The sequence below is a fragment of the Acinetobacter sp. ABJ_C1_1 genome, from assembly GCF_044684115.1.
Taxonomy (GTDB): domain Bacteria; phylum Pseudomonadota; class Gammaproteobacteria; order Pseudomonadales; family Moraxellaceae; genus Acinetobacter; species Acinetobacter nosocomialis_A.
In genome coordinates, this window is the sequence record NZ_JBITPU010000008.1 from 115,213 (window position 1) to 162,449 (window position 47,237).

The window sequence follows — 47,237 nt, forward strand, 5'->3', positions numbered from 1 at the left end:
ATTTTTTAGGAATGCTACGGAAAAAATCTATATTTCCAGCTGCAGGATCTTTTGCAACTTCATCTAAATCAGGATTCATTCTAAAGCGGTCATAATAACCACCTTTTGGAACTTTAACTTTCTGTTGACCAAATTCAACTTCAGTGAACGCTTTATTTGTATTCATAATTGGTTAACCTTTAAATTGATCGACTGAGTAGCTGATAATCTTTAAAAACAAATATCAACTTTCTGCCTGTAGGTTTACTATAAGTTTAAAGTTCACTTGAATGTCAATATGCTATTTTTCTAAGAATTAAAAACTGGTTGTAACGAATTTAAAATAACTTTTGATAAGAATAGATAGAGCCGATTAACTTCTAAATGATCTAAAGAAAATCCTTAGTTTTTAGTATTGTAGAAATTATTTTTTTACACTTTTTAAACGTTGTTTTTACTAAAATCTATTGACCTTCAAGTGAACTTTAACCTTACTATGGTATGACTATCCATGAGGGTAGGATTGAAAATTTTATATGTACTTATTACGAATTAATTAGAGCATATACAGTAAATCGATAGTGTAACTTTTACACAGGAGAAACAAAAATGGGATATGTCACAACAAAAGACGGCGTAGATATTTTTTATAAAGATTGGGGCCCTCGCGATGCTCCTGTAATTTTCTTCCACCATGGTTGGCCGCTCAGTTCAGATGACTGGGATGCGCAGATGCTTTTTTTCCTTAAAGAAGGTTTTCGTGTAGTTGCTCATGACCGCCGTGGTCATGGTCGTTCAACTCAAGTCTGGGATGGTCATGATATGGACCATTATGCAGATGACGTTGCTGCTGTGGTTGAGCATTTAGGTGTACAAGGCGCGGTACATGTGGGGCATTCAACAGGTGGTGGTGAAGTAGCGTATTATGTTGCTCGTTATCCTAATGACCCTGTAGCTAAAGCTGTTTTAATTAGTGCTGTTCCTCCACTCATGGTAAAAACTGAAAGTAATCCAGATGGTTTACCAAAAGAAGTTTTTGATGACCTTCAAAATCAACTTTTTAAAAATCGTTCACAGTTTTATCACGATGTACCAGCAGGTCCATTCTATGGATTTAACCGCCCAGGAGCGAAAGTATCAGAGCCTGTGGTGTTAAATTGGTGGCGTCAGGGCATGATGGGCGGAGCAAAAGCTCATTACGACGGAATTGTTGCCTTCTCTCAAACAGATTTTACTGAAGCACTTAAAAAGATCGAAGTTCCAGTTCTCATCTTACATGGTGAAGATGATCAGGTGGTTCCTTTTGAAATTTCTGGCAAAAAATCTGCGGAACTCGTTAAAAACGGTACTTTGATTAGTTATCCGGGATTCCCTCACGGAATGCCAACTACAGAAGCAGAAACAATTAATAAAGATCTTTTAGCATTTATTAGAAGTTAAGTTTAAAAAGAGGGCGGCCAAAATTGACTGCCCTTTTTTATATTGATTCGATTGATTATTTTTCGGGTGCATATTAATGAATGATGATACTAAAAAATGTCCTTTTTCCCAACTTACTACTGATTTTGGGGCTCCAGTTGTAGACAACCAGAATAGTATGACGGCAGGTGCAAGAGGACCTCTACTTGCTCAAGACCTATGGCTAAATGAGAAACTAGCTAACTTTGTTCGTGAAGTAATTCCAGAACGTCGTATGCATGCAAAAGGTTCAGGTGCATTCGGTACTTTCACTGTGACTCATGATATTACTCAATATACCCGCGCTAAAATATTTAGCGAAATTGGTAAAAAAACAGAAATGTTTGCCAGATTTACCACAGTAGCTGGTGAGCGTGGAGCAGCAGATGCTGAACGTGATATTCGCGGCTTTGCTTTAAAATTTTATACAGAAGAAGGTAACTGGGACATGGTGGGGAACAATACACCAGTGTTCTTCTTACGTGATCCACGTAAATTTCCAGATTTAAATAAAGCAGTAAAACGCGATCCAAAAACTAACTTGCGTAGCGCAACGAATAACTGGGATTTCTGGACTTTATTACCTGAAGCTTTACATCAGGTCACTATTGTCATGTCTGATCGTGGTATTCCTGCCTCTTACCGTCATATGCACGGTTTTAGTAGCCATACCTATAGTTTCATCAATAGTGCGAATGAACGTTTCTGGGTGAAATTTCATTTCCGGACCCAACAGGGAATTAAAAATTTAACAGATGCCGAAGCTGGTGAATTAGTGGGGCATGATCGTGAAAGTCATCAACGTGATTTATTCGATGCGATTGAACGAAAAGATTTCCCTAAGTGGACTTTGTATGTACAGGTAATGCCTGAGCAAGATGCTGAAAAGGTTCCATATCATCCATTTGATTTAACAAAAGTATGGCCTCATGGAGATTATCCATTAATCGAAGTGGGTGAGTTCGAGCTGAATCGAAACCCTGAAAATTTCTTCTTAGATGTTGAGCAATCTGCTTTTGCACCAAGTAATCTGGTTCCTGGCATTAGCGCCTCACCAGACCGCATGTTGCAAGCCCGTTTATTTAACTATGCAGATGCTCAGCGTTATCGTTTAGGTGTGAATTATCAGCAAATACCTGTAAATGCGGCACGTTGCCCAGTTCATAGTAATCACCGTGACGGTCAAGGACGCATCGATGCCAATTATGGTGGTCTTCCACATTACGAACCAAATAGTTTTGGGCAATGGCAAGAGCAGCCTCAGTACAAAGAACCACCGTTAAAAATCAATGGGGATGCTGATTTCTGGAACTATCGTGAAGATGACAACGATTATTTCAGTCAACCTCGTGCTTTGTTTGAACTTATGACTACTGAGCAACAACAGGCTTTATTTGATAATACTGCACGCGCAATGGGTGATGCTCTTGATTTCATTAAATATCGCCACATTCGTAACTGTTACGCATGTCATCCAGCTTATGGCGAAGGTGTGGCTAAGGCGCTTGGTTTGACAGTTGAAAATGCTCAAGCAGCTAGAGAAACTGACCCTGCACGTGGTTTACCAAGTTTTATTTAAATCTTTAAAAACAGTACATAAGGCTATGTCAATAATAGCTTTATGTACTTCACTATTTTATAGCATCGAATGAAAAAATTAATATCTACACTCAGTCTCGGTATTCCATCATTATTCTTCACAAGTAATGTACAAGCAGGGCTGACCATTCCTGTGGGTTTTACTAAATCAGATTCAATACATACATTTCCAGAAACGTTAAGACGAGATTTTTGGGAGCGATTAGGGATTAAAGCTGAGGCCAAAGGTACTGCTACAGCCATTGATGAACCGAATATTGGCGGAAACCCAACAAAATTTAACTATCCTGTGAGCAGTATTGTGATTGGCTCCAAGATGAAAATTGTACTGGGGCGAGCAAAAGGTACAGTGATGGTATATTCACGTATTGCAGAAGATGGAAATTTGAAGAGTTTAACGCTTTCTAATTTTTCAATTGATTATGTTCATCAATATGTTTTAGCAGATGCAACATATGGTAAGGATAAGAGTAACTTACAATTACCAATTTTTACTTTTAATATTGAAAAACCTTTGAAATTTCATTATCAGTTTCCAATTGGTTTTAAAAGCGATGAGAAACTTAATCATTTATATTTAACACCTCAAGCAAAGACCGCTTATAAAGAGGCTTTAGCTTTACCTGAAACAGCAATACCTTTATTAGATTTAGATTTTGGTACATTAACTCAAAATTCATCTTCAAAGATTCGGTTTAACTAATATTATTTGAAAGAGAATATAACTTTATTGTTTTAGAGAATACATATATAAAGTGACTTGATTTTATATTTTATTTAAAAGAATTATTATAAATAAACTGAAATATAAAAAATTATTATATATAGCAGAAATAATCGTAGCCCTTTCTTCTTATAATAAGTAGAAAGGGCTATTTAAAATTATTTTTTAGCTGTCGATTTATCAAGTGATGGATATGGAACAGGCATATTTAATGCCAATTGCGCATCTTTCACTACATCAAAACGTAGAACTTTATTAGCTCCTAGTTCATCAAGTAATTTACTCAGCGGTCCACCACTTTTTACAACTTGAACGTTCTTTGGAAAAAGCTTTTGTCCAAATGCCAAAGTATTAGACTCTACAGAAGTACTGTGCCATTTCCCATCTACCAATTGATACATGGTTTTTGTTTCAATATGAGATTGTGGTTTCACAGTTTTAATTTCTGGCAATGGCGCAGCTACACTTAAATCAGGTTTACCATCAGTATTATAAATATGAGCTTGAACTGATTTATCGCCAATTTTCATATCAATAGGTGTTAACCATTTTGGTAATTGGTAACCATACACACCACGAACACGAGCAATTTCTGTATTTACTGGTAATGCGAGTACATGGCCATAATATTTATGGTTACGCATTGAACTCAATAATTCTGTGGTATTGAAGTGATGAGCACCAGGTTGGCGTACAACCACAGCAACCGAAACTTCATCATATGGGTCGACATCACCGACTGCATAAGAGAAGAATGTTAATGAAACCAAACCATAGCCTGGGATAGGTTGTAATGGTTCAAGTGGAGCAGGGAGTTTTGCTTTTACTTTAGAAATCGGAGCAAGCATCAAGAGTTGGATATTGCTAGTACGGTAATAAAAATTCGGAGACCATACTTTACCCACTCTAGTATCTACAAGTTTTTTGGGGATGGTACGGAAATAATCAATATTTCCAGCTGCAGGATCTTTTGCAACTTCGTCTAGATTCGGGTTCATACGAAAACGATCGTAATAGCCACCTTTTGGAACATTAACTTTATAAGGCCCAAACTCTACAACAGTTGTTTCCTGTGAAGTGCTTGAGTTTGATGGTTGTTGTACAGAACTTGAGTTAGTCTCAACCGCTTGAGCTGAAAAACTCAATAATAAACTTACGGATAACGCAGTAACTGTTTGAGGTAGATTAAGCTTGTTGAACATTGATATGTTCCTCCTATAGACCATGTATTAATGCTAAGATTAAAGTAAGGTTTAAGGTCAAGCATTTTTATAATTATTTTAAATTTTATTAAAAATAAAATTAGAATATTAAAAATAAAAGATATGATTTTTTTATGCATAAAAAAAGAGAACCAGAATATAAAATTCTGGTTCTCTTTTTTCAAACTGTTTTAATAATTACTTAAGAGTACTTAAGCGTTTAACAACAGCTTCGGCAATTTCTTTACTAGATTGAGGGTTTTGTCCAGTAATGATTCTGTCATCCGATACTACATATGAAGTAAATGGAAGAAAGCCTTGTTTATATTTAGCGCCGTGGTTAATTAAGCTATTTTGTAAGGAAAATGGAACTTGAGATTTTATTCCAGATAAAGTTTCTTCTTTATTCGCGAACCCAGTAACAGTTCTACCTGAAATGAGCGGTTTACCATCTTCACCTACCAAAGGTAATAATCCTCCTACGCCATGACAAACCGCTGAAACAATACCACCTTGGCGATAAATGCTTTCACTAATATTTTTTAGTTCTTTATTATCTGGGAAGTCCCACATTGTTCCATGTCCACCCGTATAATAAATTGCTTTATAACGTGTTGGATCGATACTGCTTGGTGCCAAAGTGTGGTTTAAGCGATACATAAACTGACGATCAGCTAAAAGTTTTCGAGCTGATTTATCAACGTAAATAGGCTTCATACTACGTTCATCAAGTGGTACAACTCCACCTTGAGGACTGACAAAATCCATGTCATAGCCAGCAGCTTTAGCGACATCATAAAAATGAGTTAATTCAGTAAGCCATAGGCCAGTTTTATCTGAACGAGTCGGATAGGCTGAATGATTTGTCATGACGACTAAAATTTTACCTTTGCTTTTAGCCGTTTCTTGATTTTGTACTTGATCAGATGCATTTGCATAGCTTACTGATAAAAAAGCCATAAAAATGGCAATGAACCAACGCTGAAAACTCCAAACTTTAGGCATTGTAGGCTCCTCATATTTACCTATTGAGCATCCTATGATTAAAGTAAGGTTTAAGGTCAAGGTTTTTTCAAAAATCGCCGATGAATGGCAAAATGATGAGTTCTAGAATAAGAAATTTCAAATATGAAATAGATTTCATATTTGAAATAATAGTTTATTTTTAAGTTATTGAATTTAAATATAAAAATAGTGGCATGTAATTTGCTCCAGTAGGATTAGCTACAAGGAGTAAATAATGAATGCAAATCATATACTGCAATTGAGTGGAATATTGCAGCAGAATCTAGGGCTAATCCCTCATGAAATTCAGTTAAAAAAAATGAGTGGTGGAGCTATCCAAGAAAATTGGCTAGTTCAATCTGAAGATTTTGCATTAGTACTGCGTAAAAATGCTGAATCTAGTGTAGAGGCTAGTTCAGATCGGGAGCAGGAATTTTTACTTTTAGATCGGTTATATCAGTTTGGCATTAAAGTGCCAGAACCACTTTATTTTGAAAAGTCACCTAACTTTTTAAACAGTGATTTCTTCATTATGAAAAAAATTGATGGTGTTACAGAAGGCCATAAATTAGTTCGAATTACAGAAGAAGAAAAACGTAAAAAGATTATTCAAGACATTGGTAGGCAACTTGCTTTAATTCATGCCATTCAATCAGATGAAGTATTAGAGAAACTACTTCCTAAGCCAGATAAAGATCAATATTTAGAAAAAAAGCTTACAGGTTTTCTAGAACAACTGGATCACTTAAAAAGACAACGTCCAATCCTTGAGTACGCTATTCAATGGATGTTTCACAATCTTCCAAAAGTTGATGATTTGGTCTTAGTCCATGGTGATTACCGCATTGGTAACATCATGGTTAATGACGATCAAATTTCAGGAATCTTAGATTGGGAATTTACTCAATGGGGTGATCGGAGAGAAGACCTAGGCTGGTTTACCTCTAAATGTTGGCGTTTTGGACAAGATGAAAATATAGCGGGGGGAATCGGTTCATATAAGGATTTTGCTAAAGCTTACGCTGAAATTTCCGATATTTATATCCCTGAATTTGAAATGAAGTTTTGGCATGTATTGTCTCATGTTCGATGGGCAATTATTGCGATGCAGCAGTCTGACCGAAACAACAAAATGGATACTCCATCACTCGAATTAGCCCTAACGGAATTTTTAGTTCCCCGACTTGAAAAAAATATCTTGGAAATATTGGGAGAAAAAGAATGAGCGAGCAAAAGATAATTGACCTGATTAAAGCCAGCCAAGCCGTCATTAAGAATGAGCTTTTACCGCAATCGGGCAGTCAGAAATATAACTTGTTAATGCTCATGAGAAGCTTGGAAATTTTGCAGGCTTATATTTTGCAAAAGGATATTTCTACATTGCATCGTTCAGGCATTGTGCAAGATTATTTTTCTTTTCCAATCAAAGATGTTGATGAGGCAATTCAATTGCTTATTAGCGATATCCGTGAAGGTAAACAATCGGATCAAACATTTGAGATATTAAAAGCTCTTAATTCGGAAGACTTAAAAATTACAGAACCAAAGGCAGTTCAACATGGATAAATATCGGCTACGAATTTATTTAGTTCGGCATGGGCACGTTTCATATTTTGATGCAGATAAGAACCCGATTAATCCTAAATTTGCACAGTTATCCGAACGAGGAATAGAGCAAATACAACAACTTGCTCATCAACTACAAGATGTTAGTTTTGAAAAAATTTACTCATCTACCATGCCACGTTCGATTCAGACAGCTGAAATTTTGAAGCGCTATCAAAACGAGCATAAAGACATTCAGTCATTCGATGATATTCGGGAAATAAGAGCGGGACGTTTAAGAGAAATTTCGTTGGATCGTGCTGAACTGGAAATTAAAAAGGCCTATCAGTTCCATAAAAATAATCTTGAATTATTTGTACAAGGCGAAAGTTGGTCGCTCTTTATTACTCGTGTACTGACATGGTTCGAAAACATGATTTTAACAGTAGACAAAGACCAAAATATCCTGATTTCTTCACACGATATTGTAAATCGAATACTCATTAATTGGGTATATGGACATGACTTCAAAGATGTCTATTCGCAGGAACAAGATTATGGCTGCTTAAATATTCTTGATCTAACGATTGAAAATCAAAAGGTAATAAGCAAACGAATCAAGCTTCAAAATTTCACGCCGTACAATCTGATTAAAAATGAGCTATTTAATAGCGCTATGGATGATGTGTATGAAACTTATATCGCGACTCAAGGCTTTAAATTAAAGGAACTCAGCTCATGATTACACTATCTAATGAATTATTAGAACTACAACAGAAAGTTAGAGAATTTATTCAACAAGAGGTGATTCCATTAGAAAGTGATCCTCGTCAAGATAGCCACGGGCCTAGTGAAGCTTTACGCCAAGAGTTAGTGAGTCGCGCGCGTCGTTGGGGGTTGCTAACTCCCCATGCAAGTCAAGAAATGGGAGGGCTTGGATGGTCGCATCTTCAAAAGGCTGTGGCTTTCGAAGAAGCAGGATATTCTGCTTTAGGTCCAATCGCTTTAAATATTCATGCACCAGATGAAGGAAATATTCATCTTTTAGATGCTGTCGCAAACGATGCACAAAAACAAAGATGGCTAAGAAAATTGGTAGCTGGAGAAATTAGATCGTGCTTTGCCATGACGGAACCGGCACCAGGTGCTGGCTCAGATCCATCCATGCTTCAAACAACAGCAATTGAAGATGGTGATGACTATATTATTAATGGCCGTAAATGGTTAATTACAGGAGCCGATGGAGCTAGCGTTGCGATTATTATGGCAAAAGTGGAAGATGGTTCCGCTTCAATGTTTCTAACAGACACCAATGTTGAAGGCTTTATATTAGAAAAAAATATGAATGCTATGGACTCATGCTTTTCAGGTGGCCACGGCATTTTACGCTTTGAGAATTTACGTATACCTAAAGAAAATGTGTTGGGTGAAATTGGTAAAGGCTTTAAATATGCTCAAGTTCGCCTTGCACCAGCACGTTTAACACATTGTATGAGATGGTTGGGGCAAGCAAGGAGAGCACATGATATTGCTACTCAATATGCGCGAGAACGCCAATCTTTTGGCAAGAGATTAGGAGACCACCAAGGTGTTGGTTTTATGCTTGCCGACAATGAAATGGATATTTTAACAACTCGATTAGCCGTTCACTATTGTGCACAGGTTTTAGATTTAGGTGAGAAAGGAAATTATGAGTCGAGCCTAGTTAAAGTGATCAGCTCTGAAGGTATCTGGCGTGTGGTGGACCGATCAGTTCAGATTTTAGGTGGACAGGCCATGACGGATGAATCAGTGGTTTGCAAAATTTTTAAAGATGCACGTGGTTTTAGAATTTATGATGGCGCGAATGAAGTTCACCGCATGAGCATAGCCAAAAAACTATTAGGGAAGCAGTTGTAATAGTAGGGATAAGAGAATGAATATTTTTGATGTAAAAGATAAATATATTTTAATTACGGGTGCTTCAAGTGGTTTGGGGCATCACATAGCTGAATTATTTGCAAAAGAAGGTGCGAATATTGTTATTTGTGCCAGACGGTTAGAGCGATTGAAAGAATTAGAATCGCATATAAAAAATGAATTTGGAGTGAAAGTTTATACCTTTGCGTTAGATGTAAATGATCGTTCCGCTGTGAAAGATATGCTTAGTTCTTTAGAAGCAGAAGGAGTCACATTAGATGTGCTAATTAATAATGCTGGGGTGAGTGATACTAAGCGTTTCTTAGACTATAACGATGAAGATTGGGATAAGATTGTAGATACTAACCTTAAAGCCCCTTGGCAATGTGCACAAGAAGTTGTGCAGCATATGATTAAAGCTGAACGTAAAGGGTCTATTATCAACATTACATCAATTCTGTCTCAGTCTACCAACCTTGGTGTTAGCCCATACTGTGCATCGAAGGCTGGATTACGTCATTTAACAGAAGTTATGGCAGTAGAGTTGGCTAGATTTGGTATAAATGTAAATGCCATCGCGCCAGGCTATATGATTACTGAAATTAATGAAGAATATTTAACTGGCGAATCTGGACAACAGCTTTTAAAGAAAATTCCAACAAGGAAGTTTGTAGAATTTGATGACTTAAATGGACCTTTACTTTTACTTGCTTCGCAAGCAGGTCAAGGTATAACAGGTATCGAAATTAAAGTCGATGGCGGTCATAGCGCTGCGCCTATATAAAACGTTTTTTAATGGAGTAAAAAATGCTTAATCGAAAACCAATTAATATTTTGGTCACCTATATTAAAAAACCTAATATTAATGGTTTTCGATCTTTGGTTGAGCAGGCGATTAGTGAAGTAGAGTCGAACGAAATCGATTTGGTGGAATGCCATATTTCCGATGTGCAAGATGTTGCTCAAAGCTTAGTAGAAAATGGCTGTCAGATTCTTCTATGTACGGGAGCGACCGCGAGTTTTCTACAAAAGAAATTAAACATTGATATTCAGGTCATTCGAACTGGTACTTTTGACGTTATTCAAGCCATATCAAACTTAAAACAATATAAGCGAATTGCTTTGGTGGGTAATACGTCCACAGTCGATCTTGAGAACTACTCAGATATTTTTGCTTTAGATATACAACAGTTTAACTATGACTCATATTTAGATGCTAAAAAAACAATTCATTTAATTAAAAATCAAGGTTTTGATGCCATTATTGGCTCGCCTGTTGCAGTAGAGTTAGCTCTGAATGAAAACCTAGTTGGACATTTGGCGATTAGTGTGCCGTCTTTAAAAGACCTGCTGCAAAACGCCTTACGTACGCTTGAAAAAATTCGCAGAGAACAATATTCAACCTTACGTTTAACCGAGATCTTTAATCACTTAAATGAAGGCATTTGTTTTATTACAAAGCAAAAAAAGATTTCTTTAATAAATAACTCAATGAGTTCGTTACTTGAAAAAGACTCTTCAGACGTTTTAAACAAATCAGCATTAGAAATTTTTGAAGGTTTAAACTTTGATATCGACCAAGAAAACAGTCATCAACTCGTTCAATTTAAAAATTTAAAACTTGCTGTATATATTTCCAAACTAAAAAATGACTATATTGATGGCTATATCTTAAGAGTGCAGGAACTAAACGCATTAGAGCAGTCTAATAGTCAGTTTAGAAAGGTTTCATCAAAGAATTTTAATACACGGTATACCTTTGATCAGATTTTGACGCAGAACACTAATTTTCAACAAATTATCAAGTTATCAAAAGCATACGCAAAAACGGATAGTACGATTCTCATTACTGGTGAAAGTGGTACAGGTAAAGAAGTTTTAGCACAAAGTATTCATAATCATAGCAGCCGTTATAAAGCGCCGTTTGTTGCAATCAACTGTGCTTCTTTTCCCGAAAGTTTGTTAGAAAGCGAATTATTTGGTTATGAAGAAGGAGCCTTTACTGGAGCGAAGAAAAATGGGCGTATTGGCCTCATTGAAGCTGCTCATACGGGTACGCTTTTTTTAGATGAAATTGGAGATATGCCATTACATCTACAAACTAGATTTTTACGAGTCTTACAAGAAAGACAAATTAACCGCTTAGGCTCAGTGGTAAGTCATCATTTAGATATACGTGTGATTGCTGCAACTCATGCGAATTTAGAAGAGTTAGTACGAAATGGAACCTTTCGGGCAGATCTCTACTATCGTTTAAATATTTTAAGAGTGTATACGCCGTCTTTAAAAGAGCGAAAAGAAGATATCTTGTATTTAGCAAATTCCTTTCTAGAGAAATATAGAAAAACACTGGATGATTTGCCGAATATTTTACAGAAGGCTTTTTTACACTATTCTTGGCCGGGCAATATCCGCGAACTTGAAAATATTGTTGAAAGAATCAATGTGCTGTTACAGCTTGATCATGAAATTTTAACTCCCGAATTTTTAAAGCAACAGTTACCTGAGCTATTTCAATCCCAAAATCAGCCCACGGCGCAACCTTTATTAAAAGAGGTAAAGGTTAATCAAGAGTTGAGTTTAATTGAGCAAACACTTGCAGAAGTAGATGGTGATTTAGACCTTGCTGCACAAAAACTCGGGATTAGCCGAACGACTTTATGGCGTAGAATGAAACTCATAAATCACTAATTTCAAAATTGAAATTTTTTCAAAAAAGAAAAACAATAAAACTAATTAACTTATTGAAATTAATAATAAAATAATTTGGCATTATAGTTGCATTGACTCATATAAGCATCTGAATCAGTTGCTAAATTGTGTGAGGAAATAAGAATGACGAATGGATTAATGATGCATTGTAATTTAAACATTACTTCAATAATGCAGCATGCTTTGACAGTTTACGCAGATCAAGAAATTGTGACTTTGAAAGCAGATGGGATAAGTAAACACCGATATACATATAAAGATGCTTTCGAACGTGTAGCTCAGTTTGCCAATGCGCTAGACCGATTAAATATAAGTTCTGATGCTAAAGTCGGAACGATGGCATGGAACTCATATCAGCATTTTGAATTGCACTATGCCATTCCATGTACGGGAAGAATTTACCATACAATTAACCCTAAATTGGCACCTGAACAGCTCATTCAAATTATCAGTTCTGCTCAAGATGAGGTACTCATTATTGAACCAGATTGTTTGGCATTAGTTGATTCTATCTATGACAATATAAAGCAAGTTATAAAACATTTTATTGTGCTCGGTGACCCCAATAAAAATTTAAAAGCACAATTTGATTTTGTCTTTTATGAAGAACTCATTGCTCCAGAGCAGTCTTATTATGATTGGCCAGATATCCCTGAAGAGAGTGCAAGTGGTCTTTGCTATACATCGGGGACAACAGGTGATCCTAAAGGTGTTCTTTACTCACATCGTAGTACCGTATTGCATGCATTAATACTCGCTATGCCAAATGCGATTGGCTTAACGCATGATAGCTGCATTATGCCTTTGGTTCCGCTTTATCATATTAGCGCTTGGGGAATGCCATTTAATGCGGTTTTATCGGGGGCAAAAATCGTTTGGCCTCATTCATTTGCGGGTCAAACCGAGAAAATTTTTAATTTGATCCAATCAGAACACGTCGATATTTCTATGGCTGTTCCGACCATCTGGAATGCTTTTAAAAATTATCTTGAAGACCACCATATTTCGTCAGTCAGTTTAAAACGGGCAATATCTGGTGGTTCAGCTGCGCCATATTCGCTGATTGAGTCTTTGAGCCATTATGGAGTTTCTGTTGAAAATGCTTGGGGAATGACTGAAACCAGTTCAATGGCAGTCTGTAATCGAGTAGATCAAATCAAAAATAATGTCGAAACCCAATCGATTAAATGCGGTAAACCTATCTTCGGCGTTCAAATGAGATTGCGCGATGAGAACCATCAATTGCTTCCTCACGATGGAGTGCATGAAGGCATTTTAGAAGTGCGTGGACATACAATTACCAAGCAATATATTAATCAACCCAAAGCGGTAGAAGAAGACAAATGGTTTGATACAGGAGATATCGCGTGCATAGATGAATATGGATATATGCATATTACAGACCGTGCCAAAGATATGATCAAGTCAGGAGGAGAGTGGGTCAGTAGTGTTGAAGTTGAAAATGCAGCGATGGGATATGAAAAAGTTGCAGAAGCCGCCGTTATTGCCGCCAATCATCCAAAATGGGGAGAACGCCCACTTTTAATTTTGGTGCCAAAGTCTCCACAAGAAAAAATTGAACATTCAGAAATTGTCGTTTTTCTATCATCCAAATTACATAAATGGGCCATTCCGTCAGCAACCATATTGGTTGAAGAAATACCGCATACGCCCACTGGAAAAATCAGTAAAAAAATATTGAGAGAACGTTATCACGACTATTTCACCAATAGTGCTTTTGCTGAATGTAAATAATGATCAACATAAAAAAGGACTTTTTATATGAACTATCCTCAGGAAGCAAATATCGTTTTAGATGCGAAATTTAAAAAGATGGTAAAGCAGAGAAATCGATTCGCCGTTTTCTTAAGCTTAATTGTACTCAGCATTTACTTTATTTTTATAGGAACAGCCACATTTCACCCAGAATTACTTGCAACTCCATTAGAGGCAAGCAAAATCACAATTGGTTTACCGATTGCTGCAATAGTCATTGTATCGAGCTGGGTCATAACGGGCTTATATATATTTATTACAAATCAATATTTTGACAAACAAAAAGAAAAATTAAGAAAGGAATATCGTTATGAATAAATATTTTGCTTTTACTATTTTGACCTTATTTAGCTCCGGTGCTTGGGCTTCACAAAGCGAGCCAAGGAATTGGACCGCTATTATCATGTTTGCATGTGTAGTTGGTATTTCACTACTTATTACTTTTAAAGCTGCAAAGAAAACAGTATCGAAAGAAGATTTTTATACAGCGGGTAATGCTATTTCAGCTAAGCAAAATGGTTTGGCGATTGCGGGAGACTATATGTCTGCCTCAACCTTACTCGGTATTTCTAGTATGGTTTTCTTCAAAGGCTATGATGGTTTTATCTATGTAACGGGCTTTTTTGTTTGCTGGCCGATTTTAACTTTCTTAATGGCTGAAAGACTAAGAAACCTTGGTAAATATACTTTTGCAGATATTGTTTCGTATCGATTAGATCCGCAGCGAACCCGTATTTTGGCAACATGCGGCTCGCTTATTGTTGTGTGTTGCTATTTAATTTTGCAAATGGTGGGTGCTGGTCAGCTCATTAAATTGTTGTTTGGTCTAGATTATAAAATTGCCGTTATGCTAGTCGGTTGTCTAATGCTGGTATATGTCATTTTTGGAGGAATGCTTGCAACCACATGGATACAAATAGTTAAAGCTATTCTTTTGCTATTTGGTGGAACAGTTCTAGTCTTTCTGGCATTTAAAGCGTTTGGTTTTAGTTTAAATAATATGGCTGAGGCTGCCGTAAATGCACATAAACTCGGGCAAAAGGTGTTAGAACCGGGTCCAATGCTATCCAACCCGATTAATACACTCTCTATGTCTATTGGATTGATCTTTGGTTTAGCAGGTTTACCACATATTCTTATGCGCTTTTTTACAGTTCCAAATGCTGCTGAAGCGCGCCGTTCAGTCTTTTATGCTTCTGGTTATATTGGTTACTTCTTTATTGTGGTTTGTATTTTAGGTTTAGCTTCAATCGCTATAGTAGGCACTAATCCTCAATATTTTGTAGATGGGCAACTCGGTGGAGATTTAATTGGCGGCAGTAACATGGTTGCGATGCATCTCGCAAAGGCCCTTGGTGGAAATCTATTACTCGGCTTTTTATCTGCTGTAGCGTTTGCAACGATTTTAGCTGTAGTGGCTGGCTTGGCACTTGCTGGTGCCTCAGCAATTTCCCATGATTTATTTCAAAAAGTCATTAAAAAAGGCAAGGCAACTGAAAAGCAGGAAATGGTTGTATCTCGACTTTCTGTAGTGGTTCTAGGTGTGATTGCCATAGCATGTGGAATCTTATTTGAAAAAATGAACATCGCTTTTTTAATGGGACTTACATTTGGTATTGCTGCTTCCGCTAACTTTCCTGTACTTATTCTTTCTATGTATTGGAAAGATTTAACTACCCGCGGCGCCATATTTGGTGGGTTTGTTGGAATCATTTCGGCAATTACATTTGTGGTTTTATCACCAACAGTTTGGATTGGTGTATTAGGCCATGAAAAAGCAATATTCCCATTTGATAACCCAGCTTTGTTTTCAATGCCACTCGCATTTTTGGTGAGTATCGTTGTTTCTTTGACTGATAAAAGTAAAAGAGCCGAGTTAGACAGACAGGGCTTTGAGTTACAGGTGGTACGTTCCGAGCTTGGTGCTCAACAAGGTTCATTTGAAAAAATGCCTTTGCATTAAGTTTATTAAAGACTTCGAAAAAATAAGAAAGCATGATTAAAAAATCATGCTTTCTTTATTACACTTATATTATTAGTACTGCTTTAAAGCATTATTTCAAATGCTTTTGAAGTTCAGACCCAGCTTGTGATAATGCAGTCTTCACAGATGGTTCGTTGCTTAACGGATTTAACAGACCATAGTCATGAATCAAACCGTTATAACGAGTTACAGTCACTGGTACACCCGCTTTATCTAAGTTACGGCCAAAAGCTTCACCTTCATCACGCAATACATCTAATTCAGCTGTTTGAATTAATGTTGGTGGGAAGTCTTTTAACTGTTCGCTTGTAGCACGAAGTGGTGATGCCAAAATATTGTTGCGATCATTGGCATTGGTTGTGTAGTTGTCCCAGAACCATTTCATCATGTTCTTAGTTAGGAAGTATCCTTTTTCATACTGGTTGTAAGAAGCATCGTCGAAACCAGCATTGGTAACAGGCCACAACATTACGTTGTAACGTACTTTTGGACCACCAGATTGTTTAATCTGAAGAGCAACAGCAGCAACCATGTTGCCACCAACGCTATTACCTACTAAAGCTAGACGGCTACCATCAACACCAATTTCTTTACCATGTTTAGCGACCCATTTGGTTGCTTCATATGACTGATTAATTGCTACAGGGAAGTGAGCTTCTGGAGAAGGCGTATAGTTAACGTATACAGCCGCTGCACCAGACTCGCGAACTAAATCACGAATTAAGCGTTCATGAGTAGCAAAGTCGCCTAACACCCAACCGCCACCATGGAAGAACATAAATACAGGAAGAACGCCTTTAGCATTTTCTGGTTTAACAATTTTTAGTTGAATGCTTTGACCATTTATTTGAATTGTTTTCTCTGAAACTTGTGCTGGCGGAAGTTTTGCTCCTTTTTGTGCGCCGATTAAAACTTGACGAGCTTCGTTTGGAGTCATCAATTCCATTGGTTTACCGTTACCCGAATTGAGTACGTCTAGGAATGCTTGTACACCCGCAGTCGGAGCAGGAGTATTAATAGCTTCAGCTGAAACAGCTGTAGTGAAAAGAGCAGATGTTAATAAAGCTGTTGCGATTTTCATGGTGAAAACTCACTTTAAGTTAGAAATTTTAAATACAACTTTGAACCAAGGCTTTGTGTCCAATATGAAGTTGGTTCTATTGAAAGCTCAGTTCAATATTTATCTTGCGTATATAATACTTGCACACAAGATACTTATGATCAAGAATTATTTATAATAATTTTTAGATAATTTTAATTTTTGGTTTAAATATGAAAGAAAACAAGATATTAGGTGATCAACTCTGTTTTTCGCTTTATTCAGTGGCGAATGCACTTACGCGTCAGTATCGTCCATTACTTAAAGATTTCGATTTAACTTACCCTCAGTTCATCGTTCTTTTAGCTTTGTACGAAGAAGATGACATTTCTCTAAAAGAACTCGGTGAAAAGACTTTATTTGACTCAGGCACCTTAACGCCGTTGGTTCAAAAACTTGAAGCAAAAGAGTTTTTGAAGAGAGTATCAATCAAAGAAGATGAGCGGGTAAAAAAAGTAATATTGACGGACAAAGCTTTAGAGATAAAAGAAAAAGTGATTGATCTACCCAATCAGTTACGATGTTCAATGCATATGAATGATGAGGAGCTGACTATGCTGAGAAAGCTTTCTTTGAAATTATTGGAAGATTTATAAAGTTTTCTTTAACTGAAAATAATTTTTATCTGCAAATAATTTGAAGCTTTAAACTTTAAAAAAAGAGGCATTTTAAGGCCTCTTTTTTATATAAAAAATTAATGAATACAACTGATTAAATATAGAAATGCTAAAAGGTATTGACATTAAAGTTAGCTTTAACCTTAAAGTAAAGCCATACTGAATGAGGTCATTCCAATGAAAGTGTTCGAAAAATTAGTATTCCCAAATGGTTCATATGTTCCGAACCGTATTGCTAAAGCAGCAATGGAAGAAAATATGGCTGATTTGAACCACGCACCATCAGAAGAATTAATGCGTTTATATCAGGCTTGGGCAAATGGTGGTGTCGGTCTAATCATTACCGGAAATGTGATGGTAGATCGCCGAGCGATGACCGGACCGGGCGGCGTAGTGCTTGAAGATGAAAAGCATTTAGATACTTTTAAAAAATGGGCACAAATTGGTCGCTCAAAAGGTGCTCAGATTTGGCTTCAAATTAACCATCCGGGTCGCCAAATGCAGTCAAATTTAGGACAACAAACATGGGCGCCTTCTGCTGTTGCTTTAGATTTAGGAAAAATGTCAAATCGCTTTAACACGCCAATCGAAATGACTGAATCTATGATTGCAGAAGTGATTCAGCGTTTTGCAAATACAGCGCGTTTAGGTGAAAAAGCAGGGTTTACTGGTGTAGAAATTCATGCAGCACATGGTTATTTGTTAAGCCAGTTTCTTTCTCCTCTCAGCAATAAACGCCAAGATCAGTGGGGTGGTTCTTTAGAAAACCGCGCTCGCATTTTAATTGAGATTGTGGAAGCAGTTCGTAAAGTGGTTTCGCCTCAGTTTACCGTGGCAGTAAAACTAAATTCAGCTGACTTCCAACGTGGTGGGTTTAGCGCTGAAGATGCTCAACAAGTGGTTAAAATGTTAAATGAGCATGCAGTTGATTTGGTTGAACTTTCAGGCGGTAGCTATGAAGCGCCAGCCATGCAAGGTCAAGCACGTGATGGTCGCACACTTGCTCGCGAAGCTTACTTTTTAGAATTTGCACAAGAAATTCGAAAAGTTGCCAAAATGCCTGTTATGGTGACAGGTGGTATACGCCGTAGACAAGTGGCAGAAAAAGTAATTGCAAGCGGTGTAGATATGGTTGGTATTGCCACAGCTTTAGCAATTGAACCTAATTTGCCAAATGCTTGGAAACAAGGGCACAATGTTACACCAGAGTTAAAACCAATTACTTGGAAAAACAAAACACTTGCTTCACTTGCCAATATGGCTGTAGTGAAATTCCAGTTACGTAATTTAAGCGCTGGTAAAAAAACAAAACCAAATGTTTCACCAGCTTGGGCTTTAATTTTGCAACAATCAGCGATGTCATGCCGTACCCGCCAATACAAGAAAGGCATGCGTGACTATACATTTGCTTCTTAATAAGTGAGTTGTGTTATGACAAATCCGAATGATTCAAACTGGATAATTTATGGAGCAAATGGCTACACGGGCGAGTTAATCGCTCGTGAAGCTGTACGCCAAGGTCTAAAACCAACTTTGGCTGGTCGTAACAAAGCTAAGGTTGAAACATTAGCTCAAGAGTTGGGACTCGACTATAAAGCTTTTGGGCTTGATAACGTAAATGCGGTAAGTGAGCAACTGCAAGGCTTTAAATTGGTCATGCACTGTGCGGGGCCATTTTCAGCAACATCAAAACCCATGATGGAAGCGTGTATAAATGCAGGTGCTCACTATCTAGATATTACGGGTGAAATCGCTGTATTTGAGTTGGCACAGTCACTGAACAGCCAAGCTGAAAAAGCCGATATTGTGCTTTGTCCGGGTGTTGGTTTCGATGTGATTCCGACAGATTGTGTTGCCGCTGCACTGAAAGAAGCATTGCCAGATGCGACCCATTTAGCGCTTGGTTTTGACTCTAGAACAGGATTTTCACCGGGTACAGCTAAAACAAGTACAGAAGGCATGGCCGAAGGCGGAAAAATTCGTAAAAATGGAAAAATTACCACCGTTCCATTAGCACATTATGTTCGGACCATTGATTTTGGTGACGGTAAAAAAAGTGCTATGAGTGTTCCGTGGGGAGACGTATCTACAGCATTCTATACAACAGGCATTCCAAACATTGAAGTGTTTGTACCTGCATTCCCTAAAATGATTTTTGGCGCGAAAATGATGAACTATTTACGCCCAATATTAAAAATCAATGCTGTGCAGAAGTTTATTAAGTCACGTATTGAAAAAACGGTTGTGGGTCCAAATGAAGAGCTTCGTGCGAAAGTGCCTACCTATGTTTGGGGGGAGGCAAGAAATACGCGTGGGGAAATCAAAACTGCTCGCATTCAAACGGAAAATGCTTATAGCCTTACCGTAAATGGTTCACTGACTGTGGTGAATTATTTACTCAAAAATACTGTTAAAGGTGGTACATATACACCAGCAAAACTGATGGGCTATAAATTAGTGACCGAGCTGCCGGGTTCTGGTCCGCTGGTCATTAATTAAAAGCTTTTATTAAAACAGCATGTTTATAGATAGTCCCGAACAAGGAGTCATTCTTGTTCGGGTTATTTTTAAATATTTCAAGTAAATACGGCCTTATATAGATAAAAAGAAAAACAGAAAACAAAACACTCCATAAGAAATAATTTAAATTGAATATACTAAGAAGCGATAAAATTTTTTTTATAACAAAGGAATGAAAATAATGAGAAAACTCATACTATTTCTACATGCATCGCTAGACAGTTTTGTGGAAGGTCCAAATGGGGCAATGGACATAGGTTGGATTGCTTACGATGCCGATTTGGCAAACCATGCCAAAGAAATTTTGAGCACTGCCGATACGGTGATTTGGGGACGTGCGACCTACCAGATGATGCATAATTACTGGCCAACCATGCTTTCAAATCCAGAAGCTTCGGAGCACGAACGAAATCACGCGGAGTGGATTGAAAAGACTGAAAAAATCGTTTTTTCAACCACCTTAGATACAGTTGAATGGAATAATTCCCGTCTTGTAAAAGACCATGTTGAAGAAGAAATTAATAAGCTTAAACAGCAAGCGGGTAAGGATATGGTGATTCTGGGGAGTCCACGGTTCGCACACTATCTGATGCAACTTGATTTAATTGATGAATATAAGATTACAGTTTCGCCCGTCTTAATTGGTAGTGGCTTGCCACTATTCCACGGTATTAAAGAAAAGACCAATCTTAAACTTATTGAAAATAAAACTTTTGCTTCTGGCGCCATTGGTCTTCACTATCAAAAGATTGACTGATTTTTTCTATAATATCTGTATGAAAAAAACGAATTACAGCATTGGTCTGTAATTCGTTTTTTTTAGATTTATAGAGTGCTACTTAAACGCTTTGATTACTTAGTCGATACCAGTACCCATCTATTCAACGCGAGAGCAGTTAACTCTATTTAAAGTTAAACATTACGGTGCTTTTACTTTATCAAAATAGAGATTCATAAGACGTTCTGCATTTTGCTCGCATGTAATTTCATCGGGTTTGTTGTTGATCGCATCAATCATGGTACGTAAGTTTTGCTTACTGACTTTTAGCTTCTGTTCTAAAAGTTCTATTTCCTGAATTTTGGTTTCAATCGTTTGAATAAGTGCATCATGATCCCAAGCGACAACTTTCGATGGCAAAAATGCTTTAATTTCTGCTAAAGAAAACCCGACTTGCTGGGCTTGCTGGATTAAAGAAAGTTGCTTCAAATCGTTATCGGTATATTCACGATAACCATTCGATTTTCTTTTTGCTTTAGGCAAGAGTTTGATCTGTTCGTAATAACGAATTGTAGGGGTGCTTAAACCACTTAGTTTCGATAACTCGCTAATATTCATAGCCACATACTCTCTTGACATTCAAGCTAACTTTAAACTTATAGTAGCATAAAAGCAAGGTTCATAACTTTACCAAGCACGCATTTTCAGTAACAACTTTCTATGCTTTGATAGACGAAAGAATAGAATTATAAATATGAAGAATGAGGTGAGAAAATGTCTAAACGCATATTACACATCGTGACCAATGTTTCACGCTATAAGGATGTAGATCAACAAACAGGACTGTGGTTAGGTGAGCTCACCCATGCCTATGACGAGTTTGAAAAGCAAGGCTATGTGCAAGATATCGTCAGTCCAAATGGCGGAAAAACTCCAATTGAACCTAAGTCACTTGTGCCTTTAATTGCAGATAAATCTGTTAAAGACAGAGAAAAAGATCAGGCTTTTATTACGCTACTGGCAAATACATTTAAGCCTTCCGATATTCATTGGGAAGATTATGACGTGATTTACTATACGGGTGGTCACGGTGTGATGTGGGATTTTTTAGATAACCCTGAACTGCAAGAAATCACCAAAAATATTTATGAAAAAGGCGGCATTGTTTCGAGTGTTTGTCACGGATATTGCGGCTTGCTCAATGTCAGACTTTCAAATGGTAAACGACTCATAGAAGGCAAAAAGTTAACTGGCTTTGCATGGAGTGAAGAAGTGTGGGCAGGGGTAGCGAAAAAAGTGCCGTACAATGCTGAAGAGTTAGCGAAAGAATATGGTGCTCGTTATGAAAAGGCTTTTATTCCTTTTGTGCCGTATGTAGTTCAAGACGGCAACTTAATTACTGGTCAAAACCCATTTTCTGCTAGAAGAACAGCTTTAGCGATTATAGAAGAGCTTGAAAAGAGTGCTTCGTAAAAATCACTCAAAGTTATAAACAAGATAAGGCGAACACTTAAAATGAGTGTTCGCCTTACTCATATTAGACTACGAACGCCACCAATAATTTTCGGCATTTGGTTCATTTAAATTGAGTATTTGACCCATTTGCGGTGTGCTAATCGTTAAATTATTTTCATGTGCCAAACCAACAATACGTTCAAACGGATCATCCCAAGCATGAAGTGCCAAGTCAAAAGTACCATTGTGCACAGGTAACAAATGGCGACCTTTTAAATCGATATGTGCTTGCAAAGTTTGCTCTGGTTGCATGTGAACATCGGGCCACTCAGGGTCGTAAGCACCCGTTTCTAACATGGTCAAATCAAACGGACCATAACGGTGTCCAATCTCTTTAAACCCATCAAAATAGCCTGTGTCACCGCTAAAAAACACACGTAAGTCGTTATCAATAATCACCCACGAAGCCCAAAGCGTCGCATTGCTATCGCCCATACCACGGCCTGAAAAATGATGAGCAGGGGTAGCCACCAATTTTAGTCCATCCACATGGGTAGTATCCCACCAATCAAGTTGTTGTACTTTTTCTGCTGGAATTCCCCATTTAATGAGTGTATCGCCCACACCAAGCGGCGTTAAGAAGTGCTCAACCTTATCGTTAAGCTGCATAACTGCATGGTAGTCGAGATGGTCGTAGTGGTTATGCGACAAAATCACGCCTTTGATGGGTGGTAAGTCCGCAATACTAATCGGTGGCTGGTGAAAACGTTTTGGACCAATCCACTGAAAAGGTGAAGCGCGTTCAGAAAAAACAGGGTCGGTTAACCAAAACTCATTACGCAGTTTTAATAAAATAGTCGAATGCCCTAAACGAAATAGAGAGCGGTCAGGCGCACTTAAAAGCTGTTCTTTGGTTAAGCTTAAAACAGGAATTTCTTTGTTTGGTACTGTGTCTTTTGGCTTGTTAAATAGAAACTTCCACATAAGCTGAAGTGTTTTACCAAAAGAAGGCTTGTGTTGGTTCGGACGTGTATTTCTAAATTTGCCATTGTGCTGCTGAGATGGCATTAAGGGAGAAGGCAAGTCTGTTGTGTTTGAAATAGTCATCTTGTTTTTCCTTATTGGAACAAACCTATATGTGCAAATAAGAACTTGGGCTAAGTACTTATTTTGATTTAATTAAATGAGTATTTACTCACTCATTAATTGGTTTAAAAATAAGGACGCCGTGCATCCTTATTCTTTTATTTAAATTGAAACTGCATGCCAAAACGCTTCAAAGCCAGATTTGCGGTAACGCTCGGTTTGAGAAGGGTCTTGGGCAATAAAATTAAGTGTAACTTCGGCAAGTGCACCTAAAATCGAAGCAATAAATAACGGTGGATAATCTCTTAATTTGCCATCGTTAATATGTTCTTGAATGTTTTGGGTGAGGTCACAAAAGGTTTGCATACCAATTTGTTTGCTTTGCTCGGTAATTTGTTCCGATGTTGAAAGCTGCGCCATGACTTTTCGCTTAAGCGGAGCTTCTAAACTCCAGTCCAAATAGCTTTGCCAAATGTGCGACATTTGTGTTTGTAAATCAGAATCGGCAGGGTAACTAAGCATCATGACCTGACGTAGCTCGGCCTTTAGTGAAAGATATAACTGGTTTAGCAGTTCTTCTTTATTACTAAAATAGGTAAATAAAGTACCTTCCGCTACACCAGCGACTTTTGCAATTTTTGAGGTAGACGCACGTTCGCCAAGCTCTGCTAATGTTTCAATAGCAGCACTTAAAATTGCATTACGTTTATCTTCACTACGAGGACGAGCCATATACAAATAAATTAATTGAGTGATTACTCAATCATACATAAAAATATAAGAAGCGCAAGTGAAAAAAAGCCCTCAAAGAAGGGCTTTTAGGATTGAGCTATGCAACTAAGTAAGAGTGTTTACTCACGATCTAAGTAAACTTTACCCAGATCAATTTTTTTATAATGTTCAAAATTAGCTTTTTCTTCTGGAACTTGTTCATTAAACTTTTCTGAGTAATCTAATGTTTTATTTTGATAATTTTTAAAGCTAATATAAATTAATGGTGGGAGGTTTTTATAATCCTCCAAACTAGGTTCAATGAAAAAGTATTCTTTTGTTAGTGGTTTAATAGTAAAGCTACCATCATTACTTACTTTTATTGTTGTTGATTTCTCATCTGGCAAATAAAAACTAATATATCCATTTACATTGTGTAGAGGCTCTTTAGTTTTACTGTCATAAAGATATCCAGTTGCTTCAGGGGTAAAATATAAGGTTTTTTTAGTACAAGCTGAAACAAGCGAGAACGAAATTATTAGAACAAAAAATGTTATATATTTTTTCATTTTTTTAAATCCCTAAAATATGCTTATTCACGATCTAAATAAGTTTTACCCAAATTAATCTTTTTATAGTGACTAAAACTAGACACATCTTCTGGAACTTGTTGATTATATGCTTCTGAATAATCAATAACTTTAGGTTGATAATTCTTAAAAATTATAAAAATTTCTGAAGGAAAGTTTGTGTATTGCTGTATGTCAGGTTTTATAAAGTAATACGTTGCTATAACAGCAGGAATGGTAAAGCTACCATCTGACCTCAAATTAATTTTGGCATTATTACTATCAGTTCGACCATTAAAGCCCATATTTCCACTTTCATTATTTAATGGCTTATGAGTTTTGCTGTTATAAAGATACCCAGTTATTTCGGGAGTTAAATATAAGGTTTTTTTAGTATACGTCTAAAAAACTTGCTTCAACAATAAAACTTGAGATGTGCCAAGCACAGTCTTTACGGCTTTGCTGTGCCTTTTTTTCTCCCAGAAAAGGCACAGGCTTTTTAATCTCTTTTAGAAACAACAAGAATTTAAAACGGTAAAACTATGCCAAATTTAGAAATATCTTCGAAAAAACTACATGTTGTTCAGACTGCTATATGCCTATTTATAACTTACGGGTTTCACACAGCAGGGGTCGACCTAATTGCTCAAGAAGCCCAAATCACCAAATCCACCTTTTATAAATATTTTGGCTCAAAAGAAGGTTTAATTGAAATGTGCATCGCCTTTCAAAAAAGCCTGCTCAGAGAAGAAGTGCTTGCCATTATTTACTCAAACCGTTACTACACTTCAAAAGATAAAATCAAAGAAATTATTATTTTACATACCAATTTAAACAGCCTGTATAACCTTTTACTCAAAGCTATTTTTGAAATAAAACTACTTTACCCAAAGGCCTACCGTATGGCCCTTGAATATCGAAAATGGCTACGACATGAAATTTTTGACCTGATTTTTAGTGGAGAAACTCAAGAGCCAAAATTCGATGCCGACATGGTTTTAAACCTTATCGATGGTTTGCTGCTACAGGCTTTAAGCTCAAATAGTTTGGAGGAACGGGATGTGGTGGTAGAGAGGTTTTTCAGTGGGGGATATTAATCAGTTCTTTTTAGCTGGGAATAAGCTGTAAATTGATCTTTGACTCAATGCACCGCTAGAAAATTTTATAAAAAAATAATCAGAAAATTGTAAAGAAAAAAAAGCGCTAACTGGGAAAAGTTGGCGCTTTGGATTTAAAAAGGATTAGACCATAATTAATGTAAAAAATCAGTTGTAAAAAAGTATATAAATTGTTAAATATCAATTGCTAAGTATCTTGCTGAAGATTAGAAATACAATTATTTTACTCACATGTTTGCAAACATAATAAATTTAAGTTTATGAAAATTAATATTTTTAGGAGATTCCTATGTATATTTTAAGTGAGAACGGACAAGAAGCTTTTTCTAAATTTATGTCAAATCTAGTTACTCAATCAGTATTAGGTTCGATTTGCTTATTATTACTTTATCGAGCTGTTTATTTACCTATCTGGACTTATCAGTGGCTAGTTTTTTGGATATTTACTTTAGCGATTATTAGTTTTTTATTTTTCTGGTGTTTCACTAGTTTTATGCAATTTATTAAACCACTAAATAATGAATTGGATGAGCGAATTAAAAGTTTGGGCATTCCAATGAATAAGAAAGATACTTTAAAACAGACTTTTATTAATTTTTTTAAAAGAATTTATCTATCATGGAAGCATGATAAAGTAATTTTTTGGCAAGTGATAAGATTGTTTATTTCTATTGAAGTCCCAGCAATATTTTTGTTTATAGCTTCTGCTATAGGAGCAGTTCAAATTGCAGCAACTCTTGGATGGTAATAGAGAAGGTAGAATTTAAACCCCTTTTTGTATGGGCTTAATTTATAAAATGAGCTATAGTGGAATTGATAATATATTTAATATTATATAATTAAAAAGTATTGACCCTTTAAATACTCTATGGCATATTTTTATTATAAAGAACATATTCAGTTCTTTAAACAGTTTTGTAAGGCTTTGCTTACACTGCTATTCAGCTTGGAATAGTAAGTGGTCTAGACTTTTATAATCCTGTCACGTTACTTCCATTTGGAATCCAGTTAACGTCACTTTTGTTTACGTTGAAAGACTTTGCTAAATTGATGATTGGAGGAAAAATGATGTTAAATCGTAAAAACATATGCATTTGGTTGGTTCTAGGGATACTGGCGGATTGGATTCCAAATGAGAAGTAAAGATAGATAAAGTAAAAGTTTGGTAGCAATGAGTAGCCCTTGGGGTTCGATTCCCCAGTTCGCCACCAAATTTTATAAAAGCTCATCGCATAATGAGCTTTTATTTTTATATTCGTAAATGAATATTGATTAAATTTCAAATTAAATATTTCTTCATTTTAGAAGCTTTGTTTCTTTATCTTTATTAAGAATTTACCTATATAAAGATAAACACTAACTTGCGTTATAGTGGGCCAAGTCTAAGAAAATTATACCATTGGTATTAAAGAAAGCTCACTCAAATGTGGGCTTTCTTTATTACACATTGCTTAAAATATATACAGAAACCTCTCTAAAACAAGTTGGAACGCTACAAACACGGATGTTAATTTGAATTCCACTCTTCCCAATAAGTGAGGTGAGCAATGAAATTGTTAGCTCTGATTAGCATGGGAGTTGCAGCGAGTTATTGGTATAAAACTATAAAAGATAGCAAGCCAACTCTTCTGAAACCAAATTTTGATGAAATAGTAAAAAAATTTGTATTAGCAGACTTTAAAGTCTAATACAGATTAATAATCCCAATAAAAAAAGCTCATCGGAAGATGGGCTTTTTTGTTGGAGTAAACACGGACAACCTTATAGTTTTCGTATAAGAATAGGAAAATATTGATTCATCTTAGTTTCTATATACTTGTTATAAATTAAAAAAGAGACCATTGAATGGTCTCTTTTTACTCTATTCAAAAATTTAATTCTGCCAATACGGTGTGTCTCCATAGACTTCAGCAAAATAATCTATCACTGCTCTAATGTTGAGTGGTGGATGGCGGACATTAGGATAAATGGCTGCGATATGCTGGGGTTGTGATTTAATCGCGACTTCATATTTAGGTAAAAGCTTGATTAAGTGACCCTGTTTTAAGGCTTCACCAATCAGCCAATCAGGAAATAAAACAATCCCCATGCCATGAAGCGCGGCTGTCATTAAACTTTCGGCATTGTTTGAAGAAAGTAAAGGAGTAATCGGGTAATGAATCCATTCTTCATCAGGCTTTCTTACTAACCAGCGGTTAGGCCCTTCAAAGCCTTTATAGACTAGGCACTTGTGTTGATTAAGTTCTTTAGGCTGATCAAGCGTACCGTATTTGGCAATATATTGAGGCGAAGCGGCCAAATGATATTTTTGTGTACCAAAAATACGTGCATGAAATGATGAATCGGTCAGCGTTCCAATCCGAAATATTAAATCTGTGCTTTCGCGTAATGGATCTATAAATTCATCGGTTTGAATCAATTCTATTAAAAGTTTTGGATAACGTTCTGATAAACCCGCCAGCCACGGCGCAATATGCCGTTGTCCAAAAAACACAGGGGCATTAATTCGAACGAGTCCCGATGGCTCTATGGTTTTATCTTGTAAAGCCTTTTGGGCTTCATCAAATTGTTCAGTAATTTTTTTGGCATATTCAAAAAATAATTTGCCCGATTCGGTCGGGGTGATTGCTCGCGTATTTCGGTAGAAAAGTTGCTGCCCCAACGCATCTTCAAGTTGTTGAATGGTTCGAGAAATCATGGAGGCAGACACATCTTCTTTACGTGCTACATTCGAGAAGTTTTGAGCATTGTAAACACTAATAAAGAACCGAAGCGTGCGTATATCAATCGAATTTGTTAAATCCATTTGTGCAATTTCTGCAAAAGTGATTCATGAATTATGCTGTTTTTCTGATGAATTGGCTATCTTAGTATTCGTTGCCTAGATACAGATGAGGCAATGTAGATGCAAATTCTATTACTACTCCTAACCATTTTAGGGGGAATGGGGCTATCGGTTGAAGCTGGGCTTTTAGGGCCATTAGGAAAGGAAGTAGGTGAGTTGTGGGCCACTTTTAGTATTTTTGGCGTGGGTGCGGCACTTACTTTTTTACTCATGTTGTTTTTTAGCCCACGGAATAGCCCCTCATTTTTTACACTTCCATCTTGGCAATTGCTGGGTGGTGTTCTTGGCCCTGCTTACGTCATTATTTTGACCATTACCACTCCAATTATTGGTATTGCCATGACCATGATTGGCATTTTAGCGGGTCAGGTGTCTAAAAGTCTGATTATTGACCACTATGGTTTACTAGGAACTCCGCGCCGAAAGGTAGACCGTAAACGAATTTTGGCACTCATCTTTATTGTTGCTGCACTTGTACTTGTCGCAAAAGCATAGGAGACCCGCATGACAATTTTAATGATTCTTCTCGCCGTCATTGGTGGTGCTTTGCTGAGTGTACAGGCCGCAATTAATGGTCAACTTGGAGCGAAAGTTGGTGTTTTTCGTAGTGCTTTTTTGACTTTCTCGGTCGGTGCTTTAATTACGGCTCTCCTTATTTTTTACTTTGAACCAAAACAAACATTAACCTTATTAGATGTTCCTAAATGGCAGTTGTTAGGTGCTATGTGTGGAGTACCTTATATTGTCATTATGGTACTGGCTGTACAAAGAATTGGAGCTGCAGTTGCTACTGTGGCTGTGATTTTTGGGCAACTTTTGATGAGTATATTGATTGATAACTTTGGCTGGTTCGGCAATGAAATGCTTCCTTTTTCGCTGTATCGATTAGGAGCGCTAATTTGCTTAGGGATTGCTTTATATTTTATTTATTCAAGTAGTCAGGACAAAAAAGTAGAAGGGTAATACAGACTTAATATTGAAATTAATATAGGTCTCATTGTTAGTTACAAGCATACTAATAATGAGACCATACTTAATATTTTAAGCATACTTATAGATGAGAGAAGTTGCTTGATGAGAGATAGAAGTAAAATATAAGAAATATGGTAAAGTTAAAAACCAAATTCAATACATTTAAAATTGATACAAATATTGTAGGAAAAACATGGTTAAAATTAAACCTCACCCAGCAACAAGCGGAAATGCATCGGCTGATCGCCTTTTAACTTTGTTAACTGCTTTTAGAATAGGTGATAAATCTTTAACCCTAGCAGAACTCGCTGAACGAACAGAATTAAATAAAGCAACCATCATGCGTTTAATTGTTTCGCTAGAAGATTTTGGTTTTGTTAACCGTCTTTCTGATGGTCGATATACGCTTGCTAGTGAAGTCATGCGTTTAAACACAATTTATCAAGATGCTTTAGACTTAGAACGACACGTGGTGCCTTGTTTACAGCAACTTGTAGATGAAATTGGTGAGACGGCTTCATTTTACGTTAAGCATGGCGCATATCGCCTTTGCCAATATCGTATTAATTCTACTCATCGATTACGTGTTCATATTCAGCCGGGCGAAGTTCGACCAATGGATGGGGCTGCAGGCGCTCAAGCCTTACGATCTACCCATGAACAAATTTTATCTAGAACTGAACCTTTTTATTCAACGGGTGTAACAGAACCGCATGCAGCTTCAATGGCATTACCAGTATTTGATGCGCAAAATGATGTAGTTGGAGCATTGGTTGTTTCAGGCCCATCGAGCCGTTTTACTTTAGAAATTGCAAAGTCTGTAAGTGATTTTTTCTTCAAAATTGCAGATGATTTAACAAAAAGTTTGGGCGGTAAGAGTATCCGTAATTAATTCTAATATTGTAAATATAAAAAGGGGCTCACGATTTAGCCCCTTTTTTATTTATGCTATTTACGAAGTACTTTGTGGTTGGTTAAACAAAACGGCTTTCTTTCTAGACATAATGAAAACCATGATAGCTGATACGAGATTTAAGGCTGCAAGTGGAAGTAAGGCGATAGCATGACTTCCTGTTGCATCATGAATTGCGCCATAGATATTCACCATCATGCCGCCACCAATCAGGTTAGCGCATGCACCAATGGCTGCTAGACCTGCCGCCGTTGTACTCGGTGACATCCATGAAGATGCCAAAGCCCAGAAAGGACCTTTTGCAGAATAAGCACCAATTAAAACGATACTGAGTAAAAAGATTGTGCCAATAAGTGAAGACGTGAACAAAGCAATTAACAAACCAATTGAGATCATCAATAGAGCGATTGCTGTGTGCCAAAGGCGTTCATTTTTACGATCTGAGCTGCGACCCCAAAGAATCATGGCAATAGAAGCGATGCCATAAGGAATTGCATTGACTAGACCAATTTCTACATTACTCAAACCGAATGATTTAATTAATTGTGGTGCCCAAACACTCATCGTACTACCAGCAGCAGAAGCACCCGAATAGATAATGATCATAGTCCAAATATATTTATTCTTTAAAAGTTGCCATAGTGAAATATGACCAATTGGCGTTTTTTGTTGGCGTTCAAACTGTAGTCTTTCAACTAACCAAGCTTTTTGCTCGCTATTGAGCCATTTTGCTTGTTCTGGTCGATCAGTGAGAACAAATAAACAAGCGATACCCAGTAAAACCGCAGGAATACCTTCTAAAATAAATAGCCAATGCCATCCACGCATGCCCATCCAGCCATCTAGTGATAATAAAAATCCTGATAATGGTGAACCTAGAAAGTTTGCACCTGGAATTGCCACCATAAATATTGCCACCATTCTGGCTCTATAATTGGCAGGTAACCAATAGGTTAAATATAAAATTACACCAGGGAAAAAACCTGCTTCGGCAGCACCGAGTAAGAACCGCATAATATATAACGATGTGGAGCTTTCAACGAATGCAGTTGCGGATGATATTACCCCCCACGTCACCATAATTCGGGCAATCCATACTTTTGCTCCAAATTTTTGCATGGCGAGGTTGCTGGGTACTTCAAATAGAAAATATGCAAAGAAAAATAAGCTACTGGCAAAACCAAAAGCAGTAGCTGTTAATCCAAGGTCTTCATTCATTTGTAATGAAGCCATACCAATATTGCCACGATCAATAATAGCGATGACATAACAAATCGTTAAAAAAGGCAGTAATCGCCACGCTACCTTGCGCATCGTTTCACGTTCAATCGCACTCGGTTGAGAGTATTCTGTAGACATAAAAAAAATCCTTTTTTATATTCAATATTTTAATTGTTCTTGCATCTAAAAGCTTAGAAACAATTGAGTTCCATGATTAACTATTGAGTAACTTCCAGTTAGCGATAGCTCGTGGGTTTAGTAGTTGACCATTCCAAATACTCACGATTTGTTCGAGTGCTAATAGACCGACACGATTACGTGAATCTGTTGTGTTTGCTCCTATGTGAGGAGTAACAACTAAGTTAGGTAATTCCCATAATGGATTATCTTTTTCTGGCGGTTCTGAAGGAAAAGTGTCCAGACCTGCACCAGCAATTTTATTATTTTTAAGTGCATCAACTAATGCAGCCTGATCAATTAATTCACCACGTGCTGTATTGATTAAGATGCTTGAGCGTTTCATCTTTTCAAATTGAGGGTAAGAAAATAAGTGTCTATTCTCTGCTGTAAGTGGGCAATGTAAGCTAATAATGTCACTGTTTTCTAAAAGTTTTTCAAAGTCTTGCTCTTGTTCTACATAATCTAGCTCTGGCAAATTTTGTAGAAACGGATCGTATACTTTTACTTTCATATTTAAGGGAGCGACTAACTTCATGAGTATGCTGCCGATTGCCCCTAAACCAATTAATCCCAGCGTTTTGCCATATAGCTCCACACCATTTGCACTTGCTTTATCCCAGTGACCTTCTCGGATCCGTTGGTCTAACCATGTGACTTGTCGAGCAACATTAAACATAAGGGCAAAAGCGTGTTCGGCAACAGATTGTGCATTTGCACCTACAGCAATAGTGACAGGAATTTTTCTTTCAGCAGCAGCCTGAGTGTCGATTGTGTCAAACCCAACGCCATGTTTTGCAATCACTTTTAAATTATCAGAAGCAAAAATCATATCCCTAGAAAGTTTGCCTGTTCGAACAATGATTGCATCAGGTTGTTCATCATGGATGAGTTTTTCCATTTCATCTTTTGCCATGTAGGGTTCAGTTGGAATCAACTGAATATCATGGGATTGAGCATACAGTAACGCATCTGAAGTTAATGTTGGTCCCGTGATAAGAACTTTACGTTTCATTTTTGGCTTGCACTCCATTTAAGTATTTTGAACAAAATACGTCCTTAGTGGTTTATATTATTAAAACGACATTTCAAAAAATTAGTCAATAGAAAAAATAATTTTAAAAATTGAGTAAATTTTAATTAAATTTAAATTAAAAATGAAATGACATTTCAAAAAAATGCTGTCATATTAATTTGCACAAGAAAACTGATGTAAGGGAAAAATTATGGCAATTGGTTTTAGAGTGCTAAAAAACGACAGAAAACTTGAGCAGAAATGGATTGAACAATATCGAGATCTACCAGTCGCTAATGTCAGTGACTCAATGAATCGAATGACTTCAGGTGGGGCTCAATTAAGACCAATGCATAAAAAGGGATATCTTTGTGGACCAGCCATTACAGTTAAGGCGCGTCCGGGTGACAACTTGATGTTGCACTACGCTATTGATATTGCCGAAGCGGGAGATGTTATTGTGGTTGATGCGGGTGGCGATCTAACCAATGCATTAATTGGAGAGATGATGGTTGCTTATGCCATTAAGAAAGGTATAGCCGGCATTGTTATTAATGGTGCTATTCGTGATTCGGTTGTAATTGGAGAGGGAGATTTTCCACTTTTTGCGGCAGGAGTTTCACATCGAGGACCTTATAAAGACGGACCGGGGGAAATTAATGTCCCTATCGCAATCAATGGAATGGTAATTGAACCGGGAGACTTGATTTTAGGGGATGAAGATGGGCTTTTAAGCGTGCCATATGCGGAAGTAGAAGAAGTTTATCTGAAAGCAAGCGCCAAACATGCCGCTGAACAAAAGCAATTAGAGCAAATCGCCGTAGGTGAAAATGACCGTAGCTGGGTGATTAACAGCTTAAAACAAAAGGGATGTGAATTACCGGAATAAGGTCATTCAAAAGTATTCAAGTTCGACGGGAACTAGCGAAGTCAATGAGTGAGCTTCGTTAGCCTATCTAAAGTTAATTCAATAATCATTATTTTACTGATTGAAAAATAGGAAATTTCAATTCGGTCTATGTGATTTCGTCTAAAGGAAAAGGACATGAAACATAAAGGGATTATTTATTTATCGCTATTAATGAGTATGACTTTGTAGCAAGCCAAAGCTGAAAGCGAAGATAACTCAGCGCTAAATGAAAAAATAATTAAATTACAACAGCAAATAGATTATCTGATGGAGCAGCAAAATTTAAATAAAAATAATGGATTGAAGAAAGCACCTGATTTGATTCAAAACAAAACATCAAACATCGAAAAGCCTGTTTCGACTGATCAGACTAAAATTAAATTTTATGGAAATATTCGTGTTGATGCTGCATATGATTTTGAAGGTTCAACCCGTTCAATTGCGAATAAGACAGGTTCAATACCATTAAACAATTCAAATTCAACAAGTAAATCATTAAATGTTTCTGCTGCGACTTCACGTGTAGGAGTGGATATCGTCAAGCCGACCTCGAAAGGAGATTTAGTTGGAAAGTTAGAAGCCGATTTCATGGGAAGTGGTGGAGATAATGGTAATGATTCGGTTCGGGTTAGACACGCTTATATTTCACTAGGAAATTGGTTGATTGGTCAGACGACTTCACCTTTTGTGAATAGTGATACAGCGCCAAGTTTGATTGATTTTACAGGTGCGATGGGTACGGGAACTCAGCGTAATATTCAAATCCGTTACCAACACGTTGTTGATGCCAAACAAAAGTTACTAGTCGCTTTGGAAGGCGGTGATGTTGAAAATAAAAATGTAGAAGGTGGAAGCCGTCTTCCTGCATTAACCATGCGATATGAATTTAAGAATCCAAATTTATTGGTTCAATTGCACGGCATGCTACATGAAAATCGAGCAATTTATAATGCGAATGAGGAGCAAACTAAACTTGCTTGGGGAGCTGGATTAGGCACGAAGTATAAGCTTTCTGAAAATGATGCGATTGTCTTCAATTACTACCATATAGCAGGTGATAACCGTTACATGCTGTATTCAAAAGATAATGATGCGTTCTACTTTGATCAAAATCAAATGTATTTAAGTGAATTTGATTCTGTCGAGTTAGGGTATATGCGTAAATGGAATGAAAATTTACGCTCTTCTTTGTCTGCTGGTAGTCTTGTCTATAAAGATTCAAATTTTTCAGAAAATAACCCTGATCAAAATAAAAGGCTAATCAATGCAAGCGTCAATTTATTTTGGACGCCTGTAGAGAAAGTCGATCTTGGTGTTGAGTACACCTACGGTAAGAGAGAAACTTTTTCAGATTTAGAAGGAAAGTTATCTCGAATCAACTTATTAGGTCGATATAGTTTTTAGGATAATCACAGCCACTTTAAAGAGTGGCTTTGTTTTTATGACGAAAACGTTAATGAAAATTATAATTAAGTTGCAATACTTGTGCTTCATGGGATTAATAGGAAAATTATATCAATTAATAAAATTAATATTATGAATTTTTATATATTTTATTATTTTTTGTGGTAAATTTTTTGCGCTATAAGAGGTCTTTAGAAAAATGCAAAATATATTTACTTTTATTAAAAATGGTCAAAAAATAACTTTAGACGCTAACTCAGTTAAAAGCGTTAAAGATATAGGCAATGGTGTTGAAATAACTCTTAAAAATGGCGAAATTATTCAAGCTGACTCATATAGTGTTACTTCAAATATTCCAGGGGTAGAACAAGTTTCTACTCAACAAGTAGAAAATAATTCTGAAGTTGATAAGGAAGTTGATAAAGGAGACATTTTAAAAGAAAAGAGCGTATTACATTCGCAAGGAATGTTATGGGGTGGTGCAGCAATCGCTCTTGGTGGTATTGCTGTTGCAGCATCAGGTGGAGGTAGTAGTGGTGATAGTCCAGCATCTGCTGATCATACTCCCCCATCAAGTTTAACTCACCTATTATCTCATGATGGTAAAACTGTAACTGGTCTAACCGAATCAGGAGCAACGGTTATAGTTGAAAATACAAGTGGGCAAGTGATTGGTTCCGCAAAAGCTGGTACAGATGGCACTTTTTCAATTAATTTAGATAAAGCCTATACGAATGGTGAAGTACTAAAAATTTCTGCTCAAGATGCTGCAGGTAACGGTACTGTTAAACAAGATTTTATTGCTCCTGATACGACAGTCCCATCAAGTTTGACTGTAGTAATTGATACTACGGGTAAGGTTATTACGGGTACAACCGAAGCGAATGCTAACGTTACAGTAAAAGATATAGCAGGAAAAGTGGTTGGTAGCGCTGTAGCAGATGCCACAGGTAAATACTTGATTACTTTAGATCAAGCTTATTTAAATGGTGAAAGCTTAAGTGTAACTGCATCGGACAAAGCAGGTAACACTACAGAACCTACAATACTTATTGCTCCTGATACGACAGCCCCATCAAGTTTAACTGTAGTAATTGATACTACGGGTAAAGTCATTACGGGTACAACCGAAGCGAATGCTAGCGTTACAGTAAAAGACATAGCAGGAAAAGTGGTTGGTAGCGCTGTAGCAGATGCCACAGGTAAATACTTGATTACTTTAGATCAAGCTTATTTAAATGGTGAAAGCTTAAGTGCAACTGCATCGGACAAAGTAGGTAACACTACAGAACCTACAATAATTATTGCTCCTGATACGACAGCCCCATCAAGTTTAACTGTAGCAATTGATACTACGGGTAAAGTCATTACGGGTACAACCGAAGCGAATGCTAGCGTTACAGTAAAAGACATAGCAGGAAAAGTGGTTGGTAGCGCTGTAGCAGATGCCACAGGTAAATACTTGGTTACTTTAGATCAAGCTTATTTAAATGGTGAAAGCTTAAGTGCAACTGCATCGGACAAAGCAGGTAACACTACAGAACCTACAATACTTATTGTTCCTGATACAACTGCACCTTCAAATTTAACTGCAAGCATGGACGCTTCAGGTAACGTGGTTACAGGCGTAACCGAGGCAGGTGCAAAGGTTACTGTAGAATACGTTACAGCGGTATATAAAGCAGCAACAGTTTTAGAAACACAGTCTGTTTTGAATGAGACAGTACAAGCAACAGATTTATCGAAGACATATTACTTCGACATTACAGGCACAAATGTACATGTTTCTTTAAATCTAAATTGGTCAACTGATCACAATTCTATAGGCTATCGCTCAATTCTTTCTGGTAATGGCTTAAATACAAGTATGTTTGGCCACATTTCTCAACCTGGTAATGGTAGTTACAATATCGATTTAGCGCACGACATTGAATTTACAACAGGACCATATTCTTTGACATTATATTATTCGAGTTCAATGTCTAGTTCTGTAAATGTAAATATAACTCAAGATATAATAGTAAATACTTTAGAAATAGATCACTATGATAAAAAAACTGTTGGAGTAACCACTGCTGATGCAGAAGGAAATTATTCTATTAGTTTAGATAAAACGTATACAAATGGTGAAAGTTTTAACGTAATAGCTTCTGATCAAACAGGAAATGTGACTCCACCAAAGAATATTATTGCGTTGGATACAACAGCCCCAACACTCGATACACCAATCATTACTGGTAATTTAGTAGAGGGCCAAACTGAACCGAATGCAACTGTAATAGTTAAAAATGCTACAGGTGACATTGTGGGAACGAGTTTAGCCAATGGATTAGGTGCTTATATTATAATTTTAAAGACAGCTTATCGGGACGGAGAGCTTTTAAAAGTAACTGCTATAGATGCTAAAGGTAATGTGAGTTCAGAAAAATTAGTAATTGCACCTGATACAACAGCACCAGTTCTTTCTAATTTATTTAGTTATGATAATGAGACAGGTAAAGTTGTTTTTAATGCACCAAGTGATAGTTATACCGTCGAACAAAATGTTAATGGTACTTGGATTCCGGTAAGTATTGAAGGAAAATTTGATTGGTTAAATGCAGAATATAGGGTAATTGCTACTGATCTGGCTGGTAATAGTTCGTATCCATTTACAACAGTAATCGCTATTGGATCAGGAACTTACAAGCCCATAAATCCAGTAGTTATCCAACTGATTAAAGGGTCTACTGGAGATGACTACCTATATGGTGGTGATGGAAACGACACATTAATATCGAATATAGGTTCTGATCATTTATACGGTGGTTCTGGTAATGACACGCTGATTTATGGCGGTAACTCTCCGAATGTATATACTGGATTAATTGGCGAAGCTGGAAATGACACATATATTGTGGATAAGAAATTACTAGGTTCAAATAGTTATGTTCATATCCTAGATAATATAAATGAACAAAATACACTTTACCTCAAATCAGTTTCACCCGATGAAATTATATTAAAGCAAGCCAGTACCGATAGAATTATTTCATTTAGTGATTCAACTGCCACCATTCATTTTGGAGAAGGGCAATTATCATCGATTGTATTTGATGATGGAACTACTTGGGATAAAGTGCAAATTGAAGCCAATATCGTTGGTAAATTATTAGGAACCAACGGAGAAGATCATTTACAGGCAGATGCTAATTATTCTGTAATTTATGGTCTAGATGGTAATGATACGATTCAGGGCGGAATTCAAGATGACTACTTGTATGGTGGTAGTGGAGACGACACATTAATATCGAATACAGGTTCTGATCATTTATACGGTGGTTCTGGTAATGACACGTTGATTTATGGCGGTAAATCTCCGAATGTATATACTGGATTAATTGGCGAAGCCGGTAATGACACATATATTGTGGATAAGAAATTACTAGGTTCAAATAGTTATGTTCATATCCTAGATAATATAAATGAACAAAATACACTTTACCTCAAATCAGTTTCACCTGGTGAAATTATATTAAAGCAAGCCAGTACCGACAGAATTATTTCATTTAATGATTCAACTGCCACCATTCATTTTGGAGAAGGGCAATTATCATCGATTGTATTTGATGATGGAACTACTTGGGATAAAGTGCAAATTGAAGCCAATATCGCCAGTAAATTATTAGGAACCAACGGAGAAGATCATTTACAGGCAGATGCTAATTATTCTGTAATTTATGGTCTAGATGGTAATGATACGATTCAGGGCGGAATCCAAGATGACTACTTGTATGGTGGTAGTGGAGACGACACATTAATATCGAATACAGGTTCTGATCATTTATACGGTGGTTCTGGTAATGATACGCTGATTTATGGTGGTAAATCTCCGAATGTATATACTGGATTAATTGGTGAAGCTGGTAATGACACATATATTGTGGATAAGAAATTACTAGGTTCAAATAGTTATGTTCATATCCTAGATAATATAAATGAACAAAATACACTTTACCTCAAATCAGTTTCACCTGATGAAATTATATTAAAGCAAGCCAGTACCGACAGAATTATTTCATTTAATGATTCAACTGCCACCATTCATTTTGGAGAAGGGCAATTATCATCGATTGTATTTGACGATGGAACTACTTGGGGTAAAGTGCAAATAGAACAACATATTGCTAAAACAGTAGTGGGTACGGTTGGTAATGATGTAATTGATATAACTACAGCCAACCAAACATATTCATATACTTTAAATGCAGGCGCAGACACTTTAATTTTCAAAGTTCTTGATAACAGTGATAATTTAGGTGGTAATAGTAATGGGGAGTGGACGGATTTTAATCTTGCAGAGAATGATAAACTTGATTTGTCACAATTGCTTATAAATAACAATGGAAACCTTCAAGAGTTTATAACGGTAAAAGATACGCAGGCTGGAGTAATTGTATCGGTAGATAGAGATGGCTCTAATCAATCCACCTATCATTCACAAGAATTAATTCTATTTACTGGTAAACACTATACATTAGAGGATTTAATGGCTTCAAATGCATTTATTCATTAAATAGTTGTGATCTAACATGTAGAAACTAAAAAGAGACCATTTAAGGTCTCTTTTTTAATTACGCCACAATCTCAAATTTACTTTTTAGTCGTATCTACAGAAACTACAACAGATAGACCAGGGCGCAACAACTTAATATCCGGTTGATTTTCAATGAGCTTGATTCTTAAAGGTAGACGCTGAACGATCTTGGTAAAGTTACCTGTCGCATTCGTTGCTGAAATTGGCGAGAAAAATGCGCCAGTAGAAGGAGAGAAACTATCTACTACACCTTTTAACTCAACATTATAAGCATCGACATACACAGTGACAGGCTGTCCAATTTTTATTTGTTTTAACTCAATTTCACGGAAGTTTGCTTCTACATAAACCTGATCTAAAGGTACAACCACCATGAGTGGATTACCTGCGCCAATAAAGTTGCCTACATTTGCAGACTTTTGCCCAATCATGCCATCAATAGGCGCTCGAACTTCTGTATAGCTCAGATTCAGTTTTGCTTTATCAAGTGCCGCTTGGGCTTGTTTCAAAGCAGCTTGTTTAGCTTGAACCTGAATTTTATATTGGTTGAGCTGATACTGCGCATCAGTGACTTTTTCTTTACTGCTGTCTAAGTCCGCATATTGCTCGGTTAACGTAGTTTTTGACTGCTGCGTAATCAATCTAGACTCTGCACCGAGTGCCTGTAACTGCTCATAACGCGCGGTATTATCTTTGGTAAGTTTAATTCCGGCTTCAACTTTTCTAAGCTGTGCTTCAGTTTCTCGAATAACAGTGGGTTGTCTTTCTACCGCTAGCATTGCTTCATTTAGGTCGGCTTGCGCTTTGGCATAATTAGATTCTGCTTCAGCCAAAGCGGCTTGATAATCGCGTGGGTCAATACGCGCCAAAAGCTGGCCTTTTTTTACAGTCTGGTGGTCTTTAATATAAATTTCTTCGATATTGCCCGACACTTTAGGGGCAATGGTTGAGTACTCGACATCCACCCGTGCATCGTCAGTTTTAACTACTGAAGACGGTAAAAATATGAGTTTTAAAATCCATAAAATGGAAACTAGAACGATAATAAATGCAATAACCATAACCCAGTGTTTTTTAAGATATTGCACTTTTGTTAACTTGGGTGACTCGGTCGTGGAGTGATCTTGGGCTTCGAGAGTACTCATAAAGATTTTCCTGAGTTATGACTATTCATTAACTTAATGAGAGCAATGCGTGGTGGATAAGTTCTAACGGGTAAAATCAGCATAACGATAAATAAAATTGCGGTAAGACCAGCTAAAATCAGATATTGGTCACTAATGACCAGCACAGATTGTTGTGCCTGAATAGCAGAATTTAAGGCAGATAAACCGCCTGAAACACGCTCGGTACCATTTGCGGTAAGCACAGGCGGGGTAAGTGGGTTAATCACAGGGCCTTGAATATTTTGAAAAACATGTTGGGCAGTATTTTCAATAAGACGTGTTGAATGGTATTCACCACGTACTCGATTGACCCAATCCAATATGCACACACCCAGTACACCGCTAATAGCACGCGGAGTATTAATCATTGGTGAGGCGTAAATTCCCATAGTAGGATGGACACTGTTTGTACCCATCATGAGCAATGACAGCACCACACAGGTTTGGCCTAAACATGAAATGGCATGCCAAAAATAGAATTGGTCTTGGTTCCAAGTGGTATCGAGTTGGCTTGCACCTAAGCAGCCAGCCATCACCAGAAGTAAACCAAACCCATGTACATAACGGCTGTCGACCCAAGCTTGGTTTAAAACCTTAATGACAATTGGAATATAGATAAATTGCAGAGCCGCTATTTGTAAACCAATCCACATGGTTTGAGTTGGCTTATAACCATGTACAGCGCTTAAGTAATTGAGTGGTAATGTACTGGTTGACATGCCAATAATTACAAAGCAAAACAGGGCAATAACAGCGTAAGCAAAGTTTCGTATTTCGAGCATTTGCGGTTTAATTAATGGCGTTGGATAGCGCCATTCATGTATTAAAAATAAAGGTAGGGTAATGGCACTGATTAAAGCCAAAACACAAATCAATTTTGAATGGAACCAGTCTAAATGATTGCCATGTAAAAGCATGGTACTTAAGCTTCCCAAGCCAATAATGGCTAGAATTGCGCCAGTCCAATCGTAAGTTTTTATTCTTGAATAATTTGGTGGATCTTGAGGAATACCAAAGTAAACCAGCGCAGCACTTAATGCACAAAAAGGAATGGTCTGGAAAAATATCATTTTCCAACCAATCACATCTAAATAAAAAGCAGAGAGTGCAGCACTTAAGTTGGGAAAGAACGTTGCTGTTAGTGCATAGCAGGCCAAACCCCATAAACGGATTTCTGGGCCTAGAAATCTAAGTGCACAGGCCATGAGTAAAGGAATGGTTAAACCATTGGCGAGACCTTGTAAGCCGCGTAATAAATAAAATATTTCAATGTTGGGACTAAAAGGAATTAAAACGCTAGAGACGAGGCAAAGTCCGATGGCAAAAAGAAGTACTCTACGCATGGAAAAAATAACGGCCCAACTGGTAGACAGAATCATTCCAATAATCATGGTACTAGCATAAATGCTGCTGACCCAATAACCGGCGTCGACACTAATGCCCATTGCACCGCGAATATCGACCAAGGTGATGCTGGTAATTCGGTTATTAAATTCGACGGTCATTGCTGCAAATATTGCACCCGCCAAACCGATGAGTGGTCGTATATTCATCTTTTACCTTAAATTTTAAAATGAACTCGTTGCATAGAGCAGTTATTGAGCTCAACTGTACCGATCGGTACTCTACTATCTTATTAAATTTACGTCAATTCTCGATTTTGAACTTTTCGATGAGTTACACTAATCATGAAATTGCTAAATATGTTTGTAGGTTCGTATGTCAGATTGCATTAAAGCCAATGAGAAAGATCAAAAAATTCTGGATGCAGCAACAAAGTTTTTTCTGATCCACGGTTTTAGTGGCACAACAACGGATATGATTCAAAAAGAAGCAGGTGTTTCAAAAGCCACCATGTACGGTTGTTTTAAAAATAAAGAAGCAATGTTTGCTGCGGTTATTGAACGTCAATGTTCCAACATGCAAAAACAAATTATGTCGGTCGAGACAAAAGCTAAAAATTTACGTTCAGCTTTAACTGAAATTGGGAAAACCTATCTGTGTTTTATTTTGTCGCATTCAGGTTTGGCATTTTTTAGGGTTTGTATTGCAGAAGCAGTAAGGTTTCCTGAGTTATCTGAAAAGTTCTTTGAAGTGGGGCCACAACGGCTGGCAAATATGATTGCGGGTTATCTTGATAAATTTGTGCAACAAGGAGAAATTAAATTAACCTCTTCTTCGGAAGTTGCAGCGAATATCTTTTTATCACTGTTAAGAAGTGATGCTCATCTAAAATGTTTAACTCATCCTGAATATTTAATATCAGACCAACAAATTAGTGTTTGGGTTGAATATGCTGTCGATTTATTTTTAAAACATATCAATTATCAAGAAAATAAGAGCTCTACATAAAACTGATAAAGCTAAGACCGCGCGAAGCGGCCTTTTCATTAGGTCTAAAGATAAAATCTTAGGATTAATGATGTCCTTGTGAGATGCCACCATTTCCATCTGGAAGGCTAATCCGAATATTTTGCATCATGCCTTGATCTTCATGATCTAAAATATGACAGTGCAATACAAAGTCACCGATGTAGCGTTCGTACTTGGTTCTGACAACGACTTTATAACTGGCTCCTTTTACATTTTTAACCCAAATGGTGTCTTTCCATGTACCTTTGAGACCACGGTATTGTGGATCAGGTGTAGTCGATTTGTCGTAGTCATCAACGGCGTTGATATCACTGACATCTTTTCCATTAGGGTCATACACGGCTACGACCTGAAAAGGATTTACGTGAATGTGGAAAGGATGGCTGGCCAATTTAGAGGTAAGTATCCATTCATCGGTTTTACCTAACTCGAGTGTACGGTCAATTCGGTCTGGTTGATACGGTTTTCCATTGACCTGAAACTGAACTGGATCAGCATTTGTATCAATATTAAATTCTAAAAATTGTTTATACGGTGTAGCTAGTAAGTCCTGATGAGGAACAAAATGACTAAATTTTAGATTTTGTTGTAAATCTTGAAGTACCGCGGGAAGCATATCTGGCGCAATATTTTGTTTTGCATTATTGCTTAACGCCATTGTTAAAGACTGAGGTGCTGAAGTGGCTTTATCGACTTGAATAATGCCCAGTAAATGTCTCTCTGAAAATGCACGGTCCACGTTAGCAGAAGCGGAAGCTGCTTCATCAATTAAGCAATAACGGCCTTCTTGCGGGAATTGCATTAATGCATCATAACGGTAACCCGGTTGAAAAACGGTGACTGTTTTGTCCATAACCTGTTTAAGGGTTAAGCCATCTGCTGCAATAAGATGCTGACTTACAATTGGTCCTGTACAGCTTTCGCTTAATAATTTCTTTTCCCCCGTTGGTGTTAAATCGAGTCGGGAAGGAATATTTTGCATTTGGCGAATACTCAGGTTAATACTGTCGCGTATACCTGCATGGACTATTCTCCAACGTTCGACTTGCCCAGCTACAGCTTGGGTAATGAAAGGTTGAACTTCACCATTAATGCTCGTATAGCGCCCTGATTTTCCCCATTCACCGGGGCCAAAGCCCTGATAATCTCTAATTTCACCAATTTGATTGTTTGGGCAAATATAGCTGCCATTGCTATCAGTTTCGATGTTTCCGTTAGCATCATAACAAGCATATTGAATTTGTTGGAAAACCAGCGTTCTTTCTTTAAAGCCATAGGTGAGTAAATCTAAATCACCTGTCTTATTTGGGGTAGGCTGACGATACCCACGTATAACTAAAGCACCGGCCATACCACTCGCGACTTGAATTGCGGTTGAACCATGTCGATGCGGATGATACCAAAACGTTCCGGCCGGATGGTCAGGCGGTATGTTGTATTCATATTGGAAATTAACGCCCGGATTAATCGAAACTAAAACGTTATCACTATTTCCCGCTGGATTAATCCATAAACCATGAGTGTGCATGTTCGTACCATCAAAACAATGTGGTTTATTCACATCAGTATGATCACTGGTACAGCTTAAGTCCTTAGCGGGTTTCTGGTGAGTAATTGGGTCTATATCAAGTTGATTATCTAAATTTGCCCGTACGGTTTCACCGGGAAAGACTTCAATGGTCGGTGCAATATACGGCGTATTGGGCTGCGTATCTGTGCCTTGGTAACTTCGTAAAATGACTGTGTCATAACTTTTTGTGGCTGGGTTCCAGAGTTTATTTTTAGTTTTTTTAAGTTCCCAAGTAAATAAGGCTTCATTTGAAGATTGCATTTGCGGTGCATTTGTTGATGCAGTCGTTGGGTTGGGTACGGCGAATAAAGCGACGTGTTTACGCGTAACATTCATATGGGGTGGGTCTTCTAGTACGCGTTCAGAAGAATCATTCGCCGACGCATATCCGGAAACCAAAGTTAGAGGCGTGCATAATATTAAATGAGTTATTTTCATAATGAATATAGGCCTGAAAAATCAGGCCTCTCCTTAATTATTATTTTGTAGTTTCTAAGCGAACTTGAGAAATACTCAAGCCTTGAGAGCTTACTTTTTCCTTCACTTGATCAAGTGTTAAATCAGTAGCAACAAACTGAACTTCTAAGTCCTCAGCAGCCATGCCTAATTGCTTAACTTGATCACTAACTTGATAGACCAATTGACCAATATGACCCGGATGTCCGCCGTGGTCATGGTCTAACACACCGAAGTAGTTAATTGTGGCAACATAAATTTTTTGGTCAGGTTTATTTTTTGGAGATAGATAAATCTTATAAGTTAGATTTGGATTACCAATCATTTGGACATTATCTAAGATCAAATAGGTTTGTCCTGATGAGAGCTTTGTTTGAGTAAGTTGACTTGAGTTCTCTAGGAAACTTGCAGTTTGAGGGGCTAAGGCTACTTTTTGAGTTACACCCATAAGCTTAATGCTTTTATTACTGCTGACTGGTTTATGATTCATTTTAAACAGGTTTGCTTTTTCAGCACCTTTACTACTCATGACAGTAGCTTCAACTTTACAAGCATTTTCATTGGTGTATCGCACTGGGATTTTACCGGGGGTAAATACATCAGCAATGGTCATGGTAACTTTGTTGCCGTTTTCATCTGCAAAGGTATATCGAGTGTCATACCAACTATCTGGCATACCTAAGTTTTTCTTAGCCCATTCAAGCGTAATCGGTTGCCCATTTGCTTTTTTATTTAGCCAGCATTGCCATAAGCGGTCGATATTTGCATGGTGCATATAAAATACGGGGTCTAAGCCTGCAATAGGTACAAATCCCATATCTGGTAGCACACAGTTTTTACCGACTGCACAGTGCATGACCCCATGGGGTTGAGACTGTAATTGGTTAGAGAAGTCTGTGAAGTTATCCCATTTAAATGCTTGAGCAGCGCTGGCATTATCTGGATCGATGGCGCTGATATTTGAATTTAAACCCGGTGTACGGAATTGGTCATATAAAGTACCAGCCTGTTTACCACGGACCAATTGAGGGAGTGCTAAGCCTTTACCATTAGCAGCTTTTTCTTGGTAATAGTCCCAATAAGGAAGAGAGTAATCTTGCCCAACATATTTACGTACTGTTCGCTCATAAAAATAAAGCATCATACGGTGCCAAGGTAAGAAATTTAGATTGCCATGTTGGCATGTACCCCAAACTTCATCGGTAAAGCCATCATTTGGGACTGGTGAATTTTGAATATGCTTATAGTAACTATCACATACTGCTTTACTATATATCTCTAAACACTGCGGCATACGGTATTGATTAACATAATAATCTTTGTCTGTTGCATGTGTACCTGTACCAAAATAGCCATGGGTATTGGCCCAGTAATTAAAGCTTGTACGAAACTCCGCTGATAAAAGGGGAGCATTATTATTTGCTCGCATTTTTTCCAAACCCTTTTGTAATGCGCTTACTTTGGCTGGATCTTTTGCAAACTCCGTGGCACTTATTCGTAGTGAGTCAGCATGTGTTGCTAAGCTCATACCACATAAAAGAGTACCTAAAATATAATAATTTCTCTTCATATTTTAAAAATCCTTGTAGTGTTTAATATTCTTATAGTTGGTAAGTTGTTTGTAATGTATAGAATTTCCATTTTTATGGGTAATTCTTGAAATTAATTTATCATACAAAATAGTTCGTATTAAACATTTAAATTCAATATTAATTATTGAATAACTTAATTTTAAAACTTGTAATTTTTTAGTAAAACTTAATTAATTTAAAGTAATTAAATTATTGTTTTTATTGATTATTTAATTATTTTTTAATGAGTTTTTAAATAAGATTAATTATATTTTTTAGTAATGTGTTGTGT

General features: G+C 37.1%; 42 protein-coding genes and 1 pseudogene (1 of these 43 running past the window's edge). 27 read left to right on the forward strand and 16 right to left on the reverse strand.

Going from position 1 to position 47,237, the window contains the following annotated elements:
- Positions 1-166 carry the 5' end (the start) of an acetoacetate decarboxylase family protein gene (locus tag ACG59Z_RS11320; protein ID WP_151768174.1) on the reverse strand. 728 nt of this gene lie to the left of the window's left edge, so the window shows 166 of its 894 coding nt (coding positions 1-166); it begins with the start codon at positions 164-166; the stop codon falls past the left edge of the window.
- A 422-nt stretch (positions 167-588) separates the two neighbouring features.
- Here ACG59Z_RS11320 and ACG59Z_RS11325 point away from each other — a divergent pair, with 422 nt between their 5' ends.
- From ACG59Z_RS11325 to ACG59Z_RS11335, 3 genes are all read left to right on the forward strand, one after another.
- Complete coding sequence (locus tag ACG59Z_RS11325; RefSeq protein ID WP_033847154.1) at positions 589-1,419, forward strand: alpha/beta fold hydrolase; 831 nt, start codon at positions 589-591, stop codon at positions 1,417-1,419.
- Between the two features lie 76 nt (positions 1,420-1,495).
- A complete protein-coding gene (locus tag ACG59Z_RS11330) occupies positions 1,496-3,016 on the forward strand; it encodes a catalase (RefSeq protein WP_272377296.1) in 1,521 nt (506 codons plus the stop codon).
- 69 nt (positions 3,017-3,085) lie between these two features.
- On the forward strand, positions 3,086-3,739 hold the full coding sequence (locus tag ACG59Z_RS11335) for a hypothetical protein (protein WP_400199406.1): 654 nt from the start codon (positions 3,086-3,088) through the stop codon (positions 3,737-3,739).
- Positions 3,740-3,918: 179 nt separating this feature from the next.
- On the opposite strand, the gene ACG59Z_RS11340 is transcribed toward ACG59Z_RS11335, so the two are convergent.
- Positions 3,919-4,962, reverse strand: coding sequence for an acetoacetate decarboxylase (locus tag ACG59Z_RS11340; protein WP_151826831.1), 1,044 nt, complete (start codon positions 4,960-4,962; stop codon positions 3,919-3,921).
- 198 nt (positions 4,963-5,160) lie between these two features.
- On the reverse strand, positions 5,161-5,967 hold the full coding sequence (locus ACG59Z_RS11345) for a type 1 glutamine amidotransferase domain-containing protein (RefSeq protein WP_151826832.1): 807 nt from the start codon (positions 5,965-5,967) through the stop codon (positions 5,161-5,163).
- Between the two features lie 235 nt (positions 5,968-6,202).
- On the opposite strand from ACG59Z_RS11345, the gene ACG59Z_RS11350 reads away from it, so the two are divergent.
- The 9 genes from ACG59Z_RS11350 to actP all read left to right on the forward strand — a co-directional run bounded on the left by ACG59Z_RS11350 (position 6,203) and on the right by actP (position 15,862).
- Positions 6,203-7,192 carry a phosphotransferase family protein gene (locus ACG59Z_RS11350; RefSeq protein WP_400199409.1) on the forward strand — a complete coding sequence of 330 codons (990 nt, stop codon included), beginning with the start codon at positions 6,203-6,205 and terminating at the stop codon, positions 7,190-7,192.
- A complete protein-coding gene (locus ACG59Z_RS11355) occupies positions 7,189-7,533 on the forward strand; it encodes a hypothetical protein (RefSeq protein WP_400199411.1) in 345 nt (114 codons plus the stop codon). The genes ACG59Z_RS11350 and ACG59Z_RS11355 overlap by 4 nt, the downstream gene beginning before the upstream one ends.
- Positions 7,526-8,254 (forward strand): histidine phosphatase family protein, encoded by a 729-nt coding sequence (locus ACG59Z_RS11360; RefSeq protein WP_400199412.1) that lies wholly within the window; start codon positions 7,526-7,528, stop codon positions 8,252-8,254. The genes ACG59Z_RS11355 and ACG59Z_RS11360 overlap by 8 nt, the downstream gene beginning before the upstream one ends.
- Positions 8,251-9,411, forward strand: a complete 1,161-nt coding sequence (locus tag ACG59Z_RS11365; RefSeq protein WP_400199414.1) for an acyl-CoA dehydrogenase family protein — start codon at positions 8,251-8,253, stop codon at positions 9,409-9,411. Before ACG59Z_RS11360 ends, ACG59Z_RS11365 begins: the two co-directional genes overlap by 4 nt.
- Before the next feature lie 16 nt (positions 9,412-9,427).
- Complete coding sequence (locus tag ACG59Z_RS11370; protein ID WP_400199416.1) at positions 9,428-10,195, forward strand: SDR family NAD(P)-dependent oxidoreductase; 768 nt, start codon at positions 9,428-9,430, stop codon at positions 10,193-10,195.
- 23 nt (positions 10,196-10,218) lie between these two features.
- Positions 10,219-12,102, forward strand: coding sequence for a sigma 54-interacting transcriptional regulator (locus ACG59Z_RS11375; RefSeq protein ID WP_400199418.1), 1,884 nt, complete (start codon positions 10,219-10,221; stop codon positions 12,100-12,102).
- A gap of 144 nt (positions 12,103-12,246) precedes the next feature.
- Positions 12,247-13,878, forward strand: coding sequence for a long-chain-fatty-acid--CoA ligase (locus tag ACG59Z_RS11380; protein ID WP_400199420.1), 1,632 nt, complete (start codon positions 12,247-12,249; stop codon positions 13,876-13,878).
- Between the two features lie 27 nt (positions 13,879-13,905).
- Positions 13,906-14,217 (forward strand): DUF485 domain-containing protein, encoded by a 312-nt coding sequence (locus ACG59Z_RS11385; RefSeq protein WP_400199421.1) that lies wholly within the window; start codon positions 13,906-13,908, stop codon positions 14,215-14,217.
- Positions 14,210-15,862 (forward strand): cation/acetate symporter ActP, encoded by a 1,653-nt coding sequence (gene actP, locus ACG59Z_RS11390; protein WP_400199423.1) that lies wholly within the window; start codon positions 14,210-14,212, stop codon positions 15,860-15,862. Before ACG59Z_RS11385 ends, actP begins: the two co-directional genes overlap by 8 nt.
- Before the next feature lie 91 nt (positions 15,863-15,953).
- Here actP and ACG59Z_RS11395 read toward each other — a convergent pair whose 3' ends face one another.
- The gene (locus tag ACG59Z_RS11395; RefSeq protein ID WP_005131685.1) at positions 15,954-16,964 is read right to left on the reverse strand and encodes an alpha/beta hydrolase; all 1,011 of its coding nucleotides are present in this window, start codon (positions 16,962-16,964) and stop codon (positions 15,954-15,956) included.
- Positions 16,965-17,155: 191 nt separating this feature from the next.
- On the opposite strand from ACG59Z_RS11395, the gene ACG59Z_RS11400 reads away from it, so the two are divergent.
- The 4 genes from ACG59Z_RS11400 (at position 17,156) to ACG59Z_RS11415 (ending at position 20,876) form a co-directional block, all read left to right on the forward strand.
- Positions 17,156-17,578: a MarR family winged helix-turn-helix transcriptional regulator gene (locus ACG59Z_RS11400; RefSeq protein WP_024437916.1), complete on the forward strand. Its 423-nt coding sequence runs from the start codon at positions 17,156-17,158 to the stop codon at positions 17,576-17,578.
- A gap of 198 nt (positions 17,579-17,776) precedes the next feature.
- Positions 17,777-19,015 carry an NADH:flavin oxidoreductase/NADH oxidase family protein gene (locus ACG59Z_RS11405; RefSeq protein ID WP_400199426.1) on the forward strand — a complete coding sequence of 413 codons (1,239 nt, stop codon included), beginning with the start codon at positions 17,777-17,779 and terminating at the stop codon, positions 19,013-19,015.
- 15 nt (positions 19,016-19,030) lie between these two features.
- Positions 19,031-20,098, forward strand: a complete 1,068-nt coding sequence (locus ACG59Z_RS11410) for a saccharopine dehydrogenase family protein (RefSeq protein WP_396481341.1) — start codon at positions 19,031-19,033, stop codon at positions 20,096-20,098.
- 202 nt (positions 20,099-20,300) lie between these two features.
- Positions 20,301-20,876 carry a dihydrofolate reductase family protein gene (locus ACG59Z_RS11415; RefSeq protein ID WP_400199427.1) on the forward strand — a complete coding sequence of 192 codons (576 nt, stop codon included), beginning with the start codon at positions 20,301-20,303 and terminating at the stop codon, positions 20,874-20,876.
- Positions 20,877-21,038: 162 nt separating this feature from the next.
- Here ACG59Z_RS11415 and ACG59Z_RS11420 read toward each other — a convergent pair whose 3' ends face one another.
- Positions 21,039-21,455, reverse strand: coding sequence for a MerR family transcriptional regulator (locus ACG59Z_RS11420; RefSeq protein ID WP_396481359.1), 417 nt, complete (start codon positions 21,453-21,455; stop codon positions 21,039-21,041).
- Between the two features lie 156 nt (positions 21,456-21,611).
- On the opposite strand from ACG59Z_RS11420, the gene ACG59Z_RS11425 reads away from it, so the two are divergent.
- On the forward strand, positions 21,612-22,310 hold the full coding sequence (locus ACG59Z_RS11425) for a type 1 glutamine amidotransferase domain-containing protein (protein ID WP_396481345.1): 699 nt from the start codon (positions 21,612-21,614) through the stop codon (positions 22,308-22,310).
- 69 nt (positions 22,311-22,379) lie between these two features.
- Here ACG59Z_RS11425 and ACG59Z_RS11430 read toward each other — a convergent pair whose 3' ends face one another.
- The 4 genes from ACG59Z_RS11430 to ACG59Z_RS11445 all read right to left on the reverse strand — a co-directional run bounded on the left by ACG59Z_RS11430 (position 22,380) and on the right by ACG59Z_RS11445 (position 24,963).
- A complete protein-coding gene (locus ACG59Z_RS11430) occupies positions 22,380-23,399 on the reverse strand; it encodes an MBL fold metallo-hydrolase (RefSeq protein WP_400199428.1) in 1,020 nt (339 codons plus the stop codon).
- A gap of 141 nt (positions 23,400-23,540) precedes the next feature.
- A complete protein-coding gene (locus ACG59Z_RS11435) occupies positions 23,541-24,110 on the reverse strand; it encodes a TetR/AcrR family transcriptional regulator (protein WP_400199430.1) in 570 nt (189 codons plus the stop codon).
- A 119-nt stretch (positions 24,111-24,229) separates the two neighbouring features.
- Entirely contained in the window at positions 24,230-24,658 is a 429-nt protein-coding gene (locus tag ACG59Z_RS11440) for a hypothetical protein (protein ID WP_400199431.1), read from the reverse strand.
- Between the two features lie 23 nt (positions 24,659-24,681).
- Positions 24,682-24,963: a hypothetical protein gene (locus ACG59Z_RS11445; protein ID WP_400199433.1), complete on the reverse strand. Its 282-nt coding sequence runs from the start codon at positions 24,961-24,963 to the stop codon at positions 24,682-24,684.
- 237 nt (positions 24,964-25,200) lie between these two features.
- On the opposite strand from ACG59Z_RS11445, the gene ACG59Z_RS11450 reads away from it, so the two are divergent.
- The 3 genes from ACG59Z_RS11450 (at position 25,201) to ACG59Z_RS11460 (ending at position 27,464) form a co-directional block, all read left to right on the forward strand.
- Entirely contained in the window at positions 25,201-25,755 is a 555-nt protein-coding gene (locus tag ACG59Z_RS11450) for a TetR/AcrR family transcriptional regulator (protein WP_400199435.1), read from the forward strand.
- Positions 25,756-26,065: 310 nt separating this feature from the next.
- The gene (locus ACG59Z_RS11455) at positions 26,066-26,524 is read left to right on the forward strand and encodes a hypothetical protein (RefSeq protein WP_400199437.1); all 459 of its coding nucleotides are present in this window, start codon (positions 26,066-26,068) and stop codon (positions 26,522-26,524) included.
- Positions 26,525-27,323: 799 nt separating this feature from the next.
- Complete coding sequence (locus ACG59Z_RS11460; protein WP_400199439.1) at positions 27,324-27,464, forward strand: hypothetical protein; 141 nt, start codon at positions 27,324-27,326, stop codon at positions 27,462-27,464.
- A gap of 185 nt (positions 27,465-27,649) precedes the next feature.
- Here the strand turns inward: ACG59Z_RS11460 and ACG59Z_RS11465 are convergent, their stop codons facing one another.
- A complete protein-coding gene (locus ACG59Z_RS11465) occupies positions 27,650-28,582 on the reverse strand; it encodes a LysR substrate-binding domain-containing protein (RefSeq protein WP_400199441.1) in 933 nt (310 codons plus the stop codon).
- A gap of 99 nt (positions 28,583-28,681) precedes the next feature.
- Here ACG59Z_RS11465 and ACG59Z_RS11470 point away from each other — a divergent pair, with 99 nt between their 5' ends.
- The 3 genes from ACG59Z_RS11470 (at position 28,682) to ACG59Z_RS11480 (ending at position 30,485) form a co-directional block, all read left to right on the forward strand.
- Positions 28,682-29,116, forward strand: coding sequence for a DMT family transporter (locus ACG59Z_RS11470; protein ID WP_017386104.1), 435 nt, complete (start codon positions 28,682-28,684; stop codon positions 29,114-29,116).
- 9 nt (positions 29,117-29,125) lie between these two features.
- Positions 29,126-29,584 (forward strand): DMT family transporter, encoded by a 459-nt coding sequence (locus tag ACG59Z_RS11475; protein ID WP_272327588.1) that lies wholly within the window; start codon positions 29,126-29,128, stop codon positions 29,582-29,584.
- Positions 29,585-29,786: 202 nt separating this feature from the next.
- The gene (locus ACG59Z_RS11480; protein WP_002050824.1) at positions 29,787-30,485 is read left to right on the forward strand and encodes an IclR family transcriptional regulator; all 699 of its coding nucleotides are present in this window, start codon (positions 29,787-29,789) and stop codon (positions 30,483-30,485) included.
- A gap of 60 nt (positions 30,486-30,545) precedes the next feature.
- On the opposite strand, the gene ACG59Z_RS11485 is transcribed toward ACG59Z_RS11480, so the two are convergent.
- Together ACG59Z_RS11485 and ACG59Z_RS11490 are read right to left on the reverse strand one after the other, a co-directional pair.
- Positions 30,546-31,865 carry an MFS transporter gene (locus tag ACG59Z_RS11485; protein WP_400199443.1) on the reverse strand — a complete coding sequence of 440 codons (1,320 nt, stop codon included), beginning with the start codon at positions 31,863-31,865 and terminating at the stop codon, positions 30,546-30,548.
- Between the two features lie 76 nt (positions 31,866-31,941).
- Complete coding sequence (locus tag ACG59Z_RS11490; RefSeq protein WP_396522936.1) at positions 31,942-32,937, reverse strand: hydroxyacid dehydrogenase; 996 nt, start codon at positions 32,935-32,937, stop codon at positions 31,942-31,944.
- Between the two features lie 193 nt (positions 32,938-33,130).
- Between ACG59Z_RS11490 and ACG59Z_RS11495 the strand changes: the two genes are divergently transcribed.
- The 3 genes and pseudogenes from ACG59Z_RS11495 to ACG59Z_RS11505 all read left to right on the forward strand — a co-directional run bounded on the left by ACG59Z_RS11495 (position 33,131) and on the right by ACG59Z_RS11505 (position 39,788).
- Positions 33,131-33,808 carry an RraA family protein gene (locus tag ACG59Z_RS11495; protein ID WP_400199445.1) on the forward strand — a complete coding sequence of 226 codons (678 nt, stop codon included), beginning with the start codon at positions 33,131-33,133 and terminating at the stop codon, positions 33,806-33,808.
- Between the two features lie 156 nt (positions 33,809-33,964).
- Positions 33,965-35,233, forward strand: a pseudogene (locus ACG59Z_RS11500) (DcaP family trimeric outer membrane transporter).
- 199 nt (positions 35,234-35,432) lie between these two features.
- On the forward strand, positions 35,433-39,788 hold the full coding sequence (locus ACG59Z_RS11505; protein WP_400199447.1) for an Ig-like domain-containing protein: 4,356 nt from the start codon (positions 35,433-35,435) through the stop codon (positions 39,786-39,788).
- Positions 39,789-39,865: 77 nt separating this feature from the next.
- Here the strand turns inward: ACG59Z_RS11505 and ACG59Z_RS11510 are convergent, their stop codons facing one another.
- On the reverse strand, positions 39,866-40,954 hold the full coding sequence (locus ACG59Z_RS11510) for an HlyD family secretion protein (protein WP_400199449.1): 1,089 nt from the start codon (positions 40,952-40,954) through the stop codon (positions 39,866-39,868).
- On the reverse strand, positions 40,951-42,528 hold the full coding sequence (locus ACG59Z_RS11515) for an MFS transporter (protein WP_400199451.1): 1,578 nt from the start codon (positions 42,526-42,528) through the stop codon (positions 40,951-40,953). Before ACG59Z_RS11515 ends, ACG59Z_RS11510 begins: the two co-directional genes overlap by 4 nt.
- Before the next feature lie 166 nt (positions 42,529-42,694).
- On the opposite strand from ACG59Z_RS11515, the gene ACG59Z_RS11520 reads away from it, so the two are divergent.
- Positions 42,695-43,327 (forward strand): TetR/AcrR family transcriptional regulator, encoded by a 633-nt coding sequence (locus ACG59Z_RS11520; RefSeq protein WP_400199452.1) that lies wholly within the window; start codon positions 42,695-42,697, stop codon positions 43,325-43,327.
- Positions 43,328-43,391: 64 nt separating this feature from the next.
- Here ACG59Z_RS11520 and ACG59Z_RS11525 read toward each other — a convergent pair whose 3' ends face one another.
- Together ACG59Z_RS11525 and ACG59Z_RS11530 are read right to left on the reverse strand one after the other, a co-directional pair.
- Positions 43,392-45,356 carry a multicopper oxidase family protein gene (locus tag ACG59Z_RS11525; RefSeq protein WP_400199454.1) on the reverse strand — a complete coding sequence of 655 codons (1,965 nt, stop codon included), beginning with the start codon at positions 45,354-45,356 and terminating at the stop codon, positions 43,392-43,394.
- 40 nt (positions 45,357-45,396) lie between these two features.
- A complete protein-coding gene (locus ACG59Z_RS11530; RefSeq protein ID WP_400199456.1) occupies positions 45,397-46,944 on the reverse strand; it encodes a tyrosinase family protein in 1,548 nt (515 codons plus the stop codon).
- Positions 46,945-47,237: the final 293 nt, after the last annotated feature.

Bases quoted from the DNA above. Each gene is read 5' to 3' on its own strand.
- ACG59Z_RS11325 (WP_033847154.1), top strand. From the start codon at position 589: ATGGGATATGTCACAACAAAAGACGGCGTAGATATTTTTTATAAAGAT.
- ACG59Z_RS11330 (WP_272377296.1), top strand. From the start codon at position 1,496: ATGAATGATGATACTAAAAAATGTCCTTTTTCCCAACTTACTACTGAT.
- ACG59Z_RS11335 (WP_400199406.1), top strand. From the start codon at position 3,086: ATGAAAAAATTAATATCTACACTCAGTCTCGGTATTCCATCATTATTC.
- ACG59Z_RS11340 (WP_151826831.1), bottom strand. From the start codon at position 4,962: ATGTTCAACAAGCTTAATCTACCTCAAACAGTTACTGCGTTATCCGTA.
- ACG59Z_RS11345 (WP_151826832.1), bottom strand. From the start codon at position 5,967: ATGCCTAAAGTTTGGAGTTTTCAGCGTTGGTTCATTGCCATTTTTATG.
- ACG59Z_RS11350 (WP_400199409.1), top strand. From the start codon at position 6,203: ATGAATGCAAATCATATACTGCAATTGAGTGGAATATTGCAGCAGAAT.
- ACG59Z_RS11355 (WP_400199411.1), top strand. From the start codon at position 7,189: ATGAGCGAGCAAAAGATAATTGACCTGATTAAAGCCAGCCAAGCCGTC.
- ACG59Z_RS11360 (WP_400199412.1), top strand. From the start codon at position 7,526: ATGGATAAATATCGGCTACGAATTTATTTAGTTCGGCATGGGCACGTT.
- ACG59Z_RS11365 (WP_400199414.1), top strand. From the start codon at position 8,251: ATGATTACACTATCTAATGAATTATTAGAACTACAACAGAAAGTTAGA.
- ACG59Z_RS11370 (WP_400199416.1), top strand. From the start codon at position 9,428: ATGAATATTTTTGATGTAAAAGATAAATATATTTTAATTACGGGTGCT.
- ACG59Z_RS11375 (WP_400199418.1), top strand. From the start codon at position 10,219: ATGCTTAATCGAAAACCAATTAATATTTTGGTCACCTATATTAAAAAA.
- ACG59Z_RS11380 (WP_400199420.1), top strand. From the start codon at position 12,247: ATGACGAATGGATTAATGATGCATTGTAATTTAAACATTACTTCAATA.
- ACG59Z_RS11385 (WP_400199421.1), top strand. From the start codon at position 13,906: ATGAACTATCCTCAGGAAGCAAATATCGTTTTAGATGCGAAATTTAAA.
- actP (WP_400199423.1), top strand. From the start codon at position 14,210: ATGAATAAATATTTTGCTTTTACTATTTTGACCTTATTTAGCTCCGGT.
- ACG59Z_RS11395 (WP_005131685.1), bottom strand. From the start codon at position 16,964: ATGAAAATCGCAACAGCTTTATTAACATCTGCTCTTTTCACTACAGCT.
- ACG59Z_RS11400 (WP_024437916.1), top strand. From the start codon at position 17,156: ATGAAAGAAAACAAGATATTAGGTGATCAACTCTGTTTTTCGCTTTAT.
- ACG59Z_RS11405 (WP_400199426.1), top strand. From the start codon at position 17,777: ATGAAAGTGTTCGAAAAATTAGTATTCCCAAATGGTTCATATGTTCCG.
- ACG59Z_RS11410 (WP_396481341.1), top strand. From the start codon at position 19,031: ATGACAAATCCGAATGATTCAAACTGGATAATTTATGGAGCAAATGGC.
- ACG59Z_RS11415 (WP_400199427.1), top strand. From the start codon at position 20,301: ATGAGAAAACTCATACTATTTCTACATGCATCGCTAGACAGTTTTGTG.
- ACG59Z_RS11420 (WP_396481359.1), bottom strand. From the start codon at position 21,455: ATGAATATTAGCGAGTTATCGAAACTAAGTGGTTTAAGCACCCCTACA.
- ACG59Z_RS11425 (WP_396481345.1), top strand. From the start codon at position 21,612: ATGTCTAAACGCATATTACACATCGTGACCAATGTTTCACGCTATAAG.
- ACG59Z_RS11430 (WP_400199428.1), bottom strand. From the start codon at position 23,399: ATGACTATTTCAAACACAACAGACTTGCCTTCTCCCTTAATGCCATCT.
- ACG59Z_RS11435 (WP_400199430.1), bottom strand. From the start codon at position 24,110: ATGGCTCGTCCTCGTAGTGAAGATAAACGTAATGCAATTTTAAGTGCT.
- ACG59Z_RS11440 (WP_400199431.1), bottom strand. From the start codon at position 24,658: ATGAAAAAATATATAACATTTTTTGTTCTAATAATTTCGTTCTCGCTT.
- ACG59Z_RS11445 (WP_400199433.1), bottom strand. From the start codon at position 24,963: ATGGGCTTTAATGGTCGAACTGATAGTAATAATGCCAAAATTAATTTG.
- ACG59Z_RS11450 (WP_400199435.1), top strand. From the start codon at position 25,201: ATGCCAAATTTAGAAATATCTTCGAAAAAACTACATGTTGTTCAGACT.
- ACG59Z_RS11455 (WP_400199437.1), top strand. From the start codon at position 26,066: ATGTATATTTTAAGTGAGAACGGACAAGAAGCTTTTTCTAAATTTATG.
- ACG59Z_RS11460 (WP_400199439.1), top strand. From the start codon at position 27,324: ATGAAATTGTTAGCTCTGATTAGCATGGGAGTTGCAGCGAGTTATTGG.
- ACG59Z_RS11465 (WP_400199441.1), bottom strand. From the start codon at position 28,582: ATGGATTTAACAAATTCGATTGATATACGCACGCTTCGGTTCTTTATT.
- ACG59Z_RS11470 (WP_017386104.1), top strand. From the start codon at position 28,682: ATGCAAATTCTATTACTACTCCTAACCATTTTAGGGGGAATGGGGCTA.
- ACG59Z_RS11475 (WP_272327588.1), top strand. From the start codon at position 29,126: ATGACAATTTTAATGATTCTTCTCGCCGTCATTGGTGGTGCTTTGCTG.
- ACG59Z_RS11480 (WP_002050824.1), top strand. From the start codon at position 29,787: ATGGTTAAAATTAAACCTCACCCAGCAACAAGCGGAAATGCATCGGCT.
- ACG59Z_RS11485 (WP_400199443.1), bottom strand. From the start codon at position 31,865: ATGTCTACAGAATACTCTCAACCGAGTGCGATTGAACGTGAAACGATG.
- ACG59Z_RS11490 (WP_396522936.1), bottom strand. From the start codon at position 32,937: ATGGAGTGCAAGCCAAAAATGAAACGTAAAGTTCTTATCACGGGACCA.
- ACG59Z_RS11495 (WP_400199445.1), top strand. From the start codon at position 33,131: ATGGCAATTGGTTTTAGAGTGCTAAAAAACGACAGAAAACTTGAGCAG.
- ACG59Z_RS11505 (WP_400199447.1), top strand. From the start codon at position 35,433: ATGCAAAATATATTTACTTTTATTAAAAATGGTCAAAAAATAACTTTA.
- ACG59Z_RS11510 (WP_400199449.1), bottom strand. From the start codon at position 40,954: ATGAGTACTCTCGAAGCCCAAGATCACTCCACGACCGAGTCACCCAAG.
- ACG59Z_RS11515 (WP_400199451.1), bottom strand. From the start codon at position 42,528: ATGAATATACGACCACTCATCGGTTTGGCGGGTGCAATATTTGCAGCA.
- ACG59Z_RS11520 (WP_400199452.1), top strand. From the start codon at position 42,695: ATGTCAGATTGCATTAAAGCCAATGAGAAAGATCAAAAAATTCTGGAT.
- ACG59Z_RS11525 (WP_400199454.1), bottom strand. From the start codon at position 45,356: ATGAAAATAACTCATTTAATATTATGCACGCCTCTAACTTTGGTTTCC.
- ACG59Z_RS11530 (WP_400199456.1), bottom strand. From the start codon at position 46,944: ATGAAGAGAAATTATTATATTTTAGGTACTCTTTTATGTGGTATGAGC.